The 42828-nt window shown below is 64.2% G+C and carries 44 protein-coding genes and 1 other RNA gene (1 of these 45 cut by a window edge); 25 read left to right on the forward strand and 20 right to left on the reverse strand.

The annotated features are described in order from the left end of the window. From AC1DUN_RS05615 to gyrA, 5 genes are all read right to left on the reverse strand, one after another. A protein-coding gene (locus AC1DUN_RS05615) for a prephenate dehydrogenase (protein ID WP_413327620.1) crosses the window boundary here: on the reverse strand, positions 1 to 459 show its 5' portion. The gene continues 420 nt to the left of window position 1, outside the view; 459 of the gene's 879 nt are visible here — the first part of the coding sequence; its start codon is at positions 457 to 459; its stop codon lies beyond the left edge, outside the window. 33 nt (positions 460 to 492) lie between these two features. After that, a complete protein-coding gene (gene pheA / locus AC1DUN_RS05620; RefSeq protein ID WP_074575566.1) occupies positions 493 to 1575 on the reverse strand; it encodes a prephenate dehydratase in 1083 nt (360 codons plus the stop codon). Between the two features lie 80 nt (positions 1576 to 1655). Then, positions 1656 to 2762: a 3-phosphoserine/phosphohydroxythreonine transaminase gene (gene serC, locus AC1DUN_RS05625; RefSeq protein ID WP_007869481.1), complete on the reverse strand. Its 1107-nt coding sequence runs from the start codon at positions 2760 to 2762 to the stop codon at positions 1656 to 1658. Next, on the reverse strand, positions 2759 to 3328 hold the full coding sequence (locus tag AC1DUN_RS05630; protein ID WP_477660760.1) for a DUF2059 domain-containing protein: 570 nt from the start codon (positions 3326 to 3328) through the stop codon (positions 2759 to 2761). The genes serC and AC1DUN_RS05630 overlap by 4 nt, the downstream gene beginning before the upstream one ends. Next, positions 3328 to 5976, reverse strand: a complete 2649-nt coding sequence (gyrA, locus tag AC1DUN_RS05635; RefSeq protein ID WP_477713075.1) for a DNA gyrase subunit A — start codon at positions 5974 to 5976, stop codon at positions 3328 to 3330. The genes AC1DUN_RS05630 and gyrA overlap by 1 nt, the downstream gene beginning before the upstream one ends. A gap of 252 nt (positions 5977 to 6228) precedes the next feature. Here gyrA and ompA point away from each other — a divergent pair, with 252 nt between their 5' ends. The 5 genes from ompA to AC1DUN_RS05660 all read left to right on the forward strand — a co-directional run bounded on the left by ompA (position 6229) and on the right by AC1DUN_RS05660 (position 9571). Next, entirely contained in the window at positions 6229 to 6867 is a 639-nt protein-coding gene (gene ompA, locus AC1DUN_RS05640; RefSeq protein WP_477713076.1) for an outer membrane protein OmpA, read from the forward strand. A 66-nt stretch (positions 6868 to 6933) separates the two neighbouring features. Next, entirely contained in the window at positions 6934 to 7641 is a 708-nt protein-coding gene (gene ubiG, locus AC1DUN_RS05645; protein WP_477713077.1) for a bifunctional 2-polyprenyl-6-hydroxyphenol methylase/3-demethylubiquinol 3-O-methyltransferase UbiG, read from the forward strand. A 32-nt stretch (positions 7642 to 7673) separates the two neighbouring features. Then, entirely contained in the window at positions 7674 to 8339 is a 666-nt protein-coding gene (gene gph, locus AC1DUN_RS05650; protein WP_477713078.1) for a phosphoglycolate phosphatase, read from the forward strand. A 12-nt stretch (positions 8340 to 8351) separates the two neighbouring features. Beyond that, positions 8352 to 8738, forward strand: a transfer-messenger RNA (tmRNA) gene (gene ssrA, locus AC1DUN_RS05655). A 101-nt stretch (positions 8739 to 8839) separates the two neighbouring features. After that, the gene (locus tag AC1DUN_RS05660) at positions 8840 to 9571 is read left to right on the forward strand and encodes a pseudouridine synthase (RefSeq protein WP_477713137.1); all 732 of its coding nucleotides are present in this window, start codon (positions 8840 to 8842) and stop codon (positions 9569 to 9571) included. A gap of 27 nt (positions 9572 to 9598) precedes the next feature. On the opposite strand, the gene AC1DUN_RS05665 is transcribed toward AC1DUN_RS05660, so the two are convergent. Then, positions 9599 to 10135: a hypothetical protein gene (locus tag AC1DUN_RS05665; protein WP_477713079.1), complete on the reverse strand. Its 537-nt coding sequence runs from the start codon at positions 10133 to 10135 to the stop codon at positions 9599 to 9601. 305 nt (positions 10136 to 10440) lie between these two features. Between AC1DUN_RS05665 and AC1DUN_RS05670 the strand changes: the two genes are divergently transcribed. Then, positions 10441 to 11031 (forward strand): putative pterin-binding protein, encoded by a 591-nt coding sequence (locus tag AC1DUN_RS05670; RefSeq protein WP_477713080.1) that lies wholly within the window; start codon positions 10441 to 10443, stop codon positions 11029 to 11031. Positions 11032 to 11034: 3 nt separating this feature from the next. Here AC1DUN_RS05670 and AC1DUN_RS05675 read toward each other — a convergent pair whose 3' ends face one another. Continuing rightward, entirely contained in the window at positions 11035 to 11823 is a 789-nt protein-coding gene (locus AC1DUN_RS05675; RefSeq protein ID WP_477713081.1) for an alpha/beta fold hydrolase, read from the reverse strand. A gap of 130 nt (positions 11824 to 11953) precedes the next feature. Here AC1DUN_RS05675 and AC1DUN_RS05680 point away from each other — a divergent pair, with 130 nt between their 5' ends. The 9 genes from AC1DUN_RS05680 to ntrC all read left to right on the forward strand — a co-directional run bounded on the left by AC1DUN_RS05680 (position 11954) and on the right by ntrC (position 21762). Continuing rightward, positions 11954 to 12967 (forward strand): YVTN family beta-propeller repeat protein, encoded by a 1014-nt coding sequence (locus AC1DUN_RS05680; protein WP_477713082.1) that lies wholly within the window; start codon positions 11954 to 11956, stop codon positions 12965 to 12967. A 91-nt stretch (positions 12968 to 13058) separates the two neighbouring features. After that, positions 13059 to 13913 (forward strand): polysaccharide deacetylase family protein, encoded by an 855-nt coding sequence (locus AC1DUN_RS05685; protein ID WP_477713083.1) that lies wholly within the window; start codon positions 13059 to 13061, stop codon positions 13911 to 13913. A gap of 5 nt (positions 13914 to 13918) precedes the next feature. Then, positions 13919 to 14881, forward strand: coding sequence for a sterol desaturase family protein (locus AC1DUN_RS05690; RefSeq protein WP_477713084.1), 963 nt, complete (start codon positions 13919 to 13921; stop codon positions 14879 to 14881). Positions 14882 to 14923: 42 nt separating this feature from the next. Continuing rightward, complete coding sequence (locus AC1DUN_RS05695; protein ID WP_477713085.1) at positions 14924 to 15853, forward strand: EI24 domain-containing protein; 930 nt, start codon at positions 14924 to 14926, stop codon at positions 15851 to 15853. A gap of 12 nt (positions 15854 to 15865) precedes the next feature. Further along, positions 15866 to 16690: a competence/damage-inducible protein A gene (locus AC1DUN_RS05700; RefSeq protein WP_477713086.1), complete on the forward strand. Its 825-nt coding sequence runs from the start codon at positions 15866 to 15868 to the stop codon at positions 16688 to 16690. A gap of 227 nt (positions 16691 to 16917) precedes the next feature. Next, on the forward strand, positions 16918 to 18333 hold the full coding sequence (glnA, locus tag AC1DUN_RS05705) for a type I glutamate--ammonia ligase (RefSeq protein WP_007869429.1): 1416 nt from the start codon (positions 16918 to 16920) through the stop codon (positions 18331 to 18333). Between the two features lie 169 nt (positions 18334 to 18502). Next, on the forward strand, positions 18503 to 19021 hold the full coding sequence (locus AC1DUN_RS05710; protein ID WP_477713087.1) for a hypothetical protein: 519 nt from the start codon (positions 18503 to 18505) through the stop codon (positions 19019 to 19021). 27 nt (positions 19022 to 19048) lie between these two features. After that, on the forward strand, positions 19049 to 20155 hold the full coding sequence (glnL, locus tag AC1DUN_RS05715) for a nitrogen regulation protein NR(II) (RefSeq protein WP_074575549.1): 1107 nt from the start codon (positions 19049 to 19051) through the stop codon (positions 20153 to 20155). Positions 20156 to 20250: 95 nt separating this feature from the next. Further along, on the forward strand, positions 20251 to 21762 hold the full coding sequence (ntrC, locus tag AC1DUN_RS05720) for a nitrogen regulation protein NR(I) (protein WP_477713088.1): 1512 nt from the start codon (positions 20251 to 20253) through the stop codon (positions 21760 to 21762). A 245-nt stretch (positions 21763 to 22007) separates the two neighbouring features. On the opposite strand, the gene xth is transcribed toward ntrC, so the two are convergent. From xth to AC1DUN_RS05750, 6 genes are all read right to left on the reverse strand, one after another. After that, on the reverse strand, positions 22008 to 22784 hold the full coding sequence (xth, locus tag AC1DUN_RS05725) for an exodeoxyribonuclease III (RefSeq protein WP_477713089.1): 777 nt from the start codon (positions 22782 to 22784) through the stop codon (positions 22008 to 22010). A gap of 40 nt (positions 22785 to 22824) precedes the next feature. After that, on the reverse strand, positions 22825 to 23418 hold the full coding sequence (locus AC1DUN_RS05730; protein ID WP_477713090.1) for a DUF4337 domain-containing protein: 594 nt from the start codon (positions 23416 to 23418) through the stop codon (positions 22825 to 22827). Between the two features lie 38 nt (positions 23419 to 23456). Next, positions 23457 to 23942: a dihydrofolate reductase gene (locus AC1DUN_RS05735; RefSeq protein WP_477713091.1), complete on the reverse strand. Its 486-nt coding sequence runs from the start codon at positions 23940 to 23942 to the stop codon at positions 23457 to 23459. Between the two features lie 14 nt (positions 23943 to 23956). Then, positions 23957 to 24787 carry a thymidylate synthase gene (locus AC1DUN_RS05740; RefSeq protein ID WP_477713092.1) on the reverse strand — a complete coding sequence of 277 codons (831 nt, stop codon included), beginning with the start codon at positions 24785 to 24787 and terminating at the stop codon, positions 23957 to 23959. Between the two features lie 70 nt (positions 24788 to 24857). After that, on the reverse strand, positions 24858 to 26279 hold the full coding sequence (locus AC1DUN_RS05745) for an FAD-binding oxidoreductase (protein WP_477713093.1): 1422 nt from the start codon (positions 26277 to 26279) through the stop codon (positions 24858 to 24860). A 16-nt stretch (positions 26280 to 26295) separates the two neighbouring features. Continuing rightward, a complete protein-coding gene (locus AC1DUN_RS05750) occupies positions 26296 to 26670 on the reverse strand; it encodes a DUF2069 domain-containing protein (protein WP_477713094.1) in 375 nt (124 codons plus the stop codon). A gap of 33 nt (positions 26671 to 26703) precedes the next feature. Between AC1DUN_RS05750 and AC1DUN_RS05755 the strand changes: the two genes are divergently transcribed. From AC1DUN_RS05755 to AC1DUN_RS05770, 4 genes are all read left to right on the forward strand, one after another. Then, entirely contained in the window at positions 26704 to 27918 is a 1215-nt protein-coding gene (locus AC1DUN_RS05755; RefSeq protein ID WP_477660817.1) for a YihY family inner membrane protein, read from the forward strand. A gap of 106 nt (positions 27919 to 28024) precedes the next feature. Then, positions 28025 to 28261 (forward strand): hypothetical protein, encoded by a 237-nt coding sequence (locus AC1DUN_RS05760; protein ID WP_477713095.1) that lies wholly within the window; start codon positions 28025 to 28027, stop codon positions 28259 to 28261. Between the two features lie 246 nt (positions 28262 to 28507). Continuing rightward, positions 28508 to 28696, forward strand: coding sequence for a DUF3606 domain-containing protein (locus tag AC1DUN_RS05765; RefSeq protein WP_074575539.1), 189 nt, complete (start codon positions 28508 to 28510; stop codon positions 28694 to 28696). Beyond that, the gene (locus AC1DUN_RS05770; RefSeq protein WP_477713096.1) at positions 28693 to 28926 is read left to right on the forward strand and encodes a hypothetical protein; all 234 of its coding nucleotides are present in this window, start codon (positions 28693 to 28695) and stop codon (positions 28924 to 28926) included. Before AC1DUN_RS05765 ends, AC1DUN_RS05770 begins: the two co-directional genes overlap by 4 nt. Positions 28927 to 28950: 24 nt before the next feature. Here the strand turns inward: AC1DUN_RS05770 and AC1DUN_RS05775 are convergent, their stop codons facing one another. After that, on the reverse strand, positions 28951 to 29334 hold the full coding sequence (locus AC1DUN_RS05775; protein ID WP_477713097.1) for an Mpo1-like protein: 384 nt from the start codon (positions 29332 to 29334) through the stop codon (positions 28951 to 28953). Positions 29335 to 29435: 101 nt separating this feature from the next. Here AC1DUN_RS05775 and AC1DUN_RS05780 point away from each other — a divergent pair, with 101 nt between their 5' ends. Next, on the forward strand, positions 29436 to 29843 hold the full coding sequence (locus tag AC1DUN_RS05780; RefSeq protein ID WP_477713098.1) for a thioredoxin family protein: 408 nt from the start codon (positions 29436 to 29438) through the stop codon (positions 29841 to 29843). Between the two features lies 1 nt (position 29844). Here AC1DUN_RS05780 and AC1DUN_RS05785 read toward each other — a convergent pair whose 3' ends face one another. From AC1DUN_RS05785 to AC1DUN_RS05800, 4 genes are read right to left on the reverse strand one after another with little or no spacing between them, the layout of a single operon-like run. Further along, entirely contained in the window at positions 29845 to 31140 is a 1296-nt protein-coding gene (locus AC1DUN_RS05785) for a cytochrome P450 (RefSeq protein WP_477713099.1), read from the reverse strand. Positions 31141 to 31151: 11 nt separating this feature from the next. Next, complete coding sequence (locus AC1DUN_RS05790) at positions 31152 to 33302, reverse strand: acetyl-CoA hydrolase/transferase C-terminal domain-containing protein (RefSeq protein ID WP_477713100.1); 2151 nt, start codon at positions 33300 to 33302, stop codon at positions 31152 to 31154. Positions 33303 to 33310: 8 nt separating this feature from the next. Beyond that, complete coding sequence (locus tag AC1DUN_RS05795; RefSeq protein WP_477713101.1) at positions 33311 to 34126, reverse strand: alpha/beta fold hydrolase; 816 nt, start codon at positions 34124 to 34126, stop codon at positions 33311 to 33313. Between the two features lie 2 nt (positions 34127 to 34128). After that, positions 34129 to 35442 (reverse strand): O-acetylhomoserine aminocarboxypropyltransferase, encoded by a 1314-nt coding sequence (locus tag AC1DUN_RS05800; protein ID WP_477713102.1) that lies wholly within the window; start codon positions 35440 to 35442, stop codon positions 34129 to 34131. 154 nt (positions 35443 to 35596) lie between these two features. Between AC1DUN_RS05800 and AC1DUN_RS05805 the strand changes: the two genes are divergently transcribed. The 3 genes from AC1DUN_RS05805 (at position 35597) to AC1DUN_RS05815 (ending at position 38340) form a co-directional block, all read left to right on the forward strand. Beyond that, complete coding sequence (locus tag AC1DUN_RS05805; protein ID WP_007865225.1) at positions 35597 to 36052, forward strand: CBS domain-containing protein; 456 nt, start codon at positions 35597 to 35599, stop codon at positions 36050 to 36052. Positions 36053 to 36149: 97 nt separating this feature from the next. Further along, complete coding sequence (locus AC1DUN_RS05810) at positions 36150 to 37337, forward strand: MFS transporter (protein ID WP_477713103.1); 1188 nt, start codon at positions 36150 to 36152, stop codon at positions 37335 to 37337. A 118-nt stretch (positions 37338 to 37455) separates the two neighbouring features. Continuing rightward, positions 37456 to 38340, forward strand: a complete 885-nt coding sequence (locus tag AC1DUN_RS05815; RefSeq protein ID WP_477660829.1) for a DMT family transporter — start codon at positions 37456 to 37458, stop codon at positions 38338 to 38340. A gap of 5 nt (positions 38341 to 38345) precedes the next feature. Here AC1DUN_RS05815 and aroC read toward each other — a convergent pair whose 3' ends face one another. Beyond that, positions 38346 to 39446 carry a chorismate synthase gene (gene aroC / locus AC1DUN_RS05820; RefSeq protein WP_477713104.1) on the reverse strand — a complete coding sequence of 367 codons (1101 nt, stop codon included), beginning with the start codon at positions 39444 to 39446 and terminating at the stop codon, positions 38346 to 38348. Between the two features lie 142 nt (positions 39447 to 39588). Between aroC and AC1DUN_RS05825 the strand changes: the two genes are divergently transcribed. Continuing rightward, on the forward strand, positions 39589 to 40011 hold the full coding sequence (locus tag AC1DUN_RS05825; protein ID WP_477660835.1) for a cupin domain-containing protein: 423 nt from the start codon (positions 39589 to 39591) through the stop codon (positions 40009 to 40011). A 217-nt stretch (positions 40012 to 40228) separates the two neighbouring features. Here the strand turns inward: AC1DUN_RS05825 and AC1DUN_RS05830 are convergent, their stop codons facing one another. Beyond that, positions 40229 to 40885 carry a glutathione S-transferase gene (locus AC1DUN_RS05830; RefSeq protein ID WP_477713105.1) on the reverse strand — a complete coding sequence of 219 codons (657 nt, stop codon included), beginning with the start codon at positions 40883 to 40885 and terminating at the stop codon, positions 40229 to 40231. A 159-nt stretch (positions 40886 to 41044) separates the two neighbouring features. Here AC1DUN_RS05830 and AC1DUN_RS05835 point away from each other — a divergent pair, with 159 nt between their 5' ends. Further along, positions 41045 to 42265 carry a polyhydroxyalkanoate depolymerase gene (locus AC1DUN_RS05835; protein ID WP_477713106.1) on the forward strand — a complete coding sequence of 407 codons (1221 nt, stop codon included), beginning with the start codon at positions 41045 to 41047 and terminating at the stop codon, positions 42263 to 42265. Positions 42266 to 42828 lie beyond the last annotated feature (563 nt).

Below are 42828 nucleotides of genomic sequence, written 5' to 3' on the forward strand. Positions count from 1 at the left end.
GAAGGTGCGCTCTATCGGCGTCAGGATGACCTGCTTGCCGGCGTAGAGGTCCACGTCCGCATGCTCGACACCCGAGACTTCCTTGCCGGTGATAGGGTGGCAGGGCACGAAGGAGCCGACGTTGTCACGCAGCACGCGCCGGGCGGCGTCCACCACGTCGCGTTTGGTTGAGCCGACGTCCATGATCAGCGTGTTCGGGCCGACCAGGTGGCGTATGGCTTTGAAGGTGGCCTCCGTCGCGGAAACCGGCACGGCCAGCAAAACGATGTCGGCGCCCGAGACCGCCAGCAGCGCCGAAGGCGCCTCCACGTCGATCACACCCATCTGACGCGCCCGCTCCGTGGTGGAAGGGGACTTGCTGTAGCCAACGACGCGCTTGACCAGGCCGGCACGTTTGAGTGCCAGCGCGAATGAGCCACCCATCAGGCCGCATCCAATGAGACCTAATTGTTCAAACATGTTGTGGCACCAGGGAGGTTGTGAGTCGTTGCATTAATCGCCGATGGGATAGGTTCCGAGGACCTTGTAAAAGGCGCACAGCCGCTGTAAATCGGCCAGCGCGGCCTTGACATGGTCTTCGGAGGGGTGACCCTGCAGGTCAATATAAAAATAGTATTCCCACTGGCCGGAGCGTGCCGGGCGCGATTCGAAGCGGGTCATGGAGACGCCGTGGGCCTTGAGCGGCATCAGGATGTCGTGGACGGCGCCTGGGCGGTTGGGCACGGACACCACCAGGCTGACGCAGTCCTTGCCGGAGGCGGGCGGGGAGGGCAGTGTCTGCGGCAGGCAGACCACGGCAAAACGCGTACGGTTGAAGGCGTCGTCCTGGATGGCGTGGGCCGCCGTGTAAAGGCCGAACTGGGTGGCCGCCCGGTCGCTGGCGATGCCGGCCCAGGCCGGGTTGGTGGTGGCCAGGCGCGCGCCTTCTGCGTTGCTGGAGGCGGTGCGGCGGTCGGCGTGGGGCAGGTGCGTGGTCAGCCAGCCCTGGCACTGGGCCAGCGCCTGGGGGTGGGCGTAGACCGCTTCTATGCCTTCGAGCGACTCCGAGAGCCGCAGCAGGTTGTGGCGCACCATCAGGCTGATTTCGCCGACGATGTGCAGAGGGGAGTTGAGGAACAGGTCGAGCGAGCGCGAGACCACGCCTTCGGTGGAATTTTCCACCGGCACGACGCCGTAGCTGGCGCTGCCGGCCGCCGTCGCGCGAAAGACCTCGTCGATGCTGACGCAGGGAACGTGTTCGATGCTGGCGCCGAAAAACTGCAGCGCCGCCTGCTCGCTGAAAGTGCCGGCGGGGCCCAGGTAGGCCACGCGCACCGGGGATTCCAGGGCCAGGCAGGCCGACATGATTTCGCGCCAGACGGCCGCCACATGCTCGTTCTTGAGCGGTCCCTGGTTGGCCTGCTGGATCTGCTCTATCACCTGGGCCACCCTATCGGGACGGAAAAACGGCGTGCCTTCGCGTTTTTTGAGTTCCCCGACCTGCTCGGCCACCTGGGCGCGGCGGTTCAGCAGGGAAAGCAGTTCCCTGTCCAGGGCGTCGATCTGGACGCGTAAATCAGCAAGGTTGGCAGTCATATCAGGGGCCGTCCGCCCTCGCCATCTGCACTGGATGCCCCTGGGGGACAGTGAATGTGGCGGGCATGGGGTATTTCGTCCTAAGCGTGTTTTTGTTCGAATTCTCGCATGTACGCCACCAGCGCCTGCACGCCGGCCAGCGGCATGGCGTTGTAAATACTGGCGCGCATGCCGCCTACCGACTTGTGGCCCTTGAGCTGAAGCAGGCCCGCCGCCTTGGCGCCGGCCAGGAAAGCCTCGTTGCGCGACTCGTCGCGCAGGAAAAAAGGCACGTTCATGCGTGAGCGGCAGTCCTTGCCGACCTTGTTCAGGTAGAACTGCGAGCTGTCGATCGCATCGTAAAGCAGCTGCGCCTTGGCCAGGTTGCGCTTTTCCATGGCCGCGACACCGGCGGCCGCGCCTTCCCGCTGGCGCTTGAGCCACTGGAAGGTCAGGCCCGCGATGTAGATGGCGTAAGTGGGCGGCGTGTTGTACATCGACTGGTTGTCCGCCACCGTCTTGTAGTCGAAGGCGCTGGGGCAGGCCGCCATGGCGTGGCCGAGCAGGTCTTCGCGGATGACCACTAGCGTCACGCCGGCGGGGCCGAGGTTTTTCTGCGCCCCGCCGAAGGCCAGGCCGACGCGGGACCAGTCGACGGACCGCGAGGCCACATGGGATGAAAAATCAATCACCAGGGGGGCGTCGCTTCCCAGGGCCTTGAGGTCCGGCAGGCTCTGGAATTCCACGCCGTTGATGGTTTCATTGGTGCACAGGTGCACATAGGCCGCGTCCGGGCGCAGCTTCCAGCCCGAAGGCGCGGGCAGCTGCGTGTGCCCGTTGTCGGCGTTGCTGGCGGCGACCTGCGCGTCGCAGTACTTGCGCGCTTCTTTTTGCGACTTGTCGCTCCAGCTGCCGGTCACCACAAAATCGGCGGAGCGCCCGCGCGACAGGTTCAGCGGAACGATGGCGTTCTCGGCCAGCCCGCCGCCCTGCATGAACAGGATCTTGAAGTGGGCCGGGACGGCCATGAGTTCGCGGAAATCGGCCTCGGCGGCTTCATAGATGGAGATGAACTCCTTGCCGCGGTGGCTCATCTCCATCACGCTCATGCCGCTGCCGTGCCAGTCCAGCATTTCGCCTGCCGCCTGCTGCAAAACCTCCTCGGGCAGGTTCGCGGGGCCGGCGGAAAAATTGAACGGACGGGTCATTTCTTCGCGGGCGGCTTGGCTGCTCCCGGGGCAGGGCTGGTGCCGACGATCTTCACCGCCGTCTCGTCGAACTGCTTGATGCGCGCCACCACGTCGGTGCGCGAGGCCTCGACGAGTTTTTGCACAAAGACGTTGCCGAGTTCAGGCGCGGCGGCCTGGTATTTTTTGATGGCGGGGGATTCGAAGAAAGCGGCGAGCTGCTGGAGTTCCTCCAGCGTGAAACGCTCCGCGTAGGCAGGGACCAGCGATTCGGCGCTGACCTTGCCGATCTGCTTGCTGATCAGCTGGCTGGCGTCATCGGCGTACTTCTTGAGTTCGGCGTTGAGGTCTTCCGAGGCCTTTTGCCGCTTGGCCTTGGGAACGTTGGCTTCCAGCTGGGGGCCCCATTTGTTGATCAGGTCCTGGGCCGTGCTGCCGGCCAGCTGGCCCACCAGGCGGTCCAGCTCTGGACCCTGCTGCAGGGCGACCACTTTTTTGGCCAGCTCGATTTTGGGGTCGGTCTGGGCGTGGACAGCCGCGCTGCAGGCCAGGCCGGCGATCGCGAGGGCGGTGATCAGTTTTTTCATCAATTGCTTTCGGTGTTGGAGGCGTCTGTGCCGGTGTCGTTTTCGGTATCGAGGTCGTCCAGCGTGGCATCGTTTTCGACAATGCGCTGCAGGCCGCTCAATTGTGAGCCCTCGTCGAGGCCGATCAGCGTAACACCCTGTGTAGCCCTGCCCATCTCGCGGATTTCGCTGACGCGCGTGCGCACCAGCACGCCCTTGTCGGTGATGAGCATGATCTCGTCGTCGACGTGGACCAGCGTCGCGGCCACGACCTTGCCGTTGCGTTCGCTCTGCTGGATGGCGATCATGCCCTTGGTGCCGCGGCCGTGGCGCGTGTATTCGGTGATCGAGGTGCGTTTGCCGAAGCCGTTCTGGGTGGCCGTCAGCACGCTTTGCTGCTCGTCTTCGGCGACCAGCATGGCGATCACGCCCTGGCCGTCTTCCAGCGTCATGCCGCGCACGCCGCGCGCGTTGCGGCCCATGGGGCGCACGTCGTTTTCATCAAAGCGCACGGCCTTGCCGCCGTCGCTGAACAGCATCACGTCGTGTTTGCCGTCGGTCAGGGACGCGCCTATCAGGTAGTCCCCCGGGTCCAGGTCCACGGCGATGATGCCGGCCTTGCGCGGGTTGCTGAATTCGTCGAGGGCCGTCTTCTTCACAGTGCCCATGGAGGTGGCCATGAAGACGTACTGGTCGGCCGGGAAGCTGCGCTTGTCGCCCGTCAGCGGCAGGACCACGGTGATCTTCTCGCCTTCCTGCAGCGGGAACATGTTGACGATGGGCCGGCCACGCGAGCCGCGCGAGCCCGCGGGAACCTCCCAGACCTTGAGCCAGTAGAGCCGGCCCCGGTTGGAAAAGCACAGGATGTAGTCGTGCGTGTTGGCGATGAAGAGCTGGTCGACCCAGTCGTCGTCCTTGGTGGCGGTGGCCTGCTTGCCGCGGCCGCCGCGTTTTTGCGCCCGGTATTCCGACAGCGGCTGGCTCTTGATGTAGCCGGTGTGCGAGAGCGTCACCACCATGTCGGTCGGCGTGATCAGGTCTTCGGTGCTGAGGTCGAAGGAGCTGTGCTCGATATGGCTGCGCCGCGCGCCCAGCTTGGTCTGGCCGAACTCCAGCTTGATGGCGGAGAGTTCCTCGCCGATGATGATGGAGACGCGCTCGGGCTTGGCCAGGATGTCGAGCAGGTCGTCGATCTCGGCCATGACTTCCTTGTATTCGGCCACGATCTTGTCCTGCTCCAGGCCGGTCAGGCGCTGCAGGCGCATCTGCAGGATTTCCTGGGCCTGGGTTTCCGACAGGCGGTACAGGCCATCGTTGCCCATGCCGAACATTTTTTCAAGGCCGTCGGGGCGGTAGTCGTCGGCGTTGACGATGCCGCCGTCGGCGCGCGTGCGGGTGAGCATTTCGCGCACCAGGCTGCTGTCCCAGGGGCGCAGCATCAGCTCGGCCTTGGCCACCGGCGGCGTGGGTGCGTTGCGGATGATGGCGATGAAGTCATCGATATTGGCCAGGGCCACGGCCAGGCCCTCCAGCACGTGGCCGCGTTCGCGCGCCTTGCGCAGCGTGTACACGGTGCGGCGCGTCACCACTTCGCGGCGGTGCGAGAGGAAAACCTGGATCAGGTCCTTCAGGTTGCACAGCTTGGGCTGGCCGTTGACCAGCGCCACCATGTTGATGCCAAAGGTGTCCTGCAGCTGGGTCTGCTTGTACAGGTTGTTCAGCACCACTTCGGGCACTTCGCCGCGCTTGAGCTCGATGACCAGACGCATGCCGGACTTGTCGCTTTCGTCCTGGATGTGGCTGATGCCCTCGATCTTTTTTTCATGCACCAGCTCAGCCATGCGCTCCTGCAGCGTCTTCTTGTTGACCTGGTAAGGCAGCTCGTCGACGATGATGGACTGGCGCTGGCCCTTGTCGATGTCCTCGAAGTGGCATTTGGCGCGCATCACCACCTTGCCGCGGCCGGTGCGGTAGCCATCCTTGACGCCGTTGATGCCGTAAATAATGCCGCCCGTGGGGAAGTCGGGCGCCGGCACGATTTCCATCAATTCGTCGATGGAAGCCTCCGGGTTTTTCAGCATGTGCAGGCAGGCGTCGACCACTTCGTTGAGGTTGTGGGGGGGGATATTGGTCGCCATGCCCACCGCGATGCCGCCCGATCCGTTGACCAGCAGGTTGGGCAGCCGGGTCGGCAGGACCAGGGGCTCCTGTTCGCTGCCGTCGTAGTTGGGGCCGAAATCGACGGTTTCCTTGTCCAGGTCGGCCAGCAATTCATGGGCGATTTTCGACAGGCGGATTTCCGTATACCGCATAGCGGCCGCGTTGTCACCATCCACGGAGCCGAAATTTCCCTGGCCGTCGACCAGCAGGTGGCGCAGGGAGAAATCCTGGGCCATGCGAACAATGGTGTCGTAGACCGACTGGTCGCCGTGGGGGTGGTATTTACCGATCACGTCGCCGACGATACGGGCCGACTTCTTGTAGGGGCGGTTCCAGTCGTTGTTCAGCTCATGCATGGCGTACAGAACACGCCTGTGCACGGGTTTGAGGCCGTCTCTGGCGTCGGGGAGGGCCCGGCCGACGATCACGCTCATGGCGTAGTCGAGATAGCTGCGCCGCATTTCCTCTTCAAGACTGATGGGCAGGGTTTCTTTAGCGAACTGGGTCATGAGCGGCCTGGTTGGGATTTCGAGATTCTTGAGGAAAGCCAGCGATTTTAAGGCTTGAGTTTATAGCGGCCACTTGTGGCGGGGCAGCAACAAATGCTCAAGAATCTTAAGTCTGTGTCAGACGAAGCCGATAGCGTGCTTGAAGGTTGGGGCAGGTGTGGCACAATCGATGTAACGCTTTGAGTGATGGTCACTCACGGCGTGTAAATTACTAATCGCAGCAAGTCTGCGGCTTTTCTCTAGAGGAGAACCATGAAGAAACTCAACAAAGTGGCAATGTTGTTTGCTTCCGCAGCGCTTGTTACCGCCGCTGGTGCACAAACGATCGACAACTGGAAAAACGGCAACAACGAACTGGTCTGGAAAAACGGCACCAACGAACTGTGCTGGCGTGATGCCAACTGGACGCCTGCTACCGCAGCGCCTGGTTGCGACGGCGCAATTGCCCCTGCGATGGCTCCTGCTGCTCCGGCCGCTGCTGCTCCTGCTGCTGCCGCTCCTGCTGCCGCTGCTCCTGCTGCTCCTCCTGCCGCAACGAAAGTTACCTACGCTGCTGACGCTTTCTTTGACTTCAACAAGTCTGTGATCAAGCCAGAAGGCAAAGCCAAGCTGGATGACCTGGTCGGCAAGATCAAGGACATCAACCTGGAAGTCATCATCGCCGTGGGTCACACCGACTCCGTCGGTAGCGATGCTTACAACCAGAAGCTGTCGGTTCGCCGTTCGGAAGCCGTCAAGGCATATCTCGTGTCCAAGGGCATCGAGAAAAACCGCGTCTACACTGAAGGCAAGGGCGAGAAACAGCCAGTTGCTGACAACAAGACCGCCGAAGGCCGCGCCAAGAACCGCCGCGTCGAAATCGAAGTGGTTGGTACCCGCGCCAACAAGTAATCCTCAGGGATCGCTTCAAAAACCGCGCCTAGGCGCGGTTTTTTTATGCCTCAACGATAATGCCTCATGTCTACAAGCGATAACTTCGATCCCGCCGAGCTGGCCAAATTCTCCGACCTGGCCCACCGGTGGTGGGACACCGAAAGCGAGTTCCGCCCCCTGCACCAGATCAACCCCTTGCGCCTGGGCTGGATCGACGGCCAGGTTCAACTCAAAGGTTTGCGCGTGCTGGACGTGGGCTGCGGCGGCGGCATTCTGGCCGACTCCATGGCGCGCAAGGGCGCCGACGTTTTGGGCATAGACCTGGCCACCAAGGCGCTCAAAGTCGCCCAGCTCCATGCGCTGGAAGCCCAGACGGAAGGGGTGCAATACCGCGAAATCAGCGCCGAAGCGCTGGCGGCCGAGCAACCGGGCAGCTTTGATGTCGTCACCTGCATGGAAATGCTGGAGCATGTGCCCGACCCCTCGTCTATCGTCAAGGCTTGCGCGGCGCTGGTCAAACCCGGCGGGCATGTGTTTTTCTCCACCATCAACCGCAACGCCAAAGCCTTTTTGTTCGCCATCGTGGGCGCAGAGTATGTGCTGAACATGCTGCCCCGCGGCACCCACGAGTACGCCAAACTGGTCAAGCCCAGCGAACTGGCCGGCTATTGCCGGGCCTCGGGACTCTCCCTGCAGCAGACCCGCGGCATGGAGTACAACCCGCTGACGCGCCATTACTGGCTCAGCGCCGACACCAGCGTCAATTACCTGTTCGCCACCCAAAAGAGCTGAAACCCCGCGCTTCGCCTCAATTCACACCCGATATGTTCAAAGACATTGCTGCCGTGCTGTTTGACCTGGACGGCACCCTGATAGACAGCGCGCCCGACCTGGGCGCCGCAGCCGACAAAATGCGCACCGACCGGGGGCTGGCATCGCTTCCGCTGGCGCTGTACCGCCCCATGGCGGGCGCGGGTGCGCGCGGCATGATTGCAGTGGCCTTTGGTCTTACACCGGACGACGCCCGTTTTGCTGACCTCAAGGAAGAGTTTTTCCGCAACTACGAGTCGCGCATGACGGAGCGCACCACGGTGTTTGACGGCGTGGCCGAACTGATCGCCCGGATCGGCCAGGCCGGCTTCAAATGGGGTGTGGTGACCAACAAGTCCGCCCGTTTTACCGTCCCGCTGACCAAGGCCATGCCGTTGTTCGACACCGCCCAGGCCATTGTGAGCGGCGACACCACGCCGCATTCCAAACCGCACCCGGCACCCTTGCTTGAGGCGGCGCGCCAGCTCGATGTGGCGCCCGGCCGCTGTATTTATGTCGGTGATGACGAGCGTGACATCGTCGCGGGTAGGGCCGCGGGCATGCCCACGGTGGCCGCCGCCTACGGCTACCTCGGCAAAACCGCCGACACCGAAGGCTGGAAAGCCGATGCGACCATTGCCGCACCCGGCGCCCTCTTGAATTTGCTGCGAATGGCGTAAACTAGGCCTCCTGGGGCTGCATTGGTTTCGACGTGGGTTCGGACGCGGTGTGGTGCATGTCGAGCTGAATGTGCTCGTAAAACAGATTCAAACAAACTAACTGCAAACGACGAACGTTTCGCACTCGCTGCTTAATTGCCAGTGAGCTTTACAACAGCAGGCCGATGGGCTGGGCAAGGGGTGTTTAGCGCAAGTTAAATGCTCCCGGCTGTAAAGATAATTTCATCGGCTGGCTCCGGGCTGGGTACCTTAACCCGGGGCGAGAAAATAGGGTGCTGGCGTCCTGTGTAGCGTGCGACTGCGCGACACAGGTGGCGAGACCCAAATCAGACCGCTAAACATGTAGATCTGCCCGAACAAGGCTTGCGGACGGGGGTTCAAATCCCCCCAGCTCCACCATTTCACGAAAGCCCGGCCTTTATCCGCCGGGCTTTTTTCATGGGCGTCCAGCGGCTGGCCGGCCGCTTTGTGCCCGCTGCGACAATACCCCGATGGCAAGCATGCAACTCCAGGAAATTCTCTTCTCCCAGGGCTTTGGCACACGGCGCGTGTGCGCGGGGCTGGTTCAACAAGGTTATGTCGCGGTGGCGGGTGCGCCTTGCGAGGATCCGACCGCTGACTTCGAAGCCGTTGAAGGCCTGCCTTTCACGGTGCAGGGCGCGGCCTGGGAATACCATGAAAAAGCCTATCTGATGCTGCACAAGCCCGCGGGTTATGAGTGCTCGCAAAAACCCAGCGCCTACCCGAGCATCTACACGCTGCTGCCGGCGCCGATACGCCAGCGCGGCGGCGGTGCGGCGGCCGGTGTGCAGGCGGTGGGGCGGCTCGACCAGGACACGACCGGCCTTTTGCTGCTGTCGGACGACGGCAAGTTCATCCATCGCATGAGTTCGCCCAAGCACCATGTGCCCAAGGTCTACGAGGTGCGCGCCAAGCACCCGGTGGACGACAAACAGGTGGCCAAACTGCTGGCCGGCGTGGTGCTGGACGACGACCCCAAGCCGGTGCGGGCCGCGGCCTGTGAAAAAACCGGCGAGCACCAACTGAGCCTGACATTGACCGAAGGCAAATACCACCAGGTCAAACGCATGATTGCCGCCGTGGGCAACCGCGTGGAAGAGGTGGGCGGCCTGCACCGTTCGCGCATAGGCTCGCTGGATTTGCCGGCCGACCTCAAGGCCGGCGAATGGCGCTGGCTGACGCCGCAGGACCTGGCGTGCATCGCGGGCTGAGCATTGGCCGGCACTCGCCGGCCGGGCCTAGCGCAATTCGGCCGGGCGGGTGTTGGACTGTATGAGGAAGGAGTCGTGCCAGTGGCCGGGCATGCTGCTGGTGTGCTCCTGGTCCATGAGCGTGCGTATCTGGCGTTGTTGTGCCAGCGTGTGTTTCAGGCTGAGTCGCGCGGTTTCGAGGGCCGCTTCCTCACGTTTGAGGTGCCGGGCTTTGGTGGCTTCTTCACCGAGGAATTCGTTGCGGAGCGCGTCCGGGTCCGGCAGCATGGAAGGGTTGAGCACCACATAACAAATGCCGCATTGGGCCAGCAAATTGCTTTTCAGGTTTCTGGCTTTGCGGGACAGGCCGAAGGACTTGGGCACGTCGACGCAGCCGACCACATGGCCGTCGCTGGCGCAGACCGAAAACGTGCAGGTGGTGTTCTGGAGCATTTCATACCAGTACAGGCTGTTTTCATTGGCGTTGGGCCGGGTGAAGCGGGTCACCGGCATCTTGACCAGCACATGGTGGTCGTCAAAGGTGTTGATCATCCAGTGCCAGACCCGCAACTCTTCGCTGTTCATCAGAACCCGCGCATGCAGGGGCCAGTGTTGAGGAATGCGGCGTTTCCCCCGGTTTACCCAGCGTGACCACAGGCTGTACCATTCGGCGAGGTGCTCCATACGGGGCTGCTCCGCCGGCGACCATTCCGAGTTTCTGTACATGACGAACTCCTGGTTGTTACTGGTACTTACAATATGCGACTATTTGCCTACTTTGTCTTGAGGTTTAACACGGCTTTTCGCTTGATTAGTGACTAAGTGTGAATTTTTAGACGGAAACTCCGTCGCGAGCGTACGTAGAACTTGCAAAAAGGGGAGAGAAATCCATGGACAAACGCAGATTTATGGGTGTGGCGGCCGTGGGCGCTGCCGCCTTGCCTGGAATGGCGCAGGCCCAGCTGGCGCCCAAGGCGCAAAAAGGCCCGACGGTGCTGACCGTCAGCGGGCTGATAGGCGCGGGCAACCGCGGCGCGCTCGATCCGGCGCTGGACCAGATGATGGCCAAGCAGAAGATCAAGTTCGACAAGGCGCAGGCCTTTGACTTCGCCACCCTGGCCGCGCTGCCGGCCGTCACCATCAAGCCGACGCTGGAATACGACAACAAGCCGCACACGCTCAAAGGCCCGCTGCTGGCCGACGTGCTCAAGGCCAGCGGCGTGAAGCTCACCGACAAGACCACCGTGTTTGTGCGCGCGGTGGACGGCTATGCGGCCCAGGTGACGRCCGCCGAGCTCGGCAAATACCGCTTTATCGTCGCCACCCACATGGACGGCCAGCCTTTGTCACTGGGCGGGCTGGGGCCCCTGTGGGCCGTGTATGACGCGGACCGTTTCCCCGAGATGGCGGCCAAGCCGATCTCCGCGCGTTTTGCCTGGTGCCCCTGGGCGACCTATCACATCGAGGTCAAAGAGGCCTGAGCTTCAGCGCGCGGCCTTCAGGAAGTCGGCAATGACCTCCACGGTCTGGCCGGGCTGGTCGCGCTGGGGTGAATGCCCGCAGGCCGCCAGCCGCAGCTGCCGGGCATGCGGCGCCATCCGTGCGATTTCATCGAGTTGGCGCATCGTGCCGTACTCGTCGTCCAGGCCCTGGATCAGCAACAGCGGCGCCGTGATGCGGCTGCATTCCTCGCGGATGTCGAAGTGGCGAAAGGCATCGGACAGCCAGATGTCGTTCCATTGCCAGAAGGCCACATCGACGTCGGCGTGGTAGCGCGCCAGGCGATCGCGCAATCCCCCCGACTCAAACGCCGTACGGGCTTCAGTGATGGCCTGCACGGCAATGTCTTCCACCAGCACATGCGGCGCCATGGCGATGCAGGCCGAGACCGGGTGGCGGCTGGCGTGGAGCAGGGCGATGGTGGCGCCGTCGGAATGGCCCAGCAGCACAGGCCGGCTGATGTCCAGTGCCTGCAGCAGGGCGGGCAGCACCTCCCAGGCTTCAGCGTGCATGTAGTCGGGTAGCAAGCGGCCGCTGCCGCGCACGTCGGGCACGGTCGCGGAATTACCGTAGCCGCGTCGCGAATACACGACGCCGGCCCGGCCTGTCGCCGCGCAGACGGCTTGCGGCCAGTCCAGCCCGCGCTGCGTCCACAGGGCGACCGAGCCCAGGCCTTCGTGCAGGAAAACAATCGGGGCCAGGCCCGCTTGCCCGGGGATACGCCTGGCTTCCAGGCACACACTGTTGATCTCCAGCATCTGCGTCACATTCATCGCCGCATCGTAAAGGATGACGGCGATTCGGGAATGCCGGGTATTTAGCCACGCCGGGGCAGGCCTTTCGGGACGGGAACCTGGCCGGCGCCCGGTACACTAACCGGTTGCACCTAGAAAGACCGTTTTTGTGAATGTTCCCGCCCGTTTCGCAGCCGCCTGGCTGTGCGCCCTTGCCGCCCTGACGAGTTTCCCGGCCGCCGCCCAGACCGCGGCGCCGCCGGCGGCTTCCGGGATCACCACACCCGTCTTTGTGCTCAACTCGCTGGACGACAGCGTCAGCGTGATCAACCCGGCCACCTGGACCGAGACCCGGCGCATCGCCACCGGCAAGCAGCCGCACCATCTTTACCTCACGCCCGACGAAAAGTCGGTGATCGTGGCCAATGCCCTGTCGGACTCGCTGACCTTTATCGACCCGAAAACCGCCGAAGTGCAGCGCACGGTGCGCGGCATCCTGGACCCCTACCAGCTGCGCTTTTCGCCCGACATGAAGTGGTTCGTCACGGCGGCCAACCGCCTGAACCACATCGACATTTACAAATGGGACGGCAAGGACATCACGCTGGTCAAGCGCGTGCCCACCGGCAAGACGCCCAGCCATTTGTGGATAGACAGCAAAAGCACCACGATTTATTCGACCATGCAGGACAGCGACGAGCTGATCGCCATCGACCTGGCGACGCAGGCCGTCAAATGGCGCACCAAGACCGGCTCCATCCCGGCCGACGTCTACGGCACGGCCGACGACAAATTCATGCTGGTCGGTTTGACCGGCGGCGATGCGGTCGAGGTCTATGACGTGAGCGGCGCCCAGCCGCAGCGCACCAAATCCATCAAGACCGGCGCCGGCGCCCATGCCTTTCGCGCCTTTGGCGACAAGCGCCATATCCTGGTCAGCAACCGCGTGGCCAACACCATCAGCCGTATCGACCTGCAAACCCTGGAAGTGGTCGACAACTATCCCGCGCCGGGCGGCCCCGATTGCATAGACGTAAGCCGCGACGGCAAGCAGATCCTGGTGAGCTCGCGCTGGGCGCGCAAGCTCACCGTGATCGATGTGGCGACCCGCAAGGTGGTGCGCCAGGTCAATGTTGGAAAGAGCCCGCATGGCGTCTGGACGCTCGACCACTCGGCTAGGTAAGCCCCCACGGTTGCTCACTTCGTGTAGCGCCCTGCCCCCCGAGGGGGCCGCTGCGCCTGCGGCCCGGCAAAGCCGGTTCCGCGGCCCCGGCTTGTCTGGTGCTTCGCCGCAGTCGCTGCTCGCTGTGGCTTTGTTGGCGACTTGTGCGCTTCCTGCGTGGGCTGCAAATCCAGGCGACACCAAGGCAGCCGCGCCCTGCAAACCCGTCTACCTGACGCTGGACACCGGCCACATGGCCGTCGCGCCGCTGATGGCCGAGGTGCTGAACAAACACCAGGTCAAGGTCACGTTTTTCGCCGCCAACGAGCGCACGCAGACCGGTGACGGCAGCCTGGGCGAGCAGTGGGCTCCGTGGTGGAAGGCGCGGGCCGCCGAAGGCCATGAGTTCGCCTCCCACACCTGGGACCATGTGTACTGGCGCGGCGACCTGCCGGTGGCGGGCGCTGAGCCGCCCCGTTTCAAGATGCGGCCCTCGGCGGGCCCGTCGGATGGCAAGGACCTGAACTGGACGGCCGCGCAGTACTGCGAGGAAATCGGCAAGTCGGCCAAACGCCTGGAAGCCATCACCGGCAAAAAAACGCTGCCGCTTTTCAGGGCGCCGGGCGGCAAGACTTCGCCCGCGCTGCTGGCCGCCGCCAAGTCCTGCGGCTATGAGCATGTGGGCTGGTCGCCCGCGGGCTTTCTGGGCGACGAACTGGCCAGTGAAAAATACCCCAACGACTTTCTGCTCAAGAAGGCGCTGCGCGACGTGCGCTCCGGCGACATCCTGCTGGCGCACCTGGGCATCTGGTCGCGTAAGGATCCATGGGCGCCCAAGGTGCTGGAACCCTTGATCACCGGCCTGCAGTCGCGCGGCTTTTGCTTCAAGACCCTGCGCGAGCATCCCCAGTACAAGGACTGGATTGAAGCGCAGTCCGGCCCGGCCCCGGCCAAGCCTGCAAAATAAACGGCATGGACGGGTTCAGCGATCTTTTTTCGGCGGTGCAGCAGTGGCTGTTCGAGGCCGCCGTGCAGCCGGCCATGTTCGCGCTGGGCATGGGCAACGTGCTGGAAGACGGCTACGACGCCACCGCCTGGTTCATGGTGGGTGTGATCCAGGTCCTGATCCTGCTGGCCTTCATAGGCCCGCTGCAGCGCTGGCGGCCGGTGGAGCCGGTCACCGACCGCGCCACCATACGCACCGACGTGCTGTACACGCTGATCCACCGGCTGGGCCTGTTCCGTATCGCGCTGTTCTTCACGCTGGACCCCTGGTTCGACGAGGCCTTCGGCGCGCTGCGCACCGCCGGCTACGGCACCTTTCACCTGGACCAGCTCTGGCCGGGCGTGACCGACTACGCGGTGGTCAGCCTGCTGATTTACCTGGTGGTGTTCGACTTCGTGGCGTACTGGACGCACCGCGGCCAGCACCAGGTCGAGTGGTGGTGGCGCCTGCATTCGTTGCACCATGCGCAGCGGCAAATGACCATGTGGAGCGACAACCGCAACCACCTGCTCGACGACATCCTGGTCGACTCCATCGTGGTGCTGGTGGCCCAGCTCATAGGCGTGCCGCCCGGCCAGTTCATCGCCATCGTGGCTTTCACCCAGCTCAGCGAAAGCTTCCAGCACGCCAATGTGCGCATCTGGTTCGGCCGCATCGGCGAGCGCCTGTGGGTGAGCCCGCGCTTTCACCGGCTGCACCACAGCATTGGGATAGGACACGAGACCGTGAAGGCCCAGCGCACGGTGCTCGGCGGGCATAACTTCGGCGTGCTGCTTCCGTGGTGGGATGTGCTGTTCGGCACCGCCAATTTTGAGCAGCGTTATGACCCCACGGGCGTTCGCGACCAGGTCGAGGCCAACCGGGACTACGGCAAGGGTTTCTGGTCGCAGCAGTGGATAGGCCTGAAGCGCCTCTTCGGTAAAGCCTGAGCCTGCAATCTGCCTGCCGCCGAGTCGGGGTATCCTCGGTTTATGAGCAAACTTCTTGATGCTTTCTGGCGTGCCGCGATGTACTGCCTGCATCCGCGGGTCATTGCCCTGTCGGTGCTGCCCCTGGTCATCATGGTCGCGATCTCGCTCGGGCTGGGCTATTTTTTCTGGAACGACGCGGTCGAGGCGATACGCTCCCAGATCAGCAACTACGAACTCGTCAACAGCCTGGTGCGCTGGCTCGAAACGCTGGGGCTGAGCAGCCTGCGCATGGTGCTGGCGCCCGCGCTGCTGCTGTTCCTGGCCATTCCCGTGATCGTGATTGTCTCGCTGCTGTTTGTGGCCATGCTGATGACGCCGGCCATGGTGTCGCTGGTGGCCGAGCGGCGCTTTCCGCAGCTCGAGCGCAAGCTGGGCGGCTCCATGCTGGCCAGCCTGTTCTGGTCGCTGGGCTCGACACTGCTCGCGGTCCTGGCGCTGGTTGTGTCGATTCCCCTGTGGCTGATCCCGCCCCTGATCCTGGTGCTGCCGCCGCTGATCTGGGGCTGGCTGACCTACCGCGTGATGTCCTACGACGCCATGGTCGACCATGCGAGCAGTGAGGAGCGGCGGCAGATTTTCAAGGAACACCGCATGCCGCTGCTGGCCATAGGCGTGCTCAGCGGTTACCTGGGCGCCGCGCCCAGCCTGATCTGGGCCTCAGGCGCCATGTTCGTGGCCATGGCGCCGCTGCTGGTGCCGGTGGCCATCTGGATCTACACCCTGGTGTTCGCTTTTTCCTCGCTCTGGTTTGCCCACTACACCTTGGCCGCGCTGGAGCAGCTTCGCAAACGAAACAATGCGCTGGCTCCCGACCCGCTGGTCCAGGCCGAGGTTGCGACAACGGCGGCCGAGCTGGCGCCCGAAGCCCTGCCCGGGCCGGCACCCCGCTTCGGCTCGCTGGGCGGCAAGCCCGATTTACCCCTGCCTTGAACCCTTTACAACATGACCCCTCACTTCGGCCTGATCATCGTCGGCGATGAAATCCTTTCGGGCAAACGCGCCGACAAACACCTGCCCAAAACCATAGAGCTGCTGGGCGCGCGAGGCCTGCAACTGGCCTATGCCGACTATGTGGGCGACGACCCGGCGCGCATCACTGCCACGCTGGCGCGCGCTTTCGCGGCGGCCCGCGAAAGCGGCGACGTGGTGTTTTCCTGCGGCGGCATAGGCGCGACACCCGACGACCACACCCGGCAGTGCGCGGCGAAGGCGCTGGGGGCCGAGCTGGCCCTGCATCCCACCGCCAAAACCCTGATCCTCGAGCGCATGGCCGACGTGGCCAAAGAGCAGGGTACGCCCTATGAACCCGACCGCGACGACAACATCCATCGCCTGAACATGGGGGTGTTTCCGGTGGGCGCGGAGATCATTCCCAACCCCTACAACAAGATCCCCGGTTTTACCTGCCGCGCGGGGCAGGGCGCGGTCCACTTCGTGCCCGGATTTCCGGTCATGGCCTGGCCGATGATCGAATGGGTGCTCGACACGCTGTATGCCCACCTGCACCAAAAGTCGTCTTACACCGAAAAATCGGTGATCATTTTTGGGTCCATGGAGGCCATGCTCACGCCGCTGATGCTCGCCATTGAGGCGGCGCACGCCGGCGTCAAAGTCTTCAGCCTGCCCAGCGTGGACCACCCCGAATACGGCCGGCATATCGAGCTGGGCGTCAAAGGCGCGCCTGAAGCCGTCAACCTGGCCTACCCGGCCATGCTGGCGGGGCTGCACAAATTCGACCTCAAATTCGGCCCTGAATTGGTGCGCTGAGTTTTCGCACTAAATCAGTGCATTTATGGTGACGCACTCAAATGGTGCTAACGTTACCAAGCAGTGTTTTTTCTCTTTTCGGCTTCTCCGGGGCTGGAACCGAGGCCAGATGACGGCACAATCCGAGGCTTGGCAGGAAAGCGAACGGCCAATGGCTTTGGCACAAAAAGTGCATTCAATAGCCCGAAGACAATTTTTCAACCACCCATCCAGCACAGGAGATTTTGATGGCAAAGACCGTCGCAGACGTCATGAAAATGGTCAAGGAAAACGAAGTCAAGTTCGTTGACTTCCGTTTCACCGACACCCGGGGCAAAGAGCAGCACGTGACCGTGCCCGTGTCCCATTTTGACGAAGACAAATTCACGTCGGGCCACGCTTTCGACGGATCGTCCATCGCCGGTTGGAAGGGCATCGAAGCTTCGGACATGCAGCTCATGCCCGACCCGAACACCGCCAACATCGACCCCTTCTTCGAAGAAACCACGCTGTTCCTGCAGTGCGTCGTGGTCGAGCCCAGCGACGGCAAGGCCTATGACCGCGACCCGCGCTCCATCGCGCAGCGCGCCGAAGCCTACCTCAAGGCCTCCGGCCTGGGCGACACCGCCTACTTCGGCCCCGAACCCGAATTCTTCATCTTCGACGGCGTGCGCTGGAGCAACGAGCCCGGCAACGTCATGTTCGCCATCGACGAGTACGAAGCACCCTGGAACAGCGGCAAGCAGCTCGAAGGCGGCAACCGTGGCCACCGTCCCACCGTCAAGGGCGGCTACTTCCCCGTGCCCCCGGTCGACAGCACGCAGGACATGCGCGCCGAGATGGCCCTGATCCTCGAATCGCTGGGCATCCCGGTCGAAGTGTTCCACCACGAAGTGGCGGGCGCTGGCCAGAACGAAATCGGCACCAAGTTCAGCACGCTGGTCCAGCGCGCCGACTGGACGCAGGTCCTGAAGTACGTGGTCTGGAACGTGGCCAACGCCTACGGCAAGACCGCCACCTTCATGCCCAAGCCCTACGCCGGCGACAACGGCTCGGGCATGCACGTGCACCAGTCGATCTGGAAGGACGGCAAGAACCTGTTCGCCGGCGACGGCTACGCAGGCCTGTCCGACTTCGCGCTGCACTACATCGGCGGCATCATCAAGCACGCCCGCGCCCTGAACGCCATCACCAACCCCGGCACCAACAGCTACAAGCGCCTGGTGCCAGGCTTCGAAGCCCCGGTGAAGCTGGCCTACAGCTCGCGCAACCGCTCGGCCTCGATCCGCATTCCGTTCGTGGCGAACCCCAAGGGCCGCCGCATCGAGGCGCGCTTCCCCGATCCGTCGGCCAACCCTTACCTGGCCTTCTCGGCCCTGATGATGGCCGGCCTCGACGGCGTGGAAAACAAGATCCATCCGGGCGAAGCCGCCACCAAGGACCTGTACCACCTGCCACCGGAAGAGGACGCAAAGGTCCCGACCGTCTGCCACAGCCTGGACCAGGCGCTGGACTACCTGGACAAGGACCGCGGCTTCCTGACCAAGGGCGGTGTGTTCACCGACTCCATGCTCGACGCCTACATCGAGCTGAAGATGGGCGAAGTCACGCGTTTCCGCATGGCACCGCACCCGGTCGAGTACGACATGTACTACTCGCTGTAAGCAGCCAAGTCGCCTACTGTTTTTATTTACAGTTTGTGGCCAAAAAAGGACGGCATATGCCGTCCTTTTTTATTGCCCCCGGCACTTGTGGGTGTGCTGGCTTTGTATTTTCCCCCCTTTGCCGCATACTGATAGACCATCCTTGCCCTACCGGCATCGGGAGTTCTCCATGAAAAACACCTTTTTGCTTTCTGCCTTGTCCCTGCTGCTGGCCGGCGCGGGGAACCTCGCATGGGCGCAGCAGGTTTACCGCTGCGCCGGTGTCGGGGGCTCCACACCTGAATACATCAACAACGCCAAAGAAGCGCAGACGCGCAGCTGCAAGCTGGTCTCGGGCGGCAATGTCACGGTCGTGCAGAGCACGCCGGTGAGCACCACCCCCAAGCCCGCGGTCCGCGTGGCGGCTGCGACCAGTTCGGGCAGTCCCGAGCAGCGTGCCCGCGACAGCGATTCGCGCGCCATTCTGGAAGCCGAGCTGAAGAAAGCCGAAGCCAAACTGGCCGAGCAGCAAAAAGAGTACAACAACGGCGAGCCCGAGAAGCAGGGCATTGAGGGCCGCAACTACCAGCGCTACCTGGACCGCGTGGCCGAACTCAAGGACAGCATCGCCCGCAACCAGAGCGACATCGCCGGCCTCAAGCGCGAGATATCCCGGCTTCCTTCGGTTGCCGCTCCCGCCCTTAATTAAGCGCGCAAGGCCGGCTTCTGGGTGAAAATGGATGGCTTGAACAAGCCCTCCATCCGCACCCCATCCTCCTCGGCCCCGGTTTCGGGGCTGCCCCGTTTCCAGGCCTTCGACCTGCTGGCCACGCTGGTGGCCGTCGTACGCACCGACGGCACCGTGGTGTTCGCCAATGCCGCGCTCGAAGACGCGCTGGGCACCTCCCGGCGAACCATCGAAGGCTCGCAGCTCCCCGACTGTTTCACCGAGCCGCTGATCCTGCAAAACGCGCTCGAAGGCGCCGGCAGCAATGAATTCGCCGCCCTGCGCTACGACGCCTGGCTACGGCGCCTGAACCATGAGCCGCTGCCGGTCCACGTGGTGGTGGCACAGACCGACACCCCGGGCGAAGCCATCGTGGAGCTGCTGCCGCTGGAGCAGCAGGCCAAGCAGGAGCGGGAAGAGCGCCTGATCGACCAGGCGCAGGCCAACAAGGAGCTGATACGCAACCTGGCCCATGAAATCAAGAACCCGCTGGGCGGCATTCGCGGCGCGGCCCAGCTGCTGCAGATGGAGATCGGCAAGGATTTGACCGAATACACCCAGGTCATCATCCATGAGGCGGACCGGCTGCAGACGCTGGTCGACCGCCTGCTGGCGCCACACCGCCGCCCGCACCTGGTGGGTGACGTGAATATCCACGAGGTGTGTGAGCGCGTGCGCTCGCTGATCCTGGCGGAGTTTCCCAAAGGCCTGAAGGTCACACGGGATTACGACATCTCCATCCCCGACTTCCGCGGCGACCGCGAGCAGCTGATCCAGGCGGTGCTGAACATCGCCCACAACGCCGCGCAGGCGCTGGCCGAACTCATCGCGGCGGGCAAGGCGCAGATCACTTTCAGGACCAGAATCGCCAGGCAGGTAACTTTTGGCAAGCAGCGCTATCGCTTGGCACTGGAATTGCATGTTATCGACAATGGACCGGGCGTGCCGGACTCCATCAAAGACCGCATCTTCTATCCCCTGGTCTCGGGGCGCGAGGGCGGTTCGGGGCTGGGGCTGACATTGGCGCAAACCTTTGTGCAGCAACACCACGGTTTGATCGAGTGCGACAGTGTGCCGGGCCGTACGGATTTCAAGCTGCTCATACCGCTTCCTTGAAGTCCGTCCGCCGCATGATTGATACATAACGCGATCGGCGCGGAGGCTCCCCAGAAGGGCCACGCGCTGAAAGCACGACAAAAGGGACTGCATACATGAAACCGATCTGGATCGTTGATGATGACCAGTCCATCCGGTTTGTTCTGGAAAAGGCCCTGCTTCGCGAGGACCTTCCCACGCGCAGTTTCACCAGCCCCCGCGAAGTGCTTGCCGCGCTGGAAAACGCAACCGAAGAAGACGGCCCGCAAATCCTGGTGAGCGACATCCGCATGCCGGGCGGCTCGGGCCTGGATTTGCTGGAAAAGGTCAAGGAAAAGCTGCCCGGCCTGCCGGTCATCATCATGACGGCGTTTTCCGACCTGGACAGCGCGGTCTCCGCCTTCCAGGGCGGGGCCTTTGAATACCTGCCCAAGCCGTTTGACCTGCCCAAGGCGGTCGAGCTGATTCGCCGCGCGGTGGAGGAAAGCCAGCGCGAGGAGGTGGCCGAGGAGCGCATGGCCTCCGCGCCCGAAATGCTGGGCCAGGCGCCGGCCATGCAGGACGTGTTCCGCGCCATTGGGCGCCTGAGCCAAAGCATGGTGACGGTGATGATCACCGGCGAGTCGGGCTCGGGCAAGGAACTGGTGGCGCGCGCGCTGCACAAACATTCGCCGCGCGCCAGCGGGCCTTTTGTCGCGATCAACACCGCGGCGATCCCCAAGGATCTGCTCGAGAGCGAACTTTTCGGCCATGAACGCGGCGCCTTCACCGGCGCGCAGACCATGCGGCGCGGCCGTTTCGAGCAGGCCGAGGGCGGCACGCTGTTCCTCGACGAAATCGGCGACATGCCTTTTGACCTGCAGACGCGCCTGCTGCGTGTGCTCAGCGACGGCCATTTTTACCGCGTCGGCGGGCACAACGCCGTCAAGGCCAATGTGCGCGTGATCGCCGCCACGCACCAGGACCTGGAGCAGCGCGTCAAGGAAGGCGGTTTCCGCGAGGACCTGTTCCACCGCCTCAACGTGATCCGTTTGCGCCTGCCCGCGTTGCGCGAGCGGCGCGAAGACGTCTTCATGCTGACGCGCCACTTCCTGCAGCAAAGCGCCAAGCAGCTCGGCGTCGAGCCCAAGCGGATTTCCGACACCGCCCTGCAGCTGCTGAGCAATTTCGGTTTTCCCGGTAACGTGCGCCAGCTCGAGAACATCTGCCACTGGCTGACCGTCATGGCGCCGGCCCAGGTGATAGAGCCCAAGGACCTGCCGCCCGAAGTGCTGGGCATGATTCCCGAGCCGGGAAAATCCCCCGCCCCGGCTGAAAAATTGGATCCTGTCCGCACCGAATGGGCGGCAAGCAGCGACAAGGCCCCGCCAGGGCCCGTACCCGAAGCGGCCTTGCCGGCCCTGGCCGGCGTGGGGCAGAACTGGGAAAGCGGCCTTGAAGCCGAGGCCCTGGCCCTGCTGGCCACCGGGCGCAGCGACGTCTGGGACGTGCTCACGCGCCGCTTTGAATCCAAGCTGATCCAGACCGCGCTGGCCAATACGCGCGGGCGCCGTATCGAGGCCGCCCAGAAACTGGGCATAGGCCGAAACACCATCACGCGGAAGATTCAGGAACTCCACCTGGAGTGAGTGAGCCCCCACGGTCGTTCACTTCGTGTGGCCTGCGGCTTTTCCCTGCCCCTTTCATCACGAAAGGGGCCGCTGCGCCTGCGGCCCGGCAAAGCCGGTTCCGCGGCCCCGACTGGGTTTAAGAGTTCATTGGCGTAACCAGTGCTGGGGTCTTCACCAGTGGGGGCCGCGGGTCCGGCTTTGCCGGCCCCAGGCGCCGCCCCCTGGGGGGGAGCAGGCTACACGAAGTGAGCCTGAAAGGGGGGTTACTTCAGCTCCACGGTCACCGGCGCATGGTCGCTCGGTTTTTCCCATTTGCGCGGCACGCGGTCTATGCTGCAGCCTTTCACTTGAGGCTTGAGCGCTTCGCTGACCAGGATGTGGTCTATGCGCAGGCCCCGGTTCTTCTGGTAGCCCAGCATGCGGTAGTCCCACCATGAATAGCTTTTGGGCGCCTGCTCGAACATGCGAAAACTGTCGGTCAGGCCCAGTGCCAGCAACTGGCGGAAGTGCTCGCGCTCTTCCTTGGTGTGGTGGATGGTGTCCCTGAGTCCTTCCGGGTCGTAGGAGTCCTGGTCTTGCGGCGCGATGTTGAAGTCGCCCAGCAGCACCAATTGCGGGTGGGCCGCCATCTCGGCGCGCACATAGGCTTGCAGGCCATCCAGCCAGCGCATCTTGTAGGCGAACTTTTCGCTGCCGGGCTCCTGGCCGTTGACGAAGTAGCCGTTCAGCACGCGGATGGGCCCCGCGGGGCCGTCCACCGTGGCGGCGATGACACGCGAATGTTCGTCTTCAAAACCGACGATGTTTTTCACCACCTCGCGCACCGGCGTGCGCGACAGGATGGCCACGCCGTTATAGGTCTTCTGGCCGAAGGCGGCGGCTTCATAGCCCGCGGCCTTGAGCGCCTCCAGCGGGAACTTGTCGTCCGTCATCTTGAGTTCCTGCAGGCACAGCACGTCGACGGGATTGGCGGCCAGCCAGTCCAGCACGTGCTGCAGGCGAGCGGTGAGTGAGTTGACGTTCCAGGTTGAGATCTTCATGGTTTCATGCTCCAGCCCCGGAAAAGGGTGTTAGCGGTGATCAGATGTGCAGCACGGCCAGCGCACCCACCACCAGGCCCACGCCGGCCACGGCGAACATGCCGTATTCCAGCCATTTCTTGCGCGTCAGCAGCGCGATGGCCGCCAGGGCAATCGCCACCTGCAGCACCGTGGTGGCCTGGGCCCAGCGGTGGTGCTGGTGAATCTGCTCGTCCGAGGATTTGTCCCAGACGGCGGATTCGGCTTCGAGCTTCTCGGCGATCACCTTGATCTCGTTCTTTTCCTTTTCGTAGCGGTCCACCTTGCCCTGGTAGCCGGCTTTTTTGTCTTCGGGCGCCAGGTCGCGGGCCAGCTCGGCCAGCGACTGCTTGGTGCTCTTGGCCTGGAAGTAATTCCACTGGTTGGAGGCCTCGGTCTTCTTGATGGCCGCGTTGTTTTTGTAGAGGCCCGCATTGGCCTGCGTGGCGCCGCCCATATAGGCAAAGATGGCGCCTATGGTCGCGATGATGGCGGTAATCACCGCGATCTGCGCGATCATGCCGCCGCCGCTTTCATGGCCGCCGTGGCCGCCCTGGGCCGCGTGCTCGAGCTCATGGTCGTGGGGCCCGTGTACGTGAAATCCGCCTCCTGACATATCAATTCCCTCTCGTGTTGTTGTGGGTTGTGGATGGTTTATTTTTCGTAGGTGATGAAGCTGAACTTCATCCCCGTGGCCGACACATGGTCTTCGCGCGCCGTCTGCCGCCATTCGGGGCCCAGCGTCGGCGCGAAGGCGTCGCCCTCGATATTGTCCGCAATCTCCGTGACTTCGATGCGGTGTGCCAGCGGCATCGCCTGCGCGTAAATTTGCGCGCCGCCCAGGATCCACACCTCTTCGGAAGCCGCGCACAGCGCCAGCGCATCGGGCAGGCTTGCCGCGGTCTCGGCGCCGGCGTCCTTCCAGCCGGCCTGGCGCGTGATGACGATGTTGGCCCGGCCCGGCAGGGGGCGGAATTTGGGCGGCAGCGAATCCCAGGTCTTGCGGCCCATGATGACCGGCCAGCCGGTGGTCAGGCGCTTAAGGCGCGCCATGTCTTCCGGCAGGCGCCAGGGGATGGTGTTGTCGCGGCCTATCACGCCGTTGGCGGCGCGGGCGAAGATCATGTGGATGCGTGTCATGTCTGGATCCCGAGCTAAACAGCCACCGGCGCTTTGATCGCCTCGTGGTGCTGATAGTCCAGGAACTCGAAGTCTTCAAACTGGTAGTCGAAGATCGATTCGGGCTTGCGCTTGATCTGCAGCGTCGGGTAGGGGAAGGGCTGGCGGCTCAGTTGCAGCGCGACCTGCTCGTGGTGGTTGCTGTAGATGTGGCAGTCGCCGCCGGTCCAGATGAAGTCGCCCACGCCCAGGCCGCACTGCTGCGCCACCATGTGGGTCAGCAGGGCGTAGCTGGCGATGTTGAAGGGCACGCCCAGGAAGATGTCGGCGCTGCGCTGGTAGAGCTGGCAGCTCAGCTTGCCGGGCTGGCCCTGCACCTCGGAGGGCGCCACGTAAAACTGAAAAAACGCGTGGCAGGGCATCAGCGCCATCTTGGACAGGTCGGCCACGTTCCAGGCGCTCACGATGATGCGGCGCGAATCGGGGTTGGTCTTGAGCGTCTTGATGACGTCGCTGATCTGGTCGATGTGGCCGCCGTCGGGTGTGGGCCAGCTGCGCCACTGCACGCCGTAGACCGGGCCCAGGTCGCCGTCAGGCCGCGCCCATTCGTCCCAGATGGTGACGCCGCGTTCCTTGAGCCAGTTGTTGTCGCTGGAGCCCTGCAAAAACCACAGCAGCTCATGGACGATGGATTTGAGGTGCACCTTCTTGGTGGTCACCAGCGGAAAGCCCTCGTTCAGGTCAAAGCGCATCTGGTGGCCGAACACGCTTTTGGTGCCGGTGCCGGTGCGGTCGGCCTTGAAGACGCCGTGCGTGTCCACATGGCGCATGAAATCTTCATATTGGGAGCGGATAGGGCGGGTCATTGGAAACCAGTGGGCTTGAGTCGGGGGATATGCCGCGGCCGGCGGGAAGGCCGCCGGGCAAGGCCTTTAATTATGCCTTTAGCACCCGGCCCGGGTTCATCAGGTTCAGCGGATCCAGGCCCTGTTTGATGGCGCGCATCATGTCCAGCGCCACGGCTGATTTGTGCTTGGGCAGGGTGTCCACCTTGAGGCTGCCGACACCGTGTTCGGCCGAGATCGAGCCCCGGTAGCGGTCCACGGCTTCGTAGACCAGGGCATTCATGGGGATCTCTTTTTCGTTGAGGAAGCGCGCCTGGTCTTCATTCTCCGGCGCCTGCACGTTGTAGTGCAGGTTGCCGTCGCCCAGGTGGCCGTAGACGACCATGCGCGCACCCGGAAAACGCTCCAGCAGCAGCGCATTGGTTTCGCCCACAAACTCCGGGATGCGCGACACGTTGATGGAGATGTCGTGCTTGATGTTCAGGCCCTCTTCGGCTTGCGCCATCGGGATGCTTTCACGGATGTGCCACAGCGCATGGGCCTGCGCCATGCTTTCGGCGACCACGGCGTCGGCGACGCAGCCGGCCTCCATGGCGGCCTCGAGCAGGCGTTCGAAGCATTCGCGCGCATGGGCTTCCGATTCGTTGTCCGAGTTCTCCAGCACCACGCACCAGGCATGCTCCTGCCAGAAGGGCACGCGCTGCTGCGGGAAATGTTTGGCCACCAGGCTCAGCGCGAACTGGCCCATGACCTCAAAACCGGTCAGGCCCGAGCCCAGGTGTTCGTGTGCCAGGCCCAGCAACTGCACGGCGGCCTCCAGCGAAGGCACGGCGGCAAAGGCGGTGAGCTGCGACTTGGGCATGGGGTACAGCTTCATGGTCGCGCCGGTGATCACGCCCAGCGTGCCTTCGCTGCCTATGAACAGGTGACGCAGGTCGTAGCCGGTGTTGTCCTTGCGCAGGCCCGTGAGGCCGTCCCAGACCTCACCCTGGGCATTCACGACTTCCAGCCCCAGGCAGAGGTCACGCGTGTTGCCGTAGCGCACGACCTGGGTGCCGCCGGCGTTGGTTCCGAGGTTGCCGCCTATGGTGCAGCTGCCCTCCGAGGCCAGGCTCAGGGGAAACAGGAAGCCGGCTTTTTCGCAGGTTTCCTGCAGGTTTTGCAGCACGCAGCCGGCATCGACCGTGATGGTCAGGTTGCCGGCGTCCAGCGTGCGCACCTTGTTCATGCGCGTGAGGCTCAGCACGACCTGTGTGCCGCTGGCGTCCGGTGTCGATCCCACCACCATGCCGGTATTGCCGCCTTGCGGCACCATGCTCACGCGTGCCGCGACGCAGGCTTTCACCACGGCCGCGACTTCCTGGGTGGAGCCGGGACGCACCACGGCCAGCGCTTTGCCGGTTTCGCGTTTGCGCCAGTCCTGCACCCAGGGCGTCAGGTCGCCGTCGGTCAGGACGTTGGTGGCGCCTACGATCTGGCGCAGGGATTCAATCAGGGGGGTGTGCGTGCTCACGGTGTTCGGTTTCAGGTTAGGGGGTTGAGGGGACCGGGGTATTTTTCAGGCGCACGCGCACATGCAGCGCGCAGGCGGCAAACAGCGTCAGGCACAGCAGGACTTCAATGAGGCCCAGGTAGTTGCCCGGCGTGCGGTCGCTCCAGGCCCGCACCACGCCCTCGGTGAAATACAGCCACACCAGCAGGCTGAGCCAGCGGTAGGTGTACATGCGGTTTTTCAGGATGCCGGCCAGCGGTATGCACAGTGGCAGCACCTTGAGCGCCAGCAGCGAGCCGCCCGGCCGCAGGGGCGCCAGCCACATCTCCCAGGCCAGGCCCAGCACAATGAGGCCCAGCAGGCTGGCCAGCGCCAGGCGGCGGGTAAGGTCTATTTGCTCTGTTTTGTTCATCTTCGTCCAAATCTCAATGGCATGATACCGGGGATGAAATTCCAGCAATACCTGCAGGACCTCCTGGCGGACCTGTCGCACTTCCCGTGGCGCGGCACGGCACTGACCCTGCGCGACCGTTTCCGCGAAGACCACATGGGCCTGACGGCCAGCAGCCTGACCTTTACCACCTCGATCGCGCTCGTGCCTTTTTTCACCGTGGCGCTGGCGATTTTCACGGCCTTCCCGATGTTTTCGAAGCTGCAGGGCGCGCTGCAGGCCTGGCTGGTGCAGAGCCTGATCCCCGACAACATCGCGCGCCAGGTGCTGGGCTACCTCACGCAGTTCAGCCGCCAGGCCAACAAGCTGGGCATTGCCGGCCTGGCCGTGCTGCTGGTCACGGCCATCGCGCTCATCCTCACCATTGACCGCACCCTGAACGGCATCTGGCGCGTCAAGAAGGCGCGCTCGCTGGCCCAGCGCGTGCTGATCTATTGGGCCGCCATCACCTTGGGGCCGCTCTTGCTGGCGGCCAGCCTGGCGGTTACCTCCTATGTGCTGTCGGCCTCGGGCGGCCTGGTGGGCGCCTTGCCGGTCAGCCTGCGTTTCCTGCTCAGCGTGCTGCAGTTTTTCCTGGTGGCAGGCGGCATGGCGGCGATGTACCGCTATGTGCCCAACACCTTTGTGAAATGGTCGCACGCCTGGGCGGGGGGGCTGTTCGTCGCCGCCGGCATCGAGGTGGCCAAGCGCGCGCTCAGCCTTTACCTGGGCGCGGTGCCCACCTATTCGCTGGTCTATGGCGCCTTCGCGACCCTGCCTATCCTGCTGGTGTGGATTTATGTCTCCTGGGTCATCGTGCTGATGGGCGCGGTGATCGCCGCCTACCTGCCCAGCCTGCTGGCCGGCGTGGCGCGCCGCGGCAGCGCGCACGGCTGGTACTTCCAGCTCGCCATCGAAGTGCTGCAGCAACTGCACCAGGCGCTGTCGACGCCGCGAAAAGGCCTGAGCGCCTCGCAGCTGGCCGAGCGGCTCCAGGTGGATGGGCTGCAACTCGAGCCGGTGCTGGAAACCCTGGTGGCGCTGGACTGGGTGGGCCAGCTCAACGAATCGGAAGGCGAGGACGAGGCCCGCTTCCTGCTGCTGGCCGACGCCGATGCCACGCCCCTGGAGCCGCTGATGCAGGAGCTGCTGCTCGACAAGGCCGAGGCGGTGCAGGGCCTGTGGCGAAAAGCCCGCTGGCCCGAGTTGCGGCTGCGCGACGCGCTGTAAAGCGCCGCTTCACCCCGAAAAAACCGATAAACCACCAGGGGAATTCTTGTTCGCGACAAGGCGCCGTAACAAAATCAAAACCCCCTGTTTTTCAATGCACAGAAAGATGCCAGAAAAAACCAATGCCCGGGAAAAGCTTGACGGCGCCATTGCCCAGGAAAGGCAGGCGCAGCGCGATGCCAAGCAGATTTATGAAGAGCTGACCGCCAAGATGTGGGCCTACCAGACCGGCAGCGGCCCCGCGCCCACCAACGAAGACTTCGAGCAGTGGAGCCACGCCGTGGAGCAGCGCGTCAAGATCAAGCAACTCGGCATACGCGTGGAAGGCGAGCCTGGGGCCTGAGCCTTGCACGCAGGCCGCCGCAGAAACAGGCTCGGGCCTGCGCGCCCTGGTTCGGGTAGAAGCTCATAAGCTCAGGTTTTAAAGGCGTCAAGCTTTTGTCAAGGTTGTTAAGCCTTGGTCACCTCCGCCACGTTTCGTTGCTTTTGTTCGGCCGTGACTTCAAGCGGGCGGGTCGGATTCTTACAAGGCGCATGCGTGGCACGGGCCAAGATTCTCCGCATCCCTCAACCCCAGCCGGAGAAAACCGTGACACCACCTGCTTATCCGATCGCCGATGCGTCCCTGAAAAACGAGCCTATCGACATCAACCAGGAAGCCTCTTTGAACTACTGGGTCGCCGCGCTGGCCTGCAGTGAACTGGAATTGCGCGTGGCCGTGGCCGAAGTCGGCCCTGCCGCCAAGGACGTGAGCAATGAGCTGGGGAGGACTTTATGAGCGCCATGCTTCCCCTGCAGCCCGGGCCGCTCGCGGTCCGTGTCAAGGAACCCTCGGCCGGCCTGTTTTACTGGGTGGTCACCCAGCTGTCCACCGACGAGCGCGGCGCCGATGTCCGTATCGAAGGCTCGGACCATCCCTATCCCACCCATGAAGCCGCGCTGCACGCCGGCGCGGCCTGCCTGAAGGCGCTCAAGGCCAGCATCTTCCAGCCCCAGGGCCCGCATTAGCCGCCGCCTTCGCCCGGTTTGCCTTCAAGTGCCCTTGAGGCGCTTGAAGGCTTGCACCCACATATCGCGGTACATCACCCAGTCGCCCATAAAACTGTAAAGCGGCCGCTTGAAGGATGCGGGTTTGTTCTTTTCAAAGCCGAAGTGGCCTATCCAAGCGAAGCCGTACCCGCACAACAGCCCGGCCAATAGCCACCACGGGTTGCGCGTGGCGACCAGGGCCGCCAGGCATAGCAGCGTGAGGCTGGAGCCCGCAAAATGCAGGCGCCGGCAAATCGGGTTGCGGTGCTCGCCCAGGTAGAACGGGTAAAAGCTCGCGAAGGAGTCGAAGCTGCGCGGGTCGACGGGCGGGCTGAGGGATGTCGTGGACTGACCGCCTTGCACGGCGTCGCTGGGCGTGGCATTCATGGTGGTGTGTCTCCTGCACTGGGCCACCGTCGTGATAGCCCCGTGCCGCTCACCATTTTGCGGGCCTGGCCATAATAGTCAATCCTTGCTTTCTCCCCCGCATGACCCTCCCTACAACGCCGCCAGCGGCACCCTCCAGCTCGCCGGAGCTTCCCGTGAACTGGGTGGTTTGCCTGTGCGCCGACTGGTGCGGCTTGTGCCGCGACTACGCTGAAGTTTTTGCGCAGATGGCGGCGCGTTATCCGGGCAGCCGCTTTGCCTGGCTGGACATCGAGGACGAGGCCGAACTGGTCGGCGACATCGACGTGGAAACCTTTCCCACGCTGCTGGTCGCCGATGCGGGCGGCACGCGTTTTCTGGGTCCGCTGATGCCGCAGGCGCAAACCCTCGCGCGCCTGCTCGATTCGCTCGCGCAGCCGGGCCAGCCCGCCACGCCCCATTCGCCCTCCACCCAGGCCTTGCTGCGGGGCCTGGCGGCGGCGCCCCGGCACTGGATCAAGGCCTGTTGAGTTAGGCGATAGAAAACGGCGCCTTGAGGAAGCCCCTGAAGCGCGCACGGCCGCCGCGCGTGGGGCTGGCGCTTAACCGGTAATCCGGAAAACGCTGGAGAAAACGGCCAATCGCGATGCGGCCCTCGAGCCGCGCCAGGCTGAGCCCGGCGCACTGGTGAATGCCGAAGCCGAAGGCCAGGTGGCGGTTGTCCCGGCGCGCCAGGTCCAGCTCATCGGGCCGTTCAAACTGCGCCGGGTCGCGGTTCGCCGCGCCTATGCACAGCGTCAGCAGGCTGCCGGCAGGTAGCTCAACGCCGCCAATGGTCGCATCGGCCAGCGCGCGCCGGTTGCTGAACTGGTTGGACGACTCAAAACGCAGGAACTCATCGACAGCCGGCGCCAGCAGCGCCTCAAGCCCCTGCGCGTCATGCGCCAGTGCTTGCATGCGGGGCCGCAGGCCGGCCAGCGCCGCCGGCCGCTCCTGCAGCGCCACCAGCGCATTGCCTATCAGGTTGGTGGTGGTTTCATGGCCGGCGTTGAGGATGAACACGCAGTTCTGCAGCAGCTCGGTTTCGCTGAGCTTGTCCATGGCTGTCTCGCCGCCTATCAGCCGCGTCAGCACGTCGTGCTCGGGGTCGCCCGGGCGGCGGCGCCTGTCGGCCACCAGGTCCCGCAGGTAGGCCGTGAACTCGCGCACGCTGCGGTTGCCCAGGGCCTCCTGCTCCGGTGTGAGCCTGGGCTCCAGCGCGCCCAGTATCGCGAGCGACCAGCCGCGCAGCGGCGCGCGGTCGGCATGCGGCACGCCCAGCAGGTTGCCGATGATCTCGACCGGAATGGCTGAGGCGAAGTCTTCCACCAGGTCGCCGCCGCCCTTGGCCGCGATGCCGTCGAGCAGGCCATCGACCAGCGTCACCAGGCCGGGTTCCATGTCGGCAATCGCGCGCCGCGTCAGCGCGCCCATGATGAGCTTGCGCACGCGGGTGTGCAACGGCGGGTCGTTGAACACCAGGCTGGTGGTGTGGTGCTCAAACAGCGCCGAGGCTGCGCCGTACTTGGGCTCGAACTCTACTTTTTTGTCGGAGCTGAAAATCTGCGCATCGCGGTAGACGGCCACCAGGTCGGCGTGGCGGGTCAGGAAGAAGGAGCCGTCGGGCATGCGGCGTATCGGCTCGTGTTCTCTCAGCGCTGCGTACACCGGATAAGGGTTGGCGTAAAAGTCCGCGGGCAGGGCGCGCAGGTCCAAGCCGGCCGCGATCTCCATCGCGCGGGCGGCTGGCATGGCCGGGGTGATGGCAAAGGGCGATGCGTCAGTCATGGTGAAACCCGTTAAAGGTTCCCGGCAAACAGTTTGCGCATCAGCATCTTGCGCAGGCTAGTGGCCTCGTCCAGGCCCAGCCGCTGCAGGTAGGCGGGCGGCGCTTCGCGGTCCGCCCACAGGCTTTTGGCCAGCATGGCCAGCAGCTCGGCCGGGTGCTGGCTGGCGTGCTGCATTTGCCTGAGCGCGCCGATGATGCGCAACTCGTCGGCCGTCAGGTCAGTGCCGAAGGGGAAGTCGGGCAACAGCGCCGAACCGCTCCAGGGCTGCAGCCGCTCGCGCAGCACCTCGGGCAGGTTCTGGCGATGCTGCGCTGGCACTTCGTAATCGGCGTCCAGCTTGCCGGCGGCCTTGGCCTGCGCGACAAGATCCTCCTGAAAGCGCGAGTCGGCAATCGCGATCAGCCGTTTGACGACTTCGCCGTCGGGCTGGGCGCGCAGGTCGGCCACGCCGTATTCGGTGATGACCACATCGCGCAGGTGGCGCGGAATGGTCTCATACGCATAGTTCCACACCAGGGTGCTGCGCACGCCGTCCTTGTGCTCGTAGCTGGCGCGCAGCATCAGGATGGAGCGCGCGTCGGGCAGCGCGTGCGCCATGGCCACAAAGTTGTATTGCCCGCCCACGCCCGAGACGACCTGGCCCGACTCCAGCCCATCGGACACCGCCGCGCCCAGCAGCGTGACCATCATGGTGGTGTTCATGAAGCGGCCCTGTGTACGCTGTGCCTGTTTGAGGCGGCTTTGGCCCTGGAGCTGATTGATGAAAGCGATGCGCGTCATGTCGATTTTGGCCAGCGCCTCGGGCGGCATGGCGCGCAAGTGCTCGTAAAAATCGGTGGGGCCGAGGAAGAAGCCGCCATGCAGGACCACGCCGCCCGCCAGGCGCGTACCCAGCCCGCCGGCGTTTTGCAAGGCCATGCGCGCGGCGGGGTCGCCGATCCGGTTGGGTATGCGCGTGCCGGCCACGTCTAGCGCGCCGTCTGGCGCAAGGCGGACCTGGCCGTTGAGCACGCCAAAGCGCTGCAGGAATGCCAGGTCGCCGGCGCTCAGCGCAGAGCCGATTCGCCCGGCATCGACCAAGGCGATGAGCAGGTCGGTGCTGACCGCCAGGCCCGGCGCCCGGCCTTGGTTGACCAGGTTCTGCAAGGCCACATCGTCAAACACCTCGCGCCGCACAATGCCCGCTTCAATCAGCTTGAGCAGCCCGTTGACGAACATCTCCGAGCAGGCATACAGGCCTTGCTCAAAACCGCCCAGCTCGCGGCCCTGCAGGCCGTCCGGGCACAGGGCCGCCATGATGCGGCGGTAGCCGTCGTTGTCGCTGTCCCGCACGATCAGCGCCTGGGCGATGGCGTCGCCCAGCGCGCCTATGCCGATCTGCAGCGTGCCGCCGTCGGCCACCAGGCTGGCGGCATGCAGGCCGATGGCGTAGTCGGCCGTGCCAACCTTGTTGTTGGGTGGCGCAAACAGGGTGTGCGTGGCCTCAGCGTCCGTCACCAGCACGTCAAAAAAACCGGGCGGCACCACCGCATGATTGGGCATAAAAGGCATCTGGCGATTGACCACACCCACCTTGAGCAGCGGCTTGCCCTGCGCGGCCTGGCGCTCGGCGAGCTCAAAAGTCACGTCGGGGTTGCTGCCCAGGGACAGCGCGGGTTCACCGTTGCTTTCGCCGTTGTTTTCATGTGCGGCGACAGCCTGCGCGATCACGTTCACGCCCAGCACCCCCATGTCGCGGGCGACAAAGGTGTAGTTGGTGGCGATATAGGCCTGCTGCGCGCGGCCGTTGCCAAGGTAGTCGCCGGTCTTGAAGAAGAACTCGCAGACTTCGATGTGCGGCGGCAGCGTGCCCGCGCGCAGGTCTTTCACATAGTCGAGATCGGGATAGTCCCTGAACACGCGCTCGACCAGCGGCGCGAGAAAGTTCTGCTCCAGCTCGCTTTTGCCTTCGGGTTTTTCCAGCGACAGCGCGGTGATGATCTTCAGGCGCCGGGGATTCGGCTCGCCGCCCATGGCCTTGATGCGGCGGTAGAGCAGGTTCACAAAGGGGTTGGGCTTGCCTATGCCCAGCGGCAGCCCGAGCACGATGTCGCCTTCCACCGCGGCGAGCACATGCTCCACCGCCTGCGCGAGTGTGGGGACGAGGAGAGAGCTTGCCATCCGATGTGTCAGGCCGATGGGGCCTGGAGGAAATCGCGGATCGCGAACAGCACCTCTTCGGGTGCCTCGGTCATCATCTGGTGGCCGGCTTGCAGCAGCACGGTTTTGCCATTTTTCGCCTTGGCCTGCAGCGGTGCCGCCATTTTGGGCAAGGTCATGGAATCGCCTTTGCCGAGGATGAACAGCACCGGGCACTGCACCTTGTCCATGGCGGCTTCACCGGCCGTGTAGTCGTCGCAGGCTTTGAAGCCGCGGTGAAACAGGTTGACCTGGGTGTTGCTGGCCAGCACCCGCCGCATCAGGGCTTTGGAGCCTCCGTACAGCCAGGTGCCCGGGCCCAGCGCCGAGGGCGGCGGCGCCAGCATGGAATGCGAGAAGGTGTTCACCATATCGATGGCCTTCATCGGCTGGTTCAGCGCGCTGTCCAGCAACGCGGGCGAAACCTTCATCGGGGCGGCAGTGCCCAGCAAGGCCAGGCGCGCCACCCGTTGCGGCGCGATGGATGCCGCATGCAGGGCCGTGAGGGAGCCAAAGCTGTGGCCTGCCAGCGTGGCGGTTTTCACGCCGGCCGCGTCGAGCAGGGCGATGACGAAGGCAGCCGCTTCCTCCACCGACCGGGGCGGTTCGCCTTCGCTTTTGCAGTGGCCGGGCAGGTCCGGTGCCAGCACGTTGAACCCATGGTGCGCGAAATAGCGCGTTTGCAGAATCCAGATACTGTGGTCATTGAGCACGCCGTGGATAAACACCACGGTGGGCTTGGCGGCATCAAAAGGCTTGCCGCCGGTGTAGCAATAGGTTTTATGGCCCTTGACGTCGAGGTACATGTTCAGGCCTCCGCTTTCGCTGCCGCTTTTTCGGCGGCCTTGAGGGCGCGCTTGAGGTCGTCGATCAGGTCGTCCGGGTCTTCCAGGCCTATGGACAGGCGTATCGTGCCCTGCGTGATGCCGCCGGCCGCCAGCGCCTCGTCGGTCATGCGGAAGTGGGTGGTGCTGGCCGGGTGGATGACCAGGCTGCGGCAGTCGCCGACATTGGCCAGGTGGCTGAAGACCTTGAGCGCCTCGATAAAGGCCTTGCCCTGCGCGCGGTTGCCCTTGATGTCGAAGCTGAACACCGAGCCCGCGCCGCGCGGCAGCAGTTTTTTGGCCAGCGCGTGGCTGGGATGGGATTCGAGCAGGGGATGGCCCACGCGCGAGACCAGCGGGTGGCTGGCCAGGAACTCGACCACTTTCTCGGTATTGCCCATGTGCCGCGCCATGCGCAGCGGCAGGGTTTCTATGCCCTGCAGGATCAGCCAGGCCGTGTGCGGGCTCATGCAGGCGCCGAAGTCGCGCAGGCCTTCGCGCCGCGCGCGCAGCAAAAAGGCGCCCACCGTGCTTTCCTCGCTGAACACCATGTTGTGAAAGCCGTCATAAGCCTCGGTCAGTTCGGCGAATTTTCCGGACTTTTCCCAGTCGAAGCTGCCGCCGTCCACCACGATGCCGCCTATGACGGTGCCGTGGCCGCTCAGGAACTTGGTGGCCGAGTGGTAGACCAGGTCGGCACCGTGGTCGAAAGGCTTGACCAGCCAGGGTGAGGTCAGGGTGGAATCCACCAGCAGCGGCACGCCCGCCTCATGGGCCAGGGCCGACACCGCCGGGATGTCCAGCACGTCCAGGCCCGGGTTGCCCACGGTTTCGCCGAAAAACAGTTTGGTGGTGGGCCGCACCGCCGCGCGCCAGCCGTCGATGTCGCCGGGCTTGACGAAAGTCGTATCGATCCCGAAGCGGCGCATCGTGTAATGCAGCAGGTTCTGGCTGCCGCCGTAGAGCGCCGTCGAGGCCACGATGTGCGAGCCGGCCCCCATCAGCGTGGCGATGGACAGGTGCAGCGCGGCCTGGCCGCTGGCGGTGGCGATCGCGCCTATGCCGCCTTCCAGCGCCGACACCCGCTGCTCCAGCACCGCGTTGGTCGGGTTGCTGATGCGCGAATAGACGTGACCGGCGCGTTCGAGGTTAAAGAGGCTGGCAGCGTGGTCGCTGGATTCGAAGACGAAGGAAGTGGTCAGGTGAATCGGCACGGCGCGCGCGCCGGTGCTCGGGTCGGGCGCGGCGCCCGCGTGCAGCGCGAGGGTGTCGAAGCCGGGGTCGGAATAACCGGGCATGGTTTGTCTCCAGTCAGAAAAAAGTGGCGGTGCGCAGGGAATTTGTTGCAACCGGCCGTTTGATTGTGGGCTATATTTAAACTGAATTCCCCCCTCTGGCCGCGCGCCGGTGGGACAATAGGGGCATGTTGGCAGCACAACCGAGGAGATCGCCATGAAGGTTCTAGACATACTGCGCGTTAAGGGCAACACGCTTTACACCGTCCAGCCTGACGAACCCCTGGCCAAGGCGGCGCAGGTCATGGCCGACAAAGACATAGGCTCGCTGGTGGTCATGGAGCACGGTGACCTGGTCGGCATGCTGACCTTCCGCGAGGTCATCGTCTACATCGTCAAGAACGGCGGCGAGATCGGCAGCACGCTGGTGCGCACTGCCATGGATGACCACCCGCTCACCTGCACCTCCGAAACCGAGCTCGACGAAGTCCGCCGCATGATGCTGGAGCGCCACGCGCGCTACATGCCCGTGATGAACCAGAAAGTCCTGATGGGCGTGATCAGCCTCTACGACGTGGCCAAGGCCGTGGTCGACAGCCAGAATTTTGAAAACAAGATGCTCAAGGCCTATATCCGTGACTGGCCGGCCGAGGACGCCGCCGACCACAATTAAAAAAAGCCGGCGCCCGGCCGCGTGCCGGGCCGCCAATTCCTGAAACAACAACAACGGCCCGGTGCGCAAAGCACGCAGGGCGCAAGCGAGGGCAGGGGTGAGCGACAAGCGTGATGCCGGCGGGCTGCTGTTTTATGCCTCGCTGTTTTTCTCCCGGCTGGCCGACCAGATCCTGCTGTTTCTCGTGCCCCTGGTGGTGTTCGAGACCACCGGCAGCGTCGCCTGGTCGGGCATCGCCTTCACCCTTGAGACCCTTCCGCGCTTTCTGGCCTTTCCGGTCTGCGGCGCGCTGTGCGACCGCGTCTCGCCGCTCAAGTTGCTGCGCATCAGCCAGCTGTACCGCGCGCTGGTGTGTATGGCCGGCGTCATCGCCTTCCAGTGGGCCGGCGGCGTCGGCTGGCTGATCGCGCTGTCAGCGGTCTGCGGCGTGCTGACCACCCAGGGCCTGATGGCCCGCGAAGTCATGCTGCCGCAAATCTTCCGCCAGCAGCGTTTTGAAAAAGTGCTGGCCCATGCGCAGCTCGCCGACCAGCTCGGCATGGTGCTGGGTCCTTTGCTGGCCTCGCTGCTGCTGCGCTGGATGCCCTGGCCCATGGTCGTCGGTGCGACCGCGGTGTTTTTCCTGGTCGCCGACGGCGCCGTGACCTGGTGGCATCGCCAAAGCGCCGTCACCCTGGCCGCGCCCGAGCCGGCCCCCGGCCACTGGACCGCGCCCATACGCATCGCCCTGTCGCAGGTGCTGCACCTGCCGGGCTTGAAGCAGGTGATTGCGCTGGCGGCGGGCGTCAACCTTGTCATAGGGGTCACGCTGGCCACCTCGGCCGCCATGGTGACCGGCCTGCTGCAGCGCTCGGCCGGCGACTACGCCGTGCTGCAAACGGCAGGCGCCGTGGCCACTGTCATCATCCTGCTGTTCATCGCCCGCACTGTGCTGCCGCTGCGCACCCTGGGCCTGGTGTCTTACACCGTGATGCTGGCCGGCGGGCTGCTCACCGGGCTGGCCGGCAATTTCTGGGTCTACACCGCCGGGTTTTTGCTGGTGACCGGCTTTGACAAGATGTTCAACGTCTACATCCGAAGCCTGCGGCAAAAGCTCATCCCGCCCAAGGACCTGGGCAAGACCACCGGCGTGATCGTGATGTTCAACAACCTGTCGCAACCGCTGGCCGGCATGCTGGTGGGGGTGTTTGCCGGGGTGATGGAGGGGCGGGGGGTGATTTTGGGGCTGGTTTTGGTGATGGGGGTGATTGGGGGTTTGGTTGGGATGTTGGGGAGAGGGCGTTAAGCCGGGTCTCGCCCGTCGGAGCGAGACCCGGCCCCCATCTGCAATGTCGAGCCGAATCTTGCACAATCAAACCACACCTTCCACCCCGCCGCCTTCATTGCCGCCTGTGCGGCGTTTCATGCAAACCCGACACTTCCTCCAGCTCATCGCGATGTCCGCCCTCTGGGGCGCATCATTTCCCCTTCTTCGTATTGCGAGCCCGGCCCTGGGCCCCTGGGTGGTGGCGGCCACCCGCTGCACTTTGGCGGCCATTGTGCTCAGCCTGCTGATGAGCACGCTGCGCGACCGCTGGCCGCCGCGCAGTGCCTGGCCGCAGCTGACGCTGGTGGGCCTGTTGTCGGTGGTGATTCCGTTTGTGCTGTTCAACTGGGCGGCGCTGATCATTCCTTCGGGTTACTCGGCGGTGCTCAATGCCACGGCGCCGCTTTTCGGCGTGATGGCGGCTGCGCTGGCTGGGGAAGAGAAGCTCACGCGGGTGCGCCTCCTGGGTTGCGCTGTCGGTTTTGCGGGCGTGGCGCTGCTGGTGCAGCTGGGGCCTGTGGCGGTGACACCCACGGTGATTCTGGCGGCACTGGCTTGTGTGGTGGCTTCGGCCAGCTACGGTTTTGGCGCCATCCAGATGAAACGCGCGACCATGGCCTATTCGCCGCTGCCTTCGTCGGCGGTGGTACATGTCACCGGGGCGCTGATCCTGATCGTGCCGGGCGGCATTGCCGCGCCTGCGGCCGTCCTGACGCCCGGCGCGGTGGCGGCGGTCACGGTGCTGGGTACGCTGACCTCGGGGTTTATGTACTGGATCAGCATGCGGCTGATGCGCGAGATTCCGGCCAGCGCCACCACCTCGGCGGCCTTCATGATCCCGCTGTTCGGCGTGACCTGGGGCGGGCTGTTCCTCGGGGAGCCGGTCACCGCCAGCATGCTGCCCGGCTGCATCCTGGTGCTGTCGGCCACCGCGCTGATCACGGGATTTAACCCGTTCCGCTCTGCGCCGCCTGAACCTTAAAAAGGCTAGCTCGGTTTTGCCCGGCTGATGTTGGGCGTAGTGACAACAACATCGGCGTTCTGGGCCCGCTGGCGCAGCGCATGCTCCATCACCACCAGCGCCAGCAGCGCTTCGGCAATCGGCGTGGCGCGTATGCCCACGCAGGGGTCGTGGCGGCCCTTGGTCACCACCTCGGCCGGGTTGCCGGCCGTGTCGATTGACTGGCGTGGCGTGATGATGGAGCTGGTCGGTTTGATCGCGATCGACACTTCCAGGTCCTGGCCGGTGCTGATGCCGCCCAGTACGCCGCCGGCGTTGTTGGACAGAAATCCCTCTGGCGTCAGTGAGTCGCCGTGCGTGGTGCCGCGCTGCGTGACGCTGGCAAAACCGGCGCCGATTTCCACACCCTTGACCGCATTGATGCCCATCATGGCAAAGGCGATGTCGGCGTCCAGCTTGTCATACAGCGGCTCGCCCAAGCCCACCGGCACACCCGAGGCCGTCACGCGTATGCGCGCGCCGCAGGAATCGCCGGCCTTGCGCAAGGCGTCCATATAGTCTTCCAGTTTCGAGACGTCGGCCACCGGCGCAAAGAAAGGGTTGTTGGGCACATGCTCCCAGGATTCAAAGGGGATAACCTCATCGCCGACCTGCGTCATGCAGCCGCGAAACACCGTGCCGTATTTTTCGGCCAGCCATTTTTTGGCGACGGCACCGGCCGCCACCGTGGGCGCTGTCAGCCGCGCCGACGAGCGGCCGCCGCCGCGCGGGTCGCGCAAGCCGTATTTGTGCAGGTAGCTGTAGTCGGCATGGCCGGGACGGAAGGTTTCCAGGATGTTGCTGTAGTCCTTGCTGCGCTGGTCGGTGTTGCGTATCAGCAGGCAGATCGGCGTGCCGGTGGTCTTGCCCTGGTAGACGCCGGAGAGGATCTCGACGGCATCGGGTTCGTTGCGCTGCGTCACATGGCGGCTGGTGCCGGGACGGCGGCGGTCCAGGTCGGCCTGGATGTCGGCCTCGCTCAATTCCATGCCCGGCGGGCAGCCGTCAATCACGCAGCCAATGGCCGGGCCGTGGGATTCACCGAAATTGGTGACCGCGAATAGGGTTCCTAGGGTATTTCCGCTCATGGGGGGATTATCCCCGAGGGCGCGGGCGGCCTTGCCCTGGGCGGGCTTTGCGCCGGCGCAACTGCGGCGCAGGCTGGAACATTTCATGCTTGCTGCACCGCACCAATCCCGAGTCGGATGTCTTGGTGGAACAGGAGCCCCCATGCTGGACCGCAGCGCGACCAAGTTTTCCCACGTCAAACCCGGCGACACGCAGTTTGTCTCCGGCGGTTTGCGCGATTTCTTTCTGTACCGTGACCTCGGCATTGCCGACGCGACCAACGGCAAGGTAATCGCGCACCTTGTCAAGGCAAACATGGCACCGGAAACGGGCACGGGCTGGCACCGACATGAGGCGGATTTCCAGATCGTCATCATGGTCAAGGGCTGGGCCCGCTTTATGTACGAAGACAAGGAAACCCTGGTCGAGGCCGGCGACGTGGTGCACCAGCGGCCGGGCATCAAACACTTCCTGTTCGACTACTCACCCGACATGGAGTACCTGGAAATCGTCGGGCCGGCGGATTTCAAGTCGATTGATGTCGACCCAGTCTGCGAAATCCCGCCCCCCACTCCATGGAAGTAATAGAGCCCCCACGCTCCCCCACTTCGTGTGGGTCGCTGCCCCCCGAGGGGGCCGCCCGCCCTGCGGCCCGGCAAAGCCGGTTCCGCGGGCTCATGCTGGGTTGAAGAGTTCTTTGGACACCGCCAGTGGGGGCCGAGGGTCCGGCTTCGCCGGCCCCAGGCGCCGCCCCCTGCAAGGGGGGGAACAGGCTACACGAAGTGAGCCTGGACGGGGGTGTTCAAAACTCCGCATCGAGTTCATCGATGTCGTCGGGCTCCTTTTTCGCCTCGGCCACCCACTCCTTCATCGCCGGCAACTCCATGATGCGCTTGCAATACGCTGTGCAGGCCTTGTCCAGCGCCACGTCGTAAGTCAGGAACCGTGTAACGACCGGCGCGTACATGGCGTCGGCCACCGACAGCTGCTTGCCGAACAGGTAGGGGCCGCCGTAGGCGCCCAGGCATTCCTTCCAGATCTCCAGCACGCGGTCTATGTCGGCCTGTGCGCGGGACCAGACCTTGAAGTTCGGGAAATGGGCCTTGAGGTTCATGGGCAGCGCGGCGCGCAGCGAGGCAAAGCCCGAATGCATTTCGCCGCAGACCGCCCGGCAGTGCGCGCGCAGCTTGATGTCCGCCGGCAGCAGCTGCGCCTTGGGCTTGATTTCGTTGAGGTATTCGGCAATCGCCAGCGTGTCCCAGACCTTCACGCCGTTGTGCTGCAGCGAGGGCACCAGCATGCTGGACGAGAGCAGCAGCATTTCGGCCTTCATGGCAGGGTCGTCGGGCGGGATCACTTTTTCGGTGAATTCCAGCCCGGCAAACTTCGCCAGCAGCCAGCCGCGCAGCGCCCAGGCGCCGTAGTTTTTGCTGCTGATCGTCAGGACGGCCTTGGCCATGAGATTGCTCCTTGAACCGCAAAGTTGGTCCCCACTGCCCGGGGCCGGCAACACTCCGCAAGCCCTGTGCCAGCGCGCGGGCCGGCGGGGGCGACTGGCCCGTAACTTGCCTGCATGCCGGTTACCTGGGCCACAAGCCCGAACCCCGCCAGGAAACCCATGCTTTACCAGGCCTACCAGCTCCAGTCCGACCTGCTGTCCCCGCTTCGCCTGCTGGCGCAGGGCGGCAGCGCGGCCCTCTGGCTGGGCAAAACCGAAGGCAGCCTGCTGCGCAAGCTGTCGGCGTCCATGGAGGTGTTCTCGCGGCTGCGCCTGACGCACTCACGCCCGGCTTATGGCATCAGCTCGGTCAAGGTGGGTGAGCGCGAACTTGCCGTGACCGAGGAGGCCGTGCTCAGCATGCCTTTCGGCACCCTGCTGCGCTTTAAAAAAGAGCTGCCGGCCGATTTGCCTTACCAGCCGCCGGTGCTGCTGGTGGCCCCGCTGTCGGGCCACTTCGCGACGCTGCTGCGCGAGACCGTGCGCACGCTGCTGCAGGACCACGACGTCTACATCACCGACTGGCACAATGCGCGCGACGTCGCCCTGCGCCACGGGCCCTTCGCGCTGGACGACTACATAGACCACATGATCCGCTTCACCCAGGCCATAGGCCCCGGCACCCACGTGGTGGCGGTGTGCCAGCCCTGCGTGGCGGCGCTGGCGGCCGCGGCCATCATGGCCGAAGACGACGACCCGGCCCAGCCGCGCAGCCTGACCCTGATGGCCGGTCCGGTGGACTGCCGCGTGAACCCGACCGGCGTCAACACCCTGGCCACCAGCAAGCCGATTGAGTGGTTCGAGAAAAATTTGATCAGCCATGTGCCGCTGCCGCATGCGGGCTATATGCGGCGCGTCTACCCGGGCTTTGTGCAGCTCAGCGCCTTCCTGAGCATGAACCTGGACCGGCACAAAAAATCCTTCCAGGACATGTACCAGCACCTGCTGGACGGCGACGTGGAAAAAGCCAACATCATCCGCGTGTTCTACGACGAGTACCTGGCCGTCAACGACCTGCCCGCCGAGTTCTACCTGGAGACCGTCGAGAAGGTGTTCCAGACCTACGACCTGCCGCTGGGCAAGCTCAGCTACCGCGGCCGCCTCGTCAAACCCGGCGCGATCCGGCGCACCGCGCTGATGACGGTCGAAGGCGAACGCGACGACATCTGCTCAGTCGGGCAGACGGTGGCGGCGCAGGACCTTTGCACCGGCATACGGCCTTATATGAAGACGCACCATGTGCAGACGGGCGTGGGGCACTATGGGGTGTTCAGCGGGCGCAAGTGGAACCAGCAGATTTATCCCAGGGTCAGGGAGATGATTCATGCGAGCATGGGGTAAGGGGGCTGGGCCGGGTCTTGCTCCGGCGAGCGCGTTCTTGCCCATTGCATAGGCTTGCTGGCCGGGGTTGCCCGGCGGCAACTCACTTTTCTTTGCTTCGCCAAAGAAAAGTAAGCAAAAGAAAGGCGACCCTGGTGTATGCGTCCCTCCGCTTCGCTGCGGGCAACCTGCGGTGCTCGGTCCAGCCGGGGTCTCGCTAAACTCGCTCCGTTTCACTCCGCTCAGACAACGCGATCCCTGATCCGTCTGGACCTCCGCTCCTCGGCGCATACACAAGGGGGTGGGGACAGGAATACCGAACAGCCGAATACCGAAATCCACAAGGGCACGCCTTGACGTGTCCTTGTGTGTATTGGTCTTCTTTGTCTTTTAGTATTCGGCTCCCGATCCCGATTGCCCCGTCCTGGCTGGGCCGAGGAGCGCAGAGACAAGCGGATCAGGGCCGGCGTTGTCTGAGCCGAAGGCGAGTTTAGCCGGACCCCGCTTGGCTCGAGCACCGCAGGTTGCCCCGTAGCGAAGCGCAGGGGACCCAGACTGCGGGTCGCCTTTCTTTTGGGTACTTT

The organism is Polaromonas sp. P4_F6 (assembly GCF_056401275.1).

Excerpts from the sequence above, each read along its gene's own strand:
- pheA (WP_074575566.1), bottom strand. The coding sequence starts at position 1,575 with ATGACTGCCAACCTTGCTGATTTACGCGTCCAGATCGACGCCCTGGAC.
- serC (WP_007869481.1), bottom strand. The coding sequence starts at position 2,762 with ATGACCCGTCCGTTCAATTTTTCCGCCGGCCCCGCGAACCTGCCCGAG.
- AC1DUN_RS05630 (WP_477660760.1), bottom strand. The coding sequence starts at position 3,328 with ATGAAAAAACTGATCACCGCCCTCGCGATCGCCGGCCTGGCCTGCAGC.
- gyrA (WP_477713075.1), bottom strand. The coding sequence starts at position 5,976 with ATGACCCAGTTCGCTAAAGAAACCCTGCCCATCAGTCTTGAAGAGGAA.
- ompA (WP_477713076.1), top strand. The coding sequence starts at position 6,229 with ATGAAGAAACTCAACAAAGTGGCAATGTTGTTTGCTTCCGCAGCGCTT.
- ubiG (WP_477713077.1), top strand. The coding sequence starts at position 6,934 with ATGTCTACAAGCGATAACTTCGATCCCGCCGAGCTGGCCAAATTCTCC.
- gph (WP_477713078.1), top strand. The coding sequence starts at position 7,674 with ATGTTCAAAGACATTGCTGCCGTGCTGTTTGACCTGGACGGCACCCTG.
- AC1DUN_RS05660 (WP_477713137.1), top strand. The coding sequence starts at position 8,840 with ATGCAACTCCAGGAAATTCTCTTCTCCCAGGGCTTTGGCACACGGCGC.
- AC1DUN_RS05665 (WP_477713079.1), bottom strand. The coding sequence starts at position 10,135 with ATGAACAGCGAAGAGTTGCGGGTCTGGCACTGGATGATCAACACCTTT.
- AC1DUN_RS05675 (WP_477713081.1), bottom strand. The coding sequence starts at position 11,823 with ATGAATGTGACGCAGATGCTGGAGATCAACAGTGTGTGCCTGGAAGCC.
- AC1DUN_RS05690 (WP_477713084.1), top strand. The coding sequence starts at position 13,919 with ATGGACGGGTTCAGCGATCTTTTTTCGGCGGTGCAGCAGTGGCTGTTC.
- AC1DUN_RS05695 (WP_477713085.1), top strand. The coding sequence starts at position 14,924 with ATGAGCAAACTTCTTGATGCTTTCTGGCGTGCCGCGATGTACTGCCTG.
- AC1DUN_RS05700 (WP_477713086.1), top strand. The coding sequence starts at position 15,866 with ATGACCCCTCACTTCGGCCTGATCATCGTCGGCGATGAAATCCTTTCG.
- glnA (WP_007869429.1), top strand. The coding sequence starts at position 16,918 with ATGGCAAAGACCGTCGCAGACGTCATGAAAATGGTCAAGGAAAACGAA.
- AC1DUN_RS05710 (WP_477713087.1), top strand. The coding sequence starts at position 18,503 with ATGAAAAACACCTTTTTGCTTTCTGCCTTGTCCCTGCTGCTGGCCGGC.
- glnL (WP_074575549.1), top strand. The coding sequence starts at position 19,049 with ATGGATGGCTTGAACAAGCCCTCCATCCGCACCCCATCCTCCTCGGCC.
- ntrC (WP_477713088.1), top strand. The coding sequence starts at position 20,251 with ATGAAACCGATCTGGATCGTTGATGATGACCAGTCCATCCGGTTTGTT.
- xth (WP_477713089.1), bottom strand. The coding sequence starts at position 22,784 with ATGAAGATCTCAACCTGGAACGTCAACTCACTCACCGCTCGCCTGCAG.
- AC1DUN_RS05730 (WP_477713090.1), bottom strand. The coding sequence starts at position 23,418 with ATGTCAGGAGGCGGATTTCACGTACACGGGCCCCACGACCATGAGCTC.
- AC1DUN_RS05735 (WP_477713091.1), bottom strand. The coding sequence starts at position 23,942 with ATGACACGCATCCACATGATCTTCGCCCGCGCCGCCAACGGCGTGATA.
- AC1DUN_RS05740 (WP_477713092.1), bottom strand. The coding sequence starts at position 24,787 with ATGACCCGCCCTATCCGCTCCCAATATGAAGATTTCATGCGCCATGTG.
- AC1DUN_RS05750 (WP_477713094.1), bottom strand. The coding sequence starts at position 26,670 with ATGAACAAAACAGAGCAAATAGACCTTACCCGCCGCCTGGCGCTGGCC.
- AC1DUN_RS05755 (WP_477660817.1), top strand. The coding sequence starts at position 26,704 with ATGAAATTCCAGCAATACCTGCAGGACCTCCTGGCGGACCTGTCGCAC.
- AC1DUN_RS05760 (WP_477713095.1), top strand. The coding sequence starts at position 28,025 with ATGCCAGAAAAAACCAATGCCCGGGAAAAGCTTGACGGCGCCATTGCC.
- AC1DUN_RS05770 (WP_477713096.1), top strand. The coding sequence starts at position 28,693 with ATGAGCGCCATGCTTCCCCTGCAGCCCGGGCCGCTCGCGGTCCGTGTC.
- AC1DUN_RS05775 (WP_477713097.1), bottom strand. The coding sequence starts at position 29,334 with ATGAATGCCACGCCCAGCGACGCCGTGCAAGGCGGTCAGTCCACGACA.
- AC1DUN_RS05780 (WP_477713098.1), top strand. The coding sequence starts at position 29,436 with ATGACCCTCCCTACAACGCCGCCAGCGGCACCCTCCAGCTCGCCGGAG.
- AC1DUN_RS05785 (WP_477713099.1), bottom strand. The coding sequence starts at position 31,140 with ATGACTGACGCATCGCCCTTTGCCATCACCCCGGCCATGCCAGCCGCC.
- AC1DUN_RS05790 (WP_477713100.1), bottom strand. The coding sequence starts at position 33,302 with ATGGCAAGCTCTCTCCTCGTCCCCACACTCGCGCAGGCGGTGGAGCAT.
- AC1DUN_RS05795 (WP_477713101.1), bottom strand. The coding sequence starts at position 34,126 with ATGTACCTCGACGTCAAGGGCCATAAAACCTATTGCTACACCGGCGGC.
- AC1DUN_RS05800 (WP_477713102.1), bottom strand. The coding sequence starts at position 35,442 with ATGCCCGGTTATTCCGACCCCGGCTTCGACACCCTCGCGCTGCACGCG.
- AC1DUN_RS05805 (WP_007865225.1), top strand. The coding sequence starts at position 35,597 with ATGAAGGTTCTAGACATACTGCGCGTTAAGGGCAACACGCTTTACACC.
- AC1DUN_RS05815 (WP_477660829.1), top strand. The coding sequence starts at position 37,456 with ATGCAAACCCGACACTTCCTCCAGCTCATCGCGATGTCCGCCCTCTGG.
- aroC (WP_477713104.1), bottom strand. The coding sequence starts at position 39,446 with ATGAGCGGAAATACCCTAGGAACCCTATTCGCGGTCACCAATTTCGGT.
- AC1DUN_RS05825 (WP_477660835.1), top strand. The coding sequence starts at position 39,589 with ATGCTGGACCGCAGCGCGACCAAGTTTTCCCACGTCAAACCCGGCGAC.
- AC1DUN_RS05830 (WP_477713105.1), bottom strand. The coding sequence starts at position 40,885 with ATGGCCAAGGCCGTCCTGACGATCAGCAGCAAAAACTACGGCGCCTGG.
- AC1DUN_RS05835 (WP_477713106.1), top strand. The coding sequence starts at position 41,045 with ATGCTTTACCAGGCCTACCAGCTCCAGTCCGACCTGCTGTCCCCGCTT.